The sequence below is a fragment of the Streptomyces sp. AM 4-1-1 genome (assembly GCF_029167625.1).
Lineage (GTDB): Bacteria > Actinomycetota > Actinomycetes > Streptomycetales > Streptomycetaceae > Streptomyces.
Genome location: NZ_CP119146.1, coordinates 1 through 57,671, shown reverse-complemented (window position 1 = coordinate 57,671; position 57,671 = coordinate 1). Strand labels below are relative to the sequence as shown.

Sequence of the window (57,671 nt, the reverse complement as noted above, 5' to 3'; positions counted from 1 at the left end):
ACGTGGAGCGAAGTGGTCCATACCCTGTTCGAGCAATCTGTACAGATTGAAGCTGGTCTCGCGGAGCACGTCTGGCGCATCGGTGCTGGGGAAGTAATGCCAGATCCTGTTGACCGACAGCTTGCTGCGGTCCGAGTTCAGGTGAAATTTGTCGATGGCGGTGAACACGGCGCCGATTCGTGAGGTCTGGCGGACCGTATCGTGCAGTATCTCTGGGTACTCGTCCTCCAGGCGGCTGCCAACCCAGGTCGTGGGTATCCGAAGGAAAACCCATCCGACCTCTCCCTTAGGAAGCTGCGTGGCTGCCTTCTTGAGGACCTTGCGGACCGCGGTGTCCTTGAACTCCGCGTCATCGTCCTTGTTCTTTACTTCGACAGGGACGCGGGGCTGCTCGCCAAGGAATTCAAGCAGGATGTCAAAGTCTTGCCCTTTTATGCCTGATTCCTTGTTTCGTGTCACGGTGGCCGGCAGATGCATCAGGGCAGACAAGACGTCTCCCTCGTACAGTGCGGAGGGAATCTCGTTGGTGCGAGTGTGGTCGATGAAGTGTTGGAACCAAGAGAAGCTCTGGAACTCGTAAACCCGTCGGGCCAGCTCACGTCTGCGGTGAGCGGGGAGAATCCATCGGAAATCCTCCTGCCCGCGCTTGTCCGCCAATCCAAACCTCTTCGCCACCCATTCAGGGCCAAAGAAGGTCTCCAGTAGATCCTCGGCCAAGATGTCGGTAACGATGCCATCGTTTCCCTGCATAGCCGGGTCCGCCAGCATCATCTGCACGTGCTCGTGGACGGTCTGGTTGTAGACCGCCCATTGAGCATCGACACGCGTGTCGCCCGGGTGTAGCTGCACCCAACGGGTTGCGACGAAGTCGTTGAATGTCGGGATCAGCATCGCGCGGCGTCCCCGTACGCAAGAGTCGGCGCCTCCACCATGCCCCCAGTCCTCGGTCCAACATCAATGGCAGGAACGTAGTAGCCGTCCAACGTCCCTGGCAATCCGGCCACGTTCAGTGTCAGACGACACATGTCGCCCCCAGCGCCCCAGCGCTCTTCGAAATTCGTCCGCTCTGGCTGTCACACCGCGCGCCGTTCGCACACCTGTAGCAGGTGACAGCGGACCTCACAGCGGGAGTAGCACGTGATCCTCACCCACACCCTCACCCCGTACACGCCCCGGCAGCAGCAGAGCCTTCGCACGACCGGGACGGCCGTCTCCCCGGTCGCCCTGCGCCAGATGGCCACGGGCGAATCCGAAGAGACGGCCCGAGCCGAGCTCACGGACTTCGAGCACCTCATCTCGACACCCGCGCCCGAGCAGGTACGAGGAGAGGCACGGATTTTCCACGCGTTGATCGCCGCTTACGGCCGTCACCGCACCACCCTCACCGGCGGCCCGTTCGGCATCCGCAGCCTCACCCCCCGCCTCGACGAACTGGTGGTGCGGATTGCGTCCGCCCAGCTGGACCGGTGGATCGACGCCCTCGCCTACCGGGAGGGAGGAACAGGCGTCGCAGGCCTGCGCTGGGCCGGCCGCCGAGACGGGATCGTCCTGACACTGCCCGGGATGGTGATGGTCCTCGCCGACATCAACGAGACCGACTGGCGTGCCGCGCTCGGCCGCCGGTCCGCCGACCAGAGCAGCCTGATGCCGTATTGGATCCCCCAGCTCCTCCGTGAACCCGAGTACGCGGCCACCCAGAACGCCGAACTCGCGGGCATCGCCGATCACCTGTGCGCCACCCTGCGCCGGATCCGGCTCCTCGACGCCCTCACCCGAATCAGCGGTCACGTCCACCTGTTCACCACCCGCCACCACGGCAACCTCCACCTGTTCGAGGCATGCGAGGCCACCCCTACCGTCCTGCCGCTGTGGACCTCCCGGTCCGTCCCCCTGGCCCTGTGGCCCACCGGGCCGATTCCTGCCCCGGGCCCTGCGGACCCGCGCACAGCTGTCCTCGACCTCCTCACCGAGATCGAACCCGCCCGCGCGCACCCCGGCGCCGAGCACCCCGCCGCCCGCGCCCTCTGCCACATCGCCGGCCTCAACGCGGGCCCTGTCGTGGTCCAGGCCGCCGAGCACGTTCTCGACGTCGCCACCCGCGTCCTCGCCGACCCCGCCCACGCCGGCGTATACGCCAGCGGCGGCTGGGCGGGCAGCTGCCGCACGTACCCCGAAGGCACGGTCCACGGAAGCGACCCCTGCCTTCCGCCTGGCGCCGAGTTCGTCGCCGACCTCCCCGAGGAAGCCCTTCAGCGCCTCGGCCGGCACTTCTGCAGCCGCCCCTCGGACACCTCCCGATCCGACCTCATCAGCGCCGGCCAGGAAGAACTCATCCACCTGCTCGACTGGGCGCTTGCCGCCGCGACCCGCCCCGCCAATCCGGACTGGACACGCGACAGCGCCGACGGCACGCTTCAGCACACGCAGCCACTGCCCGACCGCGACGGAGTCCTGACTCTGACCGCGACCACTACCGGCGTCTACCGCGTCAGCCTGGACGCACTGGGGCTGAGCGACCTCGCCCACGAGGACGACACAGTGGAGTGGGAGCGCGAGGCCGCGCCCTCGCAGGCCGCCGCCGTCCTGCTGGCCGAACACGCCGCGATCGAAGCCGCGGTCTGCCTGCCCTTCCAGCGCGAACACCGCAAGCAGCGCCTCCTGCTGCCCGCCGCGGTGTCGGCCGAGCCGACCATCCGGTCCGTCATCGCCGGAGCCGACTACGTTCTGGGGTTCTTCACCCTCGCCAGCGTCCTCGGCCGCCTGCACGACCGCGTGGGCGCAGCCCAGGGAGCAGCTGACGGGCACTGGCGAGGAGATACCCGCTCCGACAGGCCCGACTGCCCGGCCACCCTCACTGCGCTCGTCAGCGACTGGTTCGCACTGCCCTCACCCCGCCACGATGAAGCCGCCAACACCACCTTGGTCGACAACCCCGTTTACCTCCGTCACCTCGCTGCCCACCGCGCCGCGCTCGACCCGTTCGTCACCCGCTACCTTGCTGCCGCCGACAGCCTCCCCGGCGAGCGCACCTTCGAAGAGCGTCACCTCGCCGGCTTCGCCGCCCTGTGCACCACCGACCTGTCCGCCCTAGCCGTTACCGAGATCAGGCCCGTCGGCGAACGGCTCCTCCGCCTGGTCAGGTCTCTCCCGCAGGACCCCACCCAGCTGACTGCCTGGTACGAACAGCACCTCGACCAAGCCTGAACCTCACCGACCCAGGGGAAAAGGAGAACCGCACGATGAGCGATCAAATGTCAGACTCGGCAACCTTTCTCGGACCTACCAGGACGGGGAAGCCTCCTCTGCCGGTCGACGCCGACGCCGGCCAGATCGCGACCGTGCTGAGGCGCGCCCTGCACACCGTCGAATGCCGTGAACTCGGCTCGGAGGCCGCCCAGCAGCAGTTCGGACCATTCGCGGACACCGCAGACAGCCGCGTCACTGTCCTCATCGACGAGGACGAGCTCCGAGTCCGCCATCCGGGCCACAGCGAGCTCCACCAGCTGGCGCGCGCGGTCCGGGAAAGAGGACCGGCTGTGAACGTCGTCCTGGTGCCGCCCAAGCCGATCATGGCGGTCATGGACGAGATGGCCCACGTTGTCAGACAGGTCGCCGAGTCGGCCTCCGGAGAGGCGCCGGCCGGGCGGCCCAGGCAGGGGCACGAGCTGGATCGGCTGCTACGAACGGTCCGGTGGTGTCCGAAGGGTGCTCGTGAGGCGACGGACGAGCGGTGACGGCTCGGACCCGCAAGTGGTGGCCGACGCGTTCGCAGAGGCGGACATGCGTACGCGCGCCGTGCAAGGAGCGGCGAGTTGCTACGGATTGGGGCAGACACGACCTGGGGGATACGCCGCTGGGGGAATCTCCTCGGGCCGCCGTTCGGAAACTGGATACGCTTTCGCAGCCGGCCTGTGCGCCGGCCTTCAACCGGGCATGGCCCGTGACGAACCAGGGGGACCAGATGACCACCGAGATTGCACGCACAGCAGGACCCGGACCCGTAGGCGTCCCCGGCAAGCCCGTCGTCTACTTCAGCGACGAAGCCTCCGCCGTGATGAGGCCTCTGCCCGGCCCAGCCCGGCGCCTGCAGTCGCCCTTGGAGACCCTGACTTGGCAGGAGCCTCCAGTTCTGGAAGGCGGGGACGACGAACCGCAGTAACCGAACTGGGTGGGACAAGGGCTGAGAACGAGCCGCGCCGGTCCGCATGTGTACTGGGCCGAGGCTGGCGGGACGTCAGTCGGACAGTGCGCCGGTGTGATGGTGGGCATCCCCTGGACCGTGGTGATCGAGGCGGTAGGGGTGAGGACCTTGAAGGCGTGCTTCCATCCCCGCTCCACGAGGCTGAGAAGTTCTCCCGTGGGCAGCTTCAGCGACAGGCGGTTGTGGGTGGTGTAGCCGAGCCGCCCGTAGAACGTCGTGAGGCTTCGGTCGTGGCGCAGCGTCAGGGCTGTGTATCCGGCGTTCCGGAACGTCTGCTCGGCGTGGTAAAGGAGTGGGCGGGCGATTCCCTGATTTCGGTAGGCGGGGACCACGGCGAGACCGTGGACGGTGGAGATGCGCTCGATGATCCTGCGCCGCATGATCTTGGGCGAGCGGTTCGGGTCGGACATCCACTTGGCGGGGCCGCACGTGATGGCTCCGACGGGAACGCCCTCGCTGTTCTCGGCGATCAGGAAGTGGTTCCTGCGGTGCGAGAGCGGGCCGTCGTCGCTGTCGGTGAGGGCGTGCCGCATGGGGTCCAGGGCACCGGGCAGGTCCTCGGTCCGCAACTGGAGGTTGACGAGCGCAATCAGCTCGACGAGGGTGTCGCCGTCTTCTTGAGTGGCGGTACGGATGTGGATGTCGGTGTCGGTGAGGGCCATGAGGGTGGGCATGGTCGAGTCCTTGGTGCTGGCAGCCGCGCTGGGCGTGGCACGGCTGGAGGGGATGGGGGCGGGCAGGAGGGGGGTCAGCCGAGGGGGGTGCTCCAGCCGAAGAAGAGCCAGCTCGGCTCCGGCCCGTCCGTTTCGAGCAGCAGCGCTCCGGCGCCGCCGGAACGGACGCACGGGGCGTCGTCCTCGATCAGGCGGTCGGCCAGCCAGTCGGCGTCGTCCTCGTCGAGGGGGCGCCGTACGGGATGGGCGACGGAAGGGAGGCGTTGAAGTAGCCCGCCATGACGGGGCCCAGTGCGGAGCGGTTGCGTACGACGGTGACGCGGTCAACCTTCGTCAGGTCCGCGCGCCGCGAGAACGGGTCGACCGGAAGTTTCCGGTCTTCGGCGGCATGGTTCGCGAAGGCGCTCTCGGCGCTGGGGCCGCTGGCGGTGAAGCGGAAGACCATGGGTTCCAGGTGCATGACGATCCTCGCAAGAGCGGGCGCCGTGTAACTGCTGGCGCACAGATGGGAATCCCGGCGTGATGCGGGCGAAGTGAGGGGGAGCCGGTATCCGGCAACATGGCTAAACTACATATTGAAACAAGAATAAGCAGCATGCTTGAGTGGGGTCCTCGTGTGTACGGCGCGGACCCGCCGCCTGCGCGGGTCACAATGGAGGCGGTCTCGACGGCGTCCGGTTACTGGGGGAGTGTCTTTGTCCATCGACCGTCTGCAGCCCATCAGCCCTGCAGCGCTGGCCACTCGGAACCCACACCCCGAGATCCCGGCCTCCCGCGCCGAGACCGCCGAGGGCCCGACCTTGTCCCTGATGGACGCGGAGACCTTCCGCAGCACGCTGCAACGCGCTGTCGCCCAAGGCGCTCCCGCGGCGGCGATCGCCGCCGAAGCCGTGCACCGCATCGCCCGGGGGCACCTCGACGTCGCCGCCCTGCGGACGGTGCTCCTCGATACGGCCGAAGCACAGATCTGGGCGCCCGTCCGGCAAGCCGCCATCCTCGCCGTCGCTGCCAGCCCGGCCATGGCGCCGAGCATCATCTCCATGCACGGCCAGATGCTGAGAACGCCCGCCGCGACCGTCCGGGAGGGGCAAGGGGATGACGGCCTGCCGTTCTTCGTGGCGCAGGCCACCTTCGCTCCCACCGGCCGCGACGTCACTGGCAGCGTTCAGCAGGCCCGCACCCGCAAGGCAGCCAGGCAACAGGCCATGGCCGCCCTCATCGCCGCACTCGCCGGCCTGCCTGACCCACTGGCCGATCGTGTGGTGCAGAACTGGAGCTGGGATACACCCGCCGTCCCGCTCCGGGCCGCCGCTCCGGCCGGGGACTCCAACGCCGTCTCGGTCCTGAACGAGTTTCACCAGGCGGGTCACATCACCCGGCCCGACTACCGGCCCCCGACCCCGTCTCCCTCCGGCTTCGCGGCCACGGTCACCGCCGTACACCGCGGCCAGCAGCTCATCGGCGAAGGCACCGGATCCAGCAAACGGCAGGCCCGTGCCGAAGCTGCCGACCGTCTCCTCAAAGCCCTGGAGAAGGCCCTCGGCGCCGACGAACCCCAGCCGCAGGCGGCACCCGAGCCGACGACCTCACCCCTGCCGCCCGCAGCACCCGCGCCGCCCGCCCTCAACCAGGAGCCACCGCCCGCCCTGACCGCGGGTCCAGCTGACCTGTTCGCCGCGCATCGCGCGATCGAGCAGGCCCTCGCGGACGGCGCCGCCCTGACCCTGCTGCCTTCCCGCCACCCCGCCCGGACCTCATGGATGCTGTTCCAGCCGGACGGCACACACCTGCCGCTGCTCGACAGCATGTCGGCGCCGCTCCAGCCGGTCACCCGCGACCTCGTCCTCGCCGGGACCGGCGGCATCATGCCCCGCCGCGCCACCGTGACCGGCGTCGCTGTCCCGGTCGGTCTCGCCCTGCCGGCCCTGCTCACCCCCCGGGATAGCGAACACGCCTCCGTCGCAGGCTGGCGCCCCTGCCTCCGACTGGCCGTGGCGTGCGTGGCGCAGCAACGCGTCTACCCCGCCCTGACCGCCGACGGCCAGGGCTGCTGGCGCATCGGGCCGATCACCGAACCGCTGCGCACCGCCGTCACCGCGGCCGCCGCCCTGATGGCCCCCGAAGGGCACTGCCTCCTCGCCGGCACCAACCCCATCCGCGTTCCGTCCCCCGAGCACGCGGCATGGCCCCTGCTCGACGCGGTCGCCGACACCCTCCTCCGCACCCCCGCCGCCGCCACGCTGCTGGGCTCCGGCCCGCACACCGGGCCAGCCGACCAGGACGCCAATCCGACGCCGGAACTGTGGAGGTGGGCGGACGCGATCGAGGACGGCGTCGACCCCCACCCCTCGCCGCGCCTGGTCCTGCGTATCAAGGATCCCGACGCAAACGGTCCGGCTCCAGCCGCTCTGGCCGTTCTCCACCTGGCCGCCGGTGGCCAGGACGAGACCGTCGTGGCGATCACCGTCTGGGACGGACAGCACACCCACGCCGACCTCACCCCCGCAGTACTGCCCGGCGTGCGGCGCACGCTACGCCGCGCCGCACGGCACTTCCCGCCCCTGGCCCAACTCGCCGCCCAGGAACGCCCCCACCGCCTCTCCCTAACCGCCGAGGACCTGGCCCATCTCCACGACCACGCCACCGCACCGCTCGGCGAGGCCGGCATCACCGTGCAGTGGCCCTCCACCCTCCTCGGGGCCCTCACCGCCACCGCCGTGCTCGGCACCCGCGGCCCCTACGACGGGGACGAGGGCACGACGGGCAGCGGCTACCTGGCCCTGAACCGGCTGGTGGACTGCCGCTGGCACATCAACCTCGACGGCGAACCGTTGACCGAACAGGAGATGACCGCGCTCGCCGACGCCGCCTGGCCGCTGATCCGGCTGCGCGGACGCTGGCTCCTCGTCGACGCAGTCACCGCCGGTCGAGCCCGAGCCCGCGACCTCGCGCCCCTGCCGTCCCTCGACGCGCTGACCGCCGCCCTGTCCGGCACGCTCACCCTCGACGGCGAAGCGCTCGAAGCCCGACCCGCCGGCGCGCTGGCCACCCTCATCGACGCGCTGCGCCAAGCACCCGACGATGCCCGGCCCACCCCGCCACCGATCGCTCTGAAAGCGACGCTGCGCCACTACCAGCAACGCGCCCTGGGCTGGCTGGCGAACATGGTCGACCTGGGCTTCGGCTGCTTGCTCGCCGACGACATGGGGCTCGGCAAGACCCTGACGACCATCGCCCTGCACCTGAGCCGCGCCGAGACCGCCGGTGCCACCGGCCCGACGCTGGTGGTCTGCCCGGCCTCCCTCATCACGAACTGGGAACGCGAGATCGCCCGCTTCGCGCCCTCCACCACGGTTGTGCGCTACCACGGCGCCGGTCGGACCCTCAACCGGGACGCCCTCGAACCCAACACGGTCGTCATCACCACCTACGGCACCGCGCGCCGCGACACCGCCGCCCTCGCCACCGCCGAGTGGGGCCTGGTCGTCGCGGATGAGGCCCAGCACATCAAGAACCCCACCTCCGCCACGGCCAAAGCGCTGCGCGCCCTGCCGGCCCGCAGCCGGATCGCGGTCACCGGCACCCCGGTGGAGAACAACATCACCGAGCTGTGGGCCATCCTCGACTGGACCAACCCCTCCCTCTTCGGCACCCGCAAGGCCTTCCGCATCCGCTACGGCGCCGTCGAGAAGGACTCCACCGCACCCGCCGCAGCCCAACTCGCCCGACTCATCAGCCCGTTCATGCTGCGAAGGCGCAAGTCAGATCCCGGCATCGCGCCCGAACTGCCGGGCAAAGTCCACCACCACCGCATCGTCGCCCTCACCGACGAGCAGACCGGCATGTACGAGGCGACTGTCCGCGACACCATGGACGAGATCGCCACGAGCACCGGGATCCAGCGCCGCGGACTGGTCCTCAAACTGCTCCAGGCGTTGCGCCAGATCTGCAACACCCCGAGCCTCTACCTCAAGGAGCCGCTGGAGGACATCGACCCGGGGGACCTCGCCCGCCGCTCGGGCAAGCTGGCAGCCCTGGACGACCTCATGCCCACCCTGGCCGAGCGCGGCGAAGCGTCACTCATCTTCACGGGTTACGTGCAGATGGGCCGCATCCTTGAGCAGCACCTCCGTGCCCGCGGCCACTCCGTACGTTTCCTTCACGGCGGGACACCCCAGGCCCGCCGCCAAGACCTCGTCGACGCCTTCCAGAACGACCCCGACCCCGCCCCGGTGTTCATCCTGTCGGTCAAGGCAGCCGGCACCGGACTCACCCTCACCCGGGCAGAGCACGTCGTTCACTACGACCGGCCCTGGAATCCCGCCGTCGAGGACCAGGCGACCGACCGCGCCCACCGCATCGGCCAGCACCGCACCGTGCAGGTCCACCACCTGATCACCGAAGGCACCGTGGAAGACCACATCAACGAACTCCTCGCTCGCAAACGGGCCCTGACCGAGGCGGTCCTCACCTCCGGCGAGAGCGCCCTCGCCGATCTCGACGACACCGAACTCAACGCGCTCGTCGCTCTGGGGTCCCGATGACCGGCTCCGGCAACATCCGCAACATGGCCCCCCTCGTCGCCGCCTGGAAGCAGGCCTTCCACCTGGCGACCAACGGATCCGTCTCCTACGGCAAGGGCCTCAACCTCCACCGCAACGGCGCCATCGCCCAGATCCATGCGCAACCCGGCCGCCTGGCCGCTGCCGTCACCGCAAAGAAGGCCACCCACCAAGCCGCTCTGCTGCTGCCCGAACTGACTGAAACGCAGTGGGACACCCTCGCCGGCCGTCTCGCCGGCAACACCCAAGCCGTCGCCGACCTTCTCGCCAACCGGGTTCCCGCCGCCATCGCCGACCCGGGCCACGCCCGTGGCATCGCCATCGTGCCCGGGGCCGAAGAGATCGCCTTCTCCTGCTCCTGCCCCACCGGCCGCACCGGCCGCGTGTGTGACCACAGCGCCGCCCTCGGCCACGCCGTCGCCGAACGGCTCGCCGTCACGGCCTCAGTCCTGCTCGGCGCCCGCGGCATGTCCGCCCGCGCCCTCGCCGGCCTCGTACGCGACCTCGTGGCTGACACCGACCCCGGCACCCTGCCCGCGGACGCGGACGGAACTGTCCGCGCCGACCAGCTCTACTCCCTGGCGGCTCACCGGGCCCCGCACCCCACGCCCGACCTCAACCTCGACCCCGTAGCCCCGGTCACCACCACCCTCGACGACCCGCCCGTTCCCGGCCCCCGCGCGCAGGACCTGGCCTGGATGACCCAGGACGCGGCCGGCCGCGCCCGCGCCCTCCTGTCCGCGGCCCCAGGCCAACCCCACGACGACCTTGCCGACACCGTACGGATCATTGCCACCCCCCACGGTGTCGACCGGCTCCCGGCCGCCGCCGCCACCACCGGTCTCACCGAAGCCGCGCTGCGCGCCATGATGATCGGCTACCGCCACGGCGGCCCGGCCGGCGCCCATGCCGCGCTCGCCGCGGCCACGGTCCCGCCGAGCACGCTGGAACAGGCCGCAGAGGCCCTCCGCACCTCCCGCACCGTCAACCTCGGCGTCATCGACATCACGGACGGATCGCTCACCGACTCGACCGCCGGCGTCCAGATCCGGCCCGGCCTCGACGGTCGGTGGCACCCCTTCACGCTCTGGCGAGCCGACGAGTGGCGCCCCGCCCCCGGAGCCTGCGACGATCCCGCCGAAGCCTTCCGTGCCGCGCGACGCGCCCGCGCCGCCCGACCACTCAGGCGATAGCCCGACCCCCCAGCCGACCAGGTCACCGACTCCGAAAGGTCCACCGCATGCTCTTGGACTCGCAGACCGGTGTAGGCGTCTACCAGTTCATCGTCGACCGGCTCGAGGACCGGCGCCGAGAGGAGTACCCCGACGGCCGCGAGGCGTACGAGGACAACTGGACCGCCGCCCACGATCTGGAGAAGGCCTATGCCGAGGCCGTACATGCCGGCGACTCCGGCACAGCCGCGCGTCGCTCATATGTTTCCCATCCGCTGCGAGAAGAAGGAGTCAACCACAGCAGCCGACCGCGTCCCAGGGCCGCTCCGGACCTTGCCGACCTGCACCCGATGACGGTGGATGTCCTGCGGGAGCTGCCAGCCGACTACCCGGTGCGGGTGCTGGACCGCAACCTGCACCAGCCGCGGGCCCGAGTGCCTGCCGATGGATTGGGAGCGACCGGCCGTCGGCGAGGCGAGACCAGACGGAGACCCCTCGCCGACGGCGGCGGCTCACTGCGAGGTGTCGCTCTGCGACAGCCGCCGGGTCTGCTCCAGCAGCAGTTCCACCTGCTGCACCAGTTCCCGCGGCACAGTGGGAAAAAGGTACGGGTTCAGACCCTGGTCCCGCATGGCGTCGACGACCCGCTCCTTGTCCCTCAAGTTCCGGTGCGCCTCCATCGCCCTTTGCGTCTCGGCCCTCAGTTCGGTGAGCGGCTCGCCCAGGTCGACCGGCAGTACCCGGTGGCCCTGCTGGGTGGCCAGGGCGCTGGCGTCGGTCACGGCCACCGTCTTGTCCATGCCTCCGCGTACCAGCCCGAGCGTCACTGCTGAGGGCTGCGTGACGGCGGACGGGCCGCTCTTCACGACGCCCGGGGCGGGCCGGGAGTGGCCCTCGGTGAGCATACGCACGGCTTCTTCGCGGCCGGCCTGGTCGAGCTTCGCGGGCAGCTGCCCCGCTTCGGCCGCGGCCTTCACGCGTTGCAGGGCCTTCTGGTAGCCGCAGCTGGTAGTGCGGTTCAGCGCGCGGGCGATCCGCTCCTGATTGGTGGTGTTGTGGGACGGGGCCATCGCTTCTCCTTCGTCGCGTCCTGGCGTTGCGGTTCGTCCCACCACGAGCTTGGCCAGGGTGCGCGGGTTCGGAAAAAGGGGCACCGGTCGTCGCGCGCACCCGCGCGGCAGCACGGTTCACCGATATCCCGGGGGTGGGCCCGGGCCGGCGCGCACAAGCGAGGTGCGCTGCGCCGAGCATAGCGGCCGGTACCGACAACGCCCCTGGCCAGTTCCCAACTCCGTTTCACAAAACAGCGATTTCCCACCTTCTTTGGCACCCGTCCGGGCTTGGCTGTCACGGGCCAGCTCACCTGTCTCAGCGCAGGAGGAACGGGCCTTATCGAAGATGAGCGGATACCGGTTCGCATCACCGAGGGGAACCGCCCCTGGCCGGCAGCACACCGAAGGTCGGGCTTGGAGCCGGACCGTTCCGCGCCTTGCACAGGATCCCGAGCTCGATTTGTTGCGTATTTAATTTCCGATGTGTATTGTAGTTCTTGTGAGGCAGGGGCCGGCAGAACCGGCCGATAAGCCACCCGACCAGCAGCCGTCGCCCGCGGCCTCGTCGAGGAAGTCGACCCGGGTCACCGGCTGCATCTGCCTGTAAGCCCCGAGCCACAACAGGACAGCCCCTCCCCAAAGGCAGTCCGCGCCCATCCACACCGCTCCGACGATCCTGAGAGCTCGCGTTGTTCTATTTGATGACATGCCCCTGTTGTGGCCGTCCGACCATTTTTCACGAGCTGGAACGCCACACCGCTCCGAGCATCCTGATCGACCCCGAGACGGGTTTGCCGCCCGGTGTATCTCCGGACGGCCACCGTGCGCCCCCTTCACCAGCGGCCGCAGCCAGAGCCCGCAAGCAGCCCCTGTGTCAGTTGTGCCTCGATGACGTACAGGCCGGCGGCGAGGTGACCTTCGCCGTACGACTCAAGGGCGAGCAGACCGCGATGGCTCTCGCGCACGAGATGCCCCTCCTCGACGACGAGGGCCGGGTGATGGCCGTCCGCTGTCCGTCCGCCGGGTGCGGAGCGGTTGTCGACCTGACCAACGGCCAGCTGGAGGGCCACTCCGTGCGCGGCCAGAAGTGCCGGATGTCGGGCGTGCGGGTGGTGGTCGCTGAGGAGTGAAGCGGGAGCTGAGCAGCCTCACGTGGCTGATCTTCAAACCCTCTCGGGCCATACCCGAGCCCCATCAGCCGCCCCCGCTCGCCGGGGCGCGTAAGCAAGAGGACCGCGTCTTGAACACCAGACTCAGCCCCTCCGAACAGGCCGAGGTGGAAGAACTTCTCGAACGTTGGAACGAGGCCGTCGAAGGCGACAGTAACGACGCTGAGCACGAAATCGGCGTCGACATGTCGGAGCTCCTGTGGAGGCTGCACGGTGGTCTGTCCGTGCGTGAACTCTGATGGCCATCTACCGCCCCGGCGAGGTCAACTGCGGCCACTGCAACGAACCAACCGGGATCCCGGCTGACGACTGGGCCGGAGAAACCCGCACCGAGGGCGGCGAATATGTCGCCTCCGTCGGCCCGTGTGTGCGCTGTGCGGTTCACACCTACGGCACCCTGACCCGCTGTCCCGACTGCGCGGAGAACGACAACGGGGCGTAAGGCACCGGGGCGGATGAGGAGTTGATCTCAGCATGAGTACCCCCGTCCCTGGAACCGGGGCAAAGAAGCGTCCCGCGAGGCGTCGCAAGGTCAAGAACGCTCGGACCGGTTCCGTGGGGAGCAAGATCCTGCCGGGCCGGTACAGCGACGAAGGTGAAAAAGGGCCGTGGTTCCGCCGTCTGGTTCGCCGCGCTGAGACGCGCGACTGGCAGCGTGAGACATCGCGGCTCTGACGGTCATCGTCGACCAGGTCTTCGGCCGTCGCGCCGGAGAGCCGCCCACACGCCTCCCGCCGCCGAACTCGCTCCACTCCTCGACCTAATGCGGGAGCACGGACTCCGCGGCGAGTATGAGCGTGGCCCTACCGAGGTCCTCACGCTGGGGCAGGTCTACCGCACCCGGGAAGCCGTGCTGGGACTCTGCGAGGAGGTCGCCACGCGGTTGGAGGAGGACGCCCCGAACGCGGTGTTCGAGCTGTGGCAGGACCCTCACTGGAGCGCCGACGGGCACTACCACGCGTACGTGCCGAAGTTCGGCCATTTCGAGGCTGGCTGCGATGCCGAGGGGGTCCCGCATGTCAGCGTGCATGACCTCATCCAGAGGCTGAGCAACAGCCCGGAAGCGCCGCTCGGCGACTGGATGGCGGGCGAGGGAGCCGGCCTTCTCGGCGTCGCGGTGCTCGCCGTGGTGGGCGAGTACCGAGCGCAGTCGTCCGGCTCCTGAGCCGGGACCTCCCCCCTGTAACCCCCGTCGAGGCCGGATGCCGGTGATGCATGCGGAGGCGAAGCGCCACCGCTCAGCGATCGCCCGAGAAATCGACGACGCACTCATCGGCCTGAGCCTCCTCGGCCCCCCACCTCTCGATTCACTGGAGTACTGATCATGGCGGACATCCGCATGCGCTTCCTCGGGCATCCCTGGGAGGAACCGGACGGCGATCCTTCTCAGCTGGTCGCTCGCGATCTGGATTTCACGCCCGACGTCGCGGCCAAGGTTTTGCCGGAGGGCCGCCCTCACGATTCTTGCGGGGAAGCGGATTGCCCTGTGTGTCCGCCCGATTTCATGACGGAGTACGTTGCTCGGCTGCGATCCGTGATCGCCGAGCACGGATTCGCCGTCCAGGCCGTTATGGCGGATGAGAGTTCTGCTGCCTATTGCTACACCGTCGGTCTGCACGAGTCTCTGGGGCGTGAGTTCGTCATGGCCGGGCCGGACGTCAGGGCGATGCAGGGCGTGCTCCATAGCGTCGTCGAGCGGTTCGCCGGATCGTCTGGTCCGGTTGCCGGTGAGGTGCTGGACGGGCTGCTCGCGAACGGATTCCAGCTGCTCATGCGCCCCGTGGAGTCCTTGGAGCCGTTCGCGATGCTGCGGGCGGTGTACGGCAGGGAGATCGCCGTGCCGTACTGGCAGGCCGTGTGGCCCGATCGTGACGGCATCTTTCCGACCGACGCCTCTTGCTCGCTTTCCCCTCGAACCCAGCCACTTCTTTAGCCCTACCTACTTTCGACTTTACGCATTCTAGGAGGTATTTCTATGCGTCAGCCTGAACCATTGAGTGCCATTGCGGAGCTGCGGCTCTTCCTGGATTTCGCCGTTCCTCTGTGCGGCGCTGACATCGCGTACAAGCTCCGGCAATGGGGCCACTCTCGCGAGGAGGCCGAAAACTGGCTGCGTGGTGAGGCCGAGCGCGCTGGCGGCAGCCTGGGCGAGAACGGTGATGTGTTGCAGTTCAGCGATGGTCGGCCTCGGTCGGGGCGCGCACAGGACCGTGTGGTCCGGACGGCGAGTGAGCTTGCGCGCGGTGTGGCGGCGGCGGCGCTGCTTGCCCAGTTGGAGGGGAAGCGCGGGGTCGAGGCGTTCGGTGGCTTCTACGGTGTCCCCGCTGCGGTCGCCACGGCGCGCGTCCAGGGCGGGGAGGACGGTGCAGTCGGTGACGCCGCTCGCGGCGCCTGTCCTGTGCGGAAGCCGGCCGCGTGAACGCCTTGTGGCAGTCTTCGCACCGTGCTCGTCCTCGCTTCCTTGTCCTGGCGGCCGGGAAGTCGGGTCTGCGGGAATCCGTGCAGGCGCTCTCGGGTCACACGTTAGGCTCGCCGTGGCCCGTGCCGGAATGGAGTGTGCGGGACAGGCCCCGGTCCCCGTGACGGGACGCAGTACGGCCGGGGCCGTCACTCCCCGGGCGCAGGTCGTGCGGTCGTCGGCGGCCTAGTCCAGGCGGGAGAAGTCGAGGTCCACCAGGAGCTCCTTCAGGTCGACCTTCTCGTCGTGGCAGAAGCCCGGAGCTCGTCCCACATCTCGTAAAGGCCCTCCAGAGCGCCGCTGAGCAGGGACAGTTGCCCGCGGTCCTCGTCGAACTCCTCGTCGTGGAGGTAGACCATCTCAGCCTTCTGCAGCTCGCGTACGACGCTGAGCAGCGTCGTACGGTCCGCCGAGAAGCGCCTCAGCACCAGTTCGAAGTCCGTGCTCTCCTCGTGCACCACGAGAGCGAGGACCTGTCGGGCCATCCTTGTGAGGCCGCCGACCCGCCGCGCGAAGCGGTTGACCAGTTCGAGGGTCTCCTGTTCGTCCTCCGGATCCTGGTTGGCATCCTCCCAGGCGAAGAAGCGGCGCATGGTGGCGGCGGGCCGGACCCGGGAGCCGTTGACGGTGTCGCGGAACTCGGCCTCGATGGCCTCGACCGTGTACTGGTACGTGGCCTCGTGCTTCTGTTTGACTGCCCGTAGGTATTCGACGGTGTAGTCGTGCCGGGTGATGCTGCTGTCGATCAGGTCGTGGTGCACCCCGCACAGCAGCATCAGGTTGCCGAAGTCTCGCAGCTGTTCGACGTCCTGGCTGTCCCATTCCTCGTGCCGGGCGCTGCCGGGCTCGGCACCGATGATGTGGGCGATCTTGCCGACCCAGGCGCCCTCCTCCGTGACCAGCCGCGTTGAGCAGTGCGGGTCGCCCCAGGCGCACTCGTTGCCGGAGAACGCCCACAGCCGGCGCGCGACGCCGGACATCGGCTCCTTGCGGTTCTTCTCGGAACCCTTCGTCCGCTTGGCCACAACCCGCCCCTTCCTGCGCCCTGCCGACAGCGCGCAGCGTAGTCCAGCTCGGTTAGGTGCGACGGGCGTGCTGCGTGTCCGGCTGCTACCAGCGCAAGGTCGGCCAGGGGCGGGCGGTGAGTTCGGCCTGCTCTGCGACGGCGACGAGGCGGTCGGCGGTCTCTTGGCCGACCGCCTCGGCGAGGCGGTCGAGGTTCGAGACGATCAAGAGCCAGGAACGGCGCGGCAGCAGGCTCAGGCGGGCGACGGCATCCGCGAGCGCTCCCGCCTCCAGGGCCATCATGGCCTGAACATCGGCCGAATCCGGCTTCAGCGGAACCTTCGCCTCGCGCACCAGGTCGACGGAGAGGGTCAGGTCGTCGATGACCGTGACAGCGGTGGTGTTCTCGATCATGCCGGGCTCGTAGCTGCGCCCGAGCTCGTGGGCCTGGTGGACGGTGATGTTCTCCTCGCGATAGCCGGCGGCAAGGAGACGGCGCAGCCCGGCGTAGGCGGCGTAGGACTTTCTCCGAACTAAGAGGCCATGTAAGACGAGTTGCGCCCAAAGCCGTGGCCAACTTCTAGACTCCGATGCACGGTTCGGACCGGTACGAGGGAGGCTGAGATGGTTCGCGTATCGAAGCAGGAGCGACTCGGAGACGGTGGCCAGGGCACGGTCTGGCGAGCGACGAGGCTTGACACCAACGAGAGCGTCGCTCTGAAGTACCCGCTGGACACTTTGAACATGTCCGAAGGTTCAGCAGACCGGAAGCGCTTCGTTCGAGAAGTCCGCTATCAGTCAGAATTGCGCCATGCAGGCATCATGCCCATCGTGGGCATGAACATGAAAGCGAACAAGCCCTTCTTCTTCATGCCGCTTGCTAAACACTCTCTTGAGGACTTGCTAAAATTGGGGCCGCTTACCGAGAAGGAAACCTTCATGGTAATGACGGAAATCCTTACGGCACTTGAATATTCGCACGAGCAGGGCGTTCTGCATCGCGATCTGAAACCAGCGAATCTACTTTATCTACAAGACCGCTGGGTAATCTCTGACTTCGGCCTATGTAGACAGATGAACTCTAACAGCAGCACAATCACACAGGTGAATACCGCCGTCGGTTCTTTCGCATACATGGCGCCAGAGCAGTACGACAACGCCCATGAGGCAAAAGCCCCGGCAGACATCTATTCCATCGGACAGATCATCTACCACTGCCTGGTAGGCGACGTTCCGTTCCCGCGCGCCAGAATCGCGAAGTTGGACGTGAAATATCGCCACTTTATTATCCGCTGCGTAGCCGAGGAGCCAGAGGATCGCTTCCAGTCCGTGTCGGAGGTCAGAAGGGAAATGGAATTGCTCATCGCTCCAGCTGAAGAGTTGGCAACGCCGACAATTCGGGCGAACGAGCTGAGGTCCAAAGCCCTTGAAGGTCAAGAAGTAGCCGTACCTCTACTCCTCCGCCTGATTGTTGACTCATCCGAGGATGAGGTGTTCTACAAGGAGTTCGTCCCATCGCTACCCATTGAAATTTTGGAAAGGATGTACGCGAAGGACCCCGTAACATTCGAAAAAATGATCCGCATCTTCGATGAGTATTCCGAAGGAGGGCACCCCTTCAACTACACCGACGACATCGCAGACTTCTTCGATAAGGTAATTCAGGTGGCAGAGTATAGCGGCGGGCTACGTCGCCTGAGCCTAAAAAGAGTCATGACGGTGGGAGTGTCTCACAACCGCTTCCACGTCGGTGTGGTGTTCGCCACGATGGTGAAGCGCTGCGAAAATAACCCTGCCGATATGAGGTACATCGCATCCCTTCTGTCGGACGACCCTCGTGCGGCGAAATTCATGGGAAGTTATCTCAGGCAGCACTCCCTCCCCCAGGAAATTATGCGCGATATCTAACCTGGCATCCTGCTGTAGCCTAGGTTCCCTGACTCTCACTGACGCCTGCAACAGTTTGCTCGAGCGATGGTATGCCGAGGAATACAGGAGATTTCTTTCGGTCATTCCTTGCAACGAGTTGCGCGATTTTCTCCTCGGTCGCAGCACGGCTGACGGATAGCTGCTCTACGTCGGCGAGCCACCCTTCTCTTTCGGCTTCGGCGATCCGATCGGTGAGGTTGTCGCGAATTTCGGACAAGCGGGGGAGTTCACTGAAGTCAACAATGAGGACGGGGCACCTGACGCAAGCGTGCTCATGGATGCAGTCGGTCCCATAAGCTCGCCCACAGTCGCCGAGGGCGAGCTTGCGGCGTGCGAAGTGACCGAGGAACTCCTGCCACTCCTCTGGAGTCACAGCGCGATACTCTTCAACCGGACGCAGAGCCCTTCGGCGAGCGATGAACGCACGATGCGCTTCGATCGCCTGAGCCGGATAGATCGCGTTATACCCCATGGTCGTGTTGATGTTTTCGTGACCTGCAATTACCTGTGCGATGTGCGGCGGCAACCCGTTTAGAATTGCGTCCGTGATAAAGATTCGACGGAAATCGTGCGGTTGGAAATTCAACGATCCACCAGAGGCGTCGGTAAAGCCTGCGGCCGCTAGGGCTTCGTTCAAAGATTTCCGAACTGTATTCACCGAAACCGGACGATACTCTTCGCTAACCTTCCACTGGTAAAGGAGAGGGAGGGGATCGTTCCAGACATGCTCTTGATGGTCATAGCCCGAAACCATGGGGACAGTCCCATCTTTCTGGCGGACACGCGTGATCACGGCACTGAGTACATCGGCAAGCTCCGGGGAGATGAGCAGGAGTCGTTCCTGGTCGACCTTCGACGGGGCGATCTGCAATAGGGGAATAATCTCGCCGGTTGTGGGGAGTTTGTAGCTGATGATGCTGTGATGACCAAGCTCTAGCAATTCCTCAATGCGTATGCCTGTGTGTCGCAGAATCTCGATCGTTGCCCAAGCCCAGAAGGTCCGCTTTTCCTCCATGCGTAGGTCGCGGCGTCGTCCCTGAACGTCGTAGGCCGTGGTTGCCTGGCCGTCAGTTCGAGAGGTGCTCCTCGCGGCAGTGAACGCCTCTCCAAGGACCGTGAAGGTGGAGCCCAGAGGCGCCAGGGCCAAGGCGGCGAGCCGCTCGCTTGCCTCCTTGAGGCGACGATCAGCGACGCGTACGAGTGCCGGCAGGTAGGGCAGCCGCTCGCGAGTGCGCTGATCCATCCGCGCTTTGACTTGCTTTTCAAGTTTCTTGACGGAACAGTCAGCTTCGGAAACTGGAGATGGAACGGCCCACGGCCCCCATCGCTCGGGCTCCTCCAGAGCCCAATGCCCAATATCCAGATAGAAAGCTCGGACAGCCATCATCACAGATGGCGCTGAAGCACGTGGCTCAGTCACATCCTCGATCGTCCCATCCGGGCGCCGCTTCCGAACAGTCTTTACCGCGAGGCGAGCCTTCCAGGCGGCTGCTGTATCGGAGGAAAGGCGGAGCGATTCAATTCCGGGGTGATGATGTTCGAGGTCAGCCCAGAACAGTTGGCCAAGATTAGTTGACAAACCCTTAAGCGTGTTGTAGTCGACACTCGGTTGCCGTTCGGTGAGATAGCCGACTAGGAGGTCACGGACCGGTTTGTGTTGAATGTGGTACCGGTCCACAAGGTCGGCTGGGGTAACCTGACCTGCACGATTCTCGATCAGGCGAAGGGTGACTGGAGCGTCAGACGAAAAGTGTCCGAGATTGCGAAGCCAGGAGTAGGCAAGGCGCAGTGGGCCGGTTTGATGCCGAGGTACTTCCCGAAGTCTCGCAAGGAAATCTCCGACGACAATGTCTTCGATCTTCCCTCCGCGCAAGACCAGGATCGTGGCTAGAGCTAGTGTCCTGAGTCGTTAATTCGTGTGCAGTATGCGGCGAGTGTGTCGAGGATGTCGTCGGCGGTCTTCGTCCAGACGAACGGCTTGGGGTTCTTGTTCCACTCGTTGATCCAGCGGCGGATGTCGCGTTCGAGTTCGATGACGCTGCGGTGGGCCGAGCGGCGGAGTTTGCGGGAGGTCAGCTCGGCGAACCAGCGCTCGACGAGGTTGAGCCAGGACGCCGAGGTGGGGGTGAAGTGCAGGTGGAAGCGGGGATGCCGCAGCAGCCACTTCTTGACCGGTTCGGTCTTGTGGGTGGCGTAGTTGTCCAGGACCAGGTGAAGTTCGAGGTCCTTGGGGACGGCGGCGTCGATGACCTTCAGGAAGCGGAGGAACTCCTGGTGGCGGTGGCGGCGGTAGTGCTGGGCGATGACTGATCCGGAGGCGATGTCGAGGGCGGCGAACAGGCTGGTCGTGCCGTGCCGGACGTAGTCGTGGGTCATCTTCGCCGGCGTGGCCGGGGCCATCGGCAGCACTGGTTGGGTTCGGTCCAGGGCCTGGATCTGCGACTTCTCGTCCACCGCCAGGACCAGCGCGTTCTCCGGCGGCGACAGGTAAATGCCCACCACGTCACGGACCTTGGTCACGAACTGCGGACCGGTCGACAGCTTCCACGTCTCCACGATGTGGGGCTTGAGGCCGAAGGCCCGCCAGATCCGCGAGACGGCCGACTGCGACATGCCCTGCGCCTGGGCCATCGAACGTGTCGACCAGTGCGAATCGCCTGTTGGTGGGCTCTGGCCGAGCGTCCTGGCGACCATGGCTTCGACCTGCTCGTCCGTGATCTTCCGCGGTGCACCCGAACGCGGCCGGTCCACCAGGCCCTCCAGCCGGTCCGCGACGAACCGGGACCGCCACTTACGCACCGTCTCCCGCGAGACACCCAGGTCGTCCGCGACCTGGGCGTTCGACCGGTCCTCCGCGCACGCCAGCACGATCCTCGACCGCAGAACCAGTGCCTGCGACGCAGTCTGCTTGCGCAACCAGCCCCGCAGGACCCTGCGTTCGTGATCGGACAGCTCCAGCGACAACGGCTTCGGACCAGGCATTGCCCTACCCTATAACCGCAAGCAGACTACCGACTCAGGACACTAGCAGCCCGTCCGATGCCCTGCGTCCGGACTGGGAGGTGACGGCTTCGAGCCGGCCGAACCCTTCTGCATCCCGCGCGGCCGCGATGGCTGGCCTCAAGTACTTCGATGGGCAGCGGGCCAGCCAAGCCGCGTCGGGACGAATAGCATCCGCACAGATCAGCGTCGATCACTGGGCATGCGGTGAAGCTAGCAGAACCCCAACTGACCTGCGAAAACAGAGGAGTTAGTTCGGTCAACACGCCTGCCCGACCAGTGCGGACCCAGGAGGAGCAGGCGGGCAGTGTCGCCGGCCAGGATGGTGGAGCACCACTGGGCGATGGCGGGGTGATCGGTCTCGGCATCGCTGAAGAGCGGGGGTACGACGGGCATCGGCCCAGCGTATGCGGCCGTGTAGCTGGCGGTCGTGCTGGGTCTGATGCCGGGCGCTGTTGGCTATCCGGGGCTCAGGCCGGGGCTGTTCTGGTGGGGGTGAACTTCGGGCGTTATCGCCCGCCTCCGTGTCATGGCCGGGATGATGTGACACGTGCAGGCCCGCGGCGGCCGCAGGATGGGGGCAGGGTGAGCAGGTGGGGGAAGCAGCAGGACCGGTTGGTGGTGCGGGCCGTCGACGTGCTGTCGGGTGTGCTGAGCGGAGCGGTTCCGGAACCGGCCCGCCGTGTCGTCGCCTCCCGGGCGTTGCTGGCCGTCGAGGAGTGCCTTTTCCCGATGCACGAGGAGCTGGTGCTGGCGGAGAACGCGGACGCGGCGGCTCAGAAGGCTACCGATGAACAGTGGGCGGACGACGCCGCGGTGCGCCGGTGGGTGACCGAGACGCTGGCCGAGCACGCCTCGTCCTACAACGAGCTTCACGAGCTATGGGAGGACGATCCGGAGTACGTCGAGCCCTGTGGGGAGCACCCGGTGTGGGCTCTGCTGGAGCTGTCCCCCTTCGTACGGCGTCTGCGGCTGTTGCAGGAGGCGGCCGCGAAGACCTCGGTCGGCCTGGGCGGCGACGTCGGTGTCGGCGCGCATCAGATCGGGCACTGGGCGGCTGGCCGTTCCCGGCCCGGGGATCGTGAGCGGGAGGCGCTGGCGGGGGCGCTGGGTGTCCATCCGGCGTGGCTGCACGCTTCGCGCGACGAGCAGCCCGATGTGCAGCTGTACCGGTTCGCGTCCTGCCCGTGCGAGAAGCCGACCGGCATGGCGCGCCTCGGTCTGGGCCGGGAGGAGCCGGGATGGTACGACAGCCCCGCCGAGCAGGATGCCGCCGTGCACTGGTGCGGCTGTGGGCAGGCCTGGGTGAAGGACGCGGTCGGGTGGCTGCTGCCGCTGCCTCCAGGGGAGGAGCCGACACCGTCCGACGAGGGCTTGGTCGACCTCGGCCATTCCGTCGGTCGCGGACCGTCGGTGTCGCTCGACGAGCCGTGGCCGCGTGCACTGTGGCAGCCCCCGGCCGGCAGGAAGGGCCGCGCCCGTACCGCCCACCGGGTCCCCGAACTGCTCACCCGGGAGCCGCAGGCCCTGCCCGAACGGCCGGATGTCCCGCGCGTGGTCGTGCCGGAGCCGGTGTGGGGTGCCGGTCCGGCGGAGCGCCTTGCCGCGAACGTGACGTGGTGCCGCATGTGCCGGGTCTTGGCCGGCGCGCCCACGGGGGTGGCCGGCGGCCCGTGGGTTCTGCTGCACCGCAGCGAGCCGGGGCGCGGACTGAGCACCTGGACCTACCCCACCGAGAAGGACGCCCTGCACCACGGCGCCCATCTGGCCATGACGTACCTGCAGCTGGACGACGGTCCCCTCGACCGCTTGGCGCTGGACCTGTTCACCGGTCAGGCGCACGCCCAGGTCATCGCACGCTTCCTCGAACTGCACCCGCAGACAACCCAGTTCGAGGTCGCCGAACTCGTCCCCATCCGCGCCGACGAGTTCTAAGCGCTGACGGAGCCCCTTGGCCGCGCCGGGGTGGGCGATCAGGCGTCAGCCGACGTCAGCCAGGCGATCCACGCGCCGTCCTGTGCCCGGCCCAGGTGAAGGTCCGGCGTGTGTTCGGCCACTCGGGCGCAAATCCGGCCGTAGGCGCCGTGGCGAGCAGGGCACAGCCGGGCCAGTTCCTCGGGAGCGAGCGCCGAAAGGTCGTCGGGAAGGCCCTGGCCGGCCGCGGTCGCGCGCACCTGCGCGCCTCGGTGCCGCTCGACGGCGTCCCGGCGCTCGGCGAGCAGGCGGAACCAGCGCAGATCGCTGTCTTCCTGGTCGCCCGCGGGGGTGTAGACGCACTGGCGCGCACCGTGCTCGTCGAGCTCGTCGACAACCGTCATGCCGATCGCCTCCAGCATGCGGCACGAGGCGCGGTTGGCCTTCTGGGTGACCGCGACCAGCGGACCACCGCCGGGGACGGCATCCGTCCACCAGGTGACGGCCGCGGCGACGGCCTCCCGGCCCATGCCTTCGCCCCAGGCGACGGGGAGCAGTTGGTACGAGATTTCGGCGCGGCCCTCGCACCTGTGGTCGGCGCCGATGGTCACCAGGCCGACCTGGCGCTGGTCGGCGACGCGGACGACGGTGAAGGCGCCGGCCGTCGTCGGGTAGGCGGCCTGCCGGGCGACGACGCGATCCTGCGTGACCGGACCGCCGAGGTGGGCGCGGACCCGGTCGTCGGTCAGCAACTCGTCCAGCAGAGGACCGTCTTCCCGGGTGACCGGGCGGAGAAGGAGACGGTCGGTGCGCAGTTCGGCGGGCCAGACACGGCTCAGGGCGGTACTGACGGATTCCATGGGTGCCACGTTGGCAGCGTACGGCGCCGCCCGGGGCTGGCTTCGTTCAGAGACTGCACCGGCGGGTGGCCGGGCTTGCGGCCGCCGGCTCGCCGGGCCTGGCGGGTGCCGGGCGGCCGCAGGAATCGCACAGCCGGTCGCACTTTCGGTTCAGGTTCGATCGCTGGCGGGGTGGTGTCAGTGGCGGCTGCCAGGCTGACCGGGACAGACAAGGCCGTTCGAAGCAGCAGAAGAGGGCACACCGTGGACCCGTTCAGGGGCTGGAAGAAGTACCCGCGCGTCATGGAGGGCGCTCTCGCGTGCGCCGGCTACGCGGATGCCGAGTTCGCGGTGCGCCGGGCGGAGGCGCGGGGCGCGACGGAGGCCCGGTGGACATGGATCGGCGGCGTTGCGGAGCTGACCGGCGAGGAGTGGCCCAACGGGCTGGAGCTGGTGTGGGACTCGTCGACGGGCTGGGCGTACCGGGAGCGGGGCGGCGACAAGCTCGACGCGCTGCCGGTGCCGGTGCTGGCGGCGCCGGACGCGGTCATCGGACTGCTGCCGGCCCTCATGGACGGGCGCCGCGACCAGCTCCCGGCATCCGAGGACCGGTGGGAGCACGCCGCGCTCCTCACGCAGTGGGTGGAGTCGGCCGCGGTCCTCGGAGACGACAGGTACGACGCGGCCTACCAGCGGGCCGAGGAGGAAGCCGCGGCGTTCGACCGGTGGCAGGCCGAACTGGACGGTGACGCCGTGCCCACTGCGGCGCCGTCTCCCGCGGAGGCAGAGGGAACCGCCGGGGCCGCCCCCCGTGAAGACGGTGACGCGGGCGCTCCGGACGCTGCGGAACAGGCCCGGCGCGCGCACGTGGACGTCATCCTGCGGTGGGCCCTCCAGGCACGCGATGACCGCGGTCACGCCCCGGACCCAGAGGTGTTCGGGGCGTTGTGCGATTTCTTCACCCGCGCCGTCGTCTTTCCCGGGTCGATGGAGCTCCACGACGGGGACCGCCACACCAGCGACCCGTCGCGTGCCTTGGCCCACCTGCTCGTCCAGCACCTGGAGCACTTCGACATGGAGCTGGAGGACCTGCCGGAGCTGCCGGTGCCCGACACGTCGGGTGACGCGACGGCCGAGTGTGTCGCCGCGGCACTGCGCTCCAGCCGATGGTTCAGTGACGCGGCCGCCGGAACCGACCAGGCCGGCCGCCTGGTGATGTTCGAGACCGTCCTCGGCGCCCGGGGCATTCTCCACCTGGCCGACCAGGCCGACCAGGCCGACCGCGACGACGGCTCTCAGGCGTAGGGACTGAAGGGACTCGGCGATGCAACCGCAGCAGACGGACATCCAGGCCACGGCCTCTGTGCCCGTGCCCTCACGGGAACGCACCGAAGGTGGTTTCGGCCCCGAGCAGGCCGCCCGCTACCTGGGCCTGCACCGTCGCGAGTTCGCCTACCTCATCGAAGCCGGGCTCCTCGCTCCCGTCGGGCGCAGCTCCACCGGGACGCTGCGCTTCGCCGCCTCGGCGCTCGACGCCGTCGCCGCCGAACCGCTGGACTGGGCGGCAGCGCGTAGTGCCGAGGCTCGTTGCCCTTCGCCCTGGCGGGAGCTCGCCGGGTCCGCCTCCGAGCGAGCCCGCCTGGTCGACGGCGTCACGGCCGCCTTGCGTGCCGCAGGAGTGGACGCCTGGGCGCGGTACACCTCGGCGACGGACCGGTGGACGCTCGACTGGGCGCCGTCGCGCGGCGGCGGGCCGGGCCGTGAGGAGGTCGTTGAGCTGCTGCCGCTGCGGCTCGTTCGGGCTGTCGATGCTCAGCGGCTGGTGCTGCTCGGCCCGGTGGGCCAGACCATGCACTGGGCCCACGACATGCTCCAGCCGGGCGTCGCCTGCGTCCTCGACGTCGAGACCACCGGCCTGGGGCCTGCGGATCGCGTGATCGAGGTGGCCGCCGTCGACGCGCACGACGGCTCCGTCCTCATCGACACCCTCGTCCACCCCGGCCCGGACATCACCATTCCGCCCGGGGCCACCCGAGTGCACGGCATCACCGACAGCATGGTGGCCGGCGCCCGGCCGTGGAGCGCCGTCCTCCCCGAGCTCCTGGCCACGGTCGACCGACGGGTCGTCCTTGCCTACAACAGCGACTTCGACAGGCGGATGTCCGTCGGCCACGCCCGCGCGCTCGGCGTCGATCCCAGCTGGCTGCACTCGGTGCAGGCGTGGCAGTGCCTGATGAAGCGCCGATCGATGTGGCTGGGCACCAGCACGCGCCTCCGGCTCGGCGGCCGGCACCGCGCCCTCGGTGACGCGGTCGCGGCCCGCGACCTTCTACTGTCCCTGCGGGAGCGGCCGTCGCACACCCTGCCCGCGCCGCAGCCCGACCGGGAACCGCCTGAGTGAGCCCTTGGTGCACCACGATGTCCACAAGGACGGCATTCGAGAGGGGCCCATGAACCCGCGTCCGTCAGGCACCCACCTGCTGTACGGGTACGACTTCGAGACTCGCACCGCCACGTGCCGAGCCTGCTCCGTTTCCGAGCTGGATCTCCTGCCGGAGGAAGCCGGCCTCTGGCACGCGGGCCACCAGAAGTCCTGCAAGGGCGCCCCGGGACAAGGACCCGAGGCCGTCGTCCTCTCCTTCCGGACGAAGCCTCAGACGATCCGCTGATCCCCACCGCGAACCGCCGAGTTCGCTTCCCGAGCACTCATCCGCCGAGCACCGCACAGGAGTTGCCGATGTCAGACACCACCGCGCAGTCCCGTCCTCGCAGCACCGCCTTCACCCTGCTCAGAATGACCGCTCAGGGAGAAGCCGCTTATCACAGCGCGGGCGGCGAAGGGGCGCCGCCGGCCGACATGGAAATGTACGGCGCTCTGACGGGCGCACTGGAGACCTGGCGGGACGCCGGCAGGCTGCGCCCACAAGCCCTGGTCCTGATCGAGTGGCTGGCCACCGAGCACGCCGGGTACCGAACCCAGCTCCTCGGCGGGGACCAGGACCGGTTCGACTCCTGGCTTCGCGCATTCGGCGACGAAGTCAGCCTGACCCAGCGCCATCCGCACCCCGCCGGCCCCACCTGCGTGGAGCTTCTCACCGTCGTCGCCTCCGCGCCGCCCGGTGAGCGGCCCGAGGAGCGTGCGGCACGGCTCGCCGTCCCCTTCCTCGCCTACCTCCGGCCCGGCTCCGAACTCGAAGACGCCCGCGAGATCGCACTGAGCTTCGCCCTGTGGGCCGGACAGGACCTGGCCGCACTGATGCAGTACGACACCCAGCGAATCGTCGGCTACACGCAGGCGCGCACCACCTGACTGGAACGCGGACCACCAAGACCTCCCTCCCGCCGCGCGGTTGCGAAATCCGGCCGCGGGAGGCCGGTGCGCCAGTGGATACTGCTGAAGTGGTGAACGACTTGAAGAGCGCCCTGGCCGAGCTGGAGGCCCATCGGCCCGGCTCTCTGCTCGGGCTGCGCGAGACCCAATGGCTCGACGCGAAGAAGGCTCCGTACCGGGTGGCGGACGATCCGAAGGCGGTCGAGGAGCTGACCAAGGACGTCGCCGCTTTCGCCAACGGGGGCGGCGGGGTCATCGTCGTCGGCATCGCCACCCGACTTGAGCACGACGAAGAGGTCCTGGACCATGTCGTCGGCGTCGACCCGGCTGCTGTGAACGCGGACCAGATCCGCAAGCTGATCCGCCAGAGGGTCTCCCCGGCTCCCCGCGGCGTACGCATTGGATGGTCGGGGGCGGAGGGCGACGAGCGGGTGCTGTTCATCGAGATCCCCGCGCAGACCGACCATGCGCTCTTTGCCGTGCCGGCCGCGGTGGGCAAACCCGGGGCTCCGCGTCCGGACACGGTCGCGGTGCCGATGCGGGACGGGGACAGCACGTACTGGCTGCCCCGGGCCGAGATCGTGCAGCTGCTCTCCGCCGGTGTCCGGGCCTCCGGCGTGCCCACTGCCCAGGCTCTCGCCGACCTCGTCCGGCAAGCCGTGTCCGAAGCGGGGCCTGACAGCGGGCCGCGCGTCGGCCAAGGCCTGCCGGACCGTGAGCGGGAGATGAGGGCGGCCTACGAGGAGCTCGCCGGCGCGGGTCTGGGGAAGCCCGGCGGGGAGGCCTGGGCGCAGGGCGCGGCCGCGCTGCAGGATGTCCGGCACGAGGTCGACGGCGAGCCGGGCTGGGTGCTGTGCCTGGTCCCCGATCTTCCTGCGGTCGTCGTCGCCGAGCCGGTCTGGCAGGCGATTGTCGAAGCCGGTCGGCGGGCGCCGGGCGGTCAGGATCCGCTCGCGGCCGTCGGATTCCCCCGCCCGCCCGCGGGCACGGCTGCCCCATGGGTGATCCCGGCCGACGCCCGGCGCGTGGACCTCGACGGCGGCTTGTGGGGTCCGGGGCACGTGACGTGCTCGGGACGTGGCGTGTGGCGGTGGCAGCCGGAACCCCGCTTCAGCCTGAACCAGGGCCGCTCGGCGGAGATCGGGACCGGCGGCCAGACACCGGCGCTGCGCCTGCGGGCCCTGGTGAACCTGCCCTGGGCCGAGGCGAGCACACTGGAGATCAACAAGTCCCGGCGCACGCAGCTCGAGCAGCAGCTGCCGCACAGTGCGGTGGCCGGCGCGGTGACGATCCTGTCCCGCCGCCGGGGCGCAGAGCTGCCCGCCGCCCGGTGGGAGCGGGGGCCTTTCGGCAACTCGGGCCGCTCCGCCGGCTACACGTGCACGATTGCCGGGCCCGACGGCACCCCGGCTGTGACGGCCTCCGTCATGCTCGCCCTGCCCACCACGATGGAGTCCACCGTGGTCGCCTGCGCGGACGTCCTGATCGAGAACCCGGAGGCGTGGGCACTAGCCCTCCGACCCGGCTGTGACACGCAGCTGGGCCTCGACGAGGTCCAGGCCGTGCTGCTCGCCGCGTGGGAGACAGCCGCCGAGCTGCTGCCCGACGTCGTCGGCGGCCCGGCCAGCCTGAAGTGGGCCGCACCGCCCACCACTGAGCTGCGGATCACGAGCGAACAGCCCGCCGAGAACGGCGTCCTGCCGGTCCTGGACACCCTCGTCGACCTGGGGCCCCTCGGGCCGAACGACAACGGCCCCAGGCCGAAGCTGGCCGTCACCATCACCGCGGCGCCGGCCATGGACCGGGCCGAGCGGCAGCACCTGCTCCGGGAGGCCCTGGTGCACATGGCCCACGCGTTCGGGTACGTCGACGCCGAGGCCGACGTGCTGTAGGGATCTCGTCGGGGCGGGCCGTCAAGCAGTGGCTTCCCAGTCCGGCGCGTCATCGTCGGGGCGCACGAGCCGATCATGCTCGGACCGCGCGGCCTCCAGCAGGCGACGCCAGGACGTGACCAGCGGACGCCGCCGCAGGAGGGCCCGCCGATCACGCTCGGTCATGCCACCCCAGATTCCATGCTCGATCCGGTGGTCGAGGGCGTAGGCAAGGCACTCGGTGCGCACCGGGCAGCCGGTACAGAGGGCCTTGGCCCGGTTCTGGGCCGCGCCCTCGACGAACAGCTCGTCCGGGTCCGCGGTCCGGCAGACCGCTCTCTCGCCCCACGTCTCCGTCGCATCCCCGCCCACCCCGTCGCCGTCCTCTCCCAGGTCCTGCCCGCGCCCTCCCCTGGGCGGACACAGTCCGGAAACGGTACGGCACGCCCATGGAGCATAGGAGATCGCCGACTCACGGCAATCCGTTCGGGTGACGGGGACTTGACGGCGGTCCTGCTGGTACTTGGTGTCTCCGCAATTGGCCGAGCAGCTGGTGTTGGTGGAGGCCCGCCCGATCCCGGACCTCCTCACGCCTTCGGATCGGCATCCAGCGCGGCGATCTCGGGAGGCTGCGCGACGCCGGTGTCGCCGAAGACGGCATGTCGCACGGCATCCCAGTCATCGCGGCGCCACCAGTCGAACAGGCGGGCGCTGCCGATCACCGGCACGGTCAGCGCGTCGGCGAACGCGCGGTCGGTGTAGACCTCGGTGTCCCGCTGCGCAGGGTGGAGCTTGATCTGGTAGTTGACCACCAGGACGCCACCGTCAACAGGCTCGGTCCCGGTCAGACCGGGCCAGGTGTTCAGGTGCTTGAGGAGTTTGTCGGGCAGGCTCTGCGGTGGCCGGTTGTTCGCCGACTTCACCTCGACCAGGACTCGGCGGCTGCCGAACTCGGCCAGCAGGTCTGCCGACTTGGTGCCGTACACGTCGTCGAGGCGGGTTACTGCGGCGCCGGCCGCCACGAGGACGTCGTGTACCGCATCCTCCAGCGGGCGACCGGTGCCGAACAGCAGGCCGTCGCGCAGGGGATCGGCCACGGCCCGCAGCGCGGTGAGTTGCTGCTGCAGCTCGGTCTGCCGCCGCTCGTGGGCGCGCTGCTCCTCGGCGATCGTCTCGACCAGCCGGGCTTCGGCGTCGGTGGCGAGCGCCGGGTCGCGCACCAGGGTCGAGCGGGCGCGGGTCAGCGCGCCGGGCACGTACGCGGGCAGCGCGTGATGGACCAGCCACTCCACCAGCAGCTGCTGGTCGGTGCCGTGGGGAACTACGAACCACCGGGCACTGCCGCCCGTCGGCATCCACACCCCCGCCACCGGGTGGCCGAGGCCGTCGACCAGGATCGGGCGCAGTTCCCCCTCCCCCGGCGGCGGCCACATCCTGGCAGATCCGGGGTGCGAGGGCCTGTCCTTGAGGTAGGTCAGGCGGAACCAGGTGTCCGGGGGACGGTTGAGCAGCCGGGTGCCGAGTTCGTGTTCGGCGTGGTCCAGGCCGTCAGCGAGTTCGGGGTTCACGTTGGTGGGGAGCGGGTTGGCGGAGATCGAGCCGTAGTAGTGGGGCAGGTGGATGCCGGGGGCGACGTGTCCGGAGAAGACGTTGTGCCTGCGTTCGCCCGCGCCGGTGCAGGCGACGACGAGGGCGGTCTCCCCACGCTTCCGGGCTCCCGCGGCGTAGCGCTTGTAGGGCTCAAGGCCGGTGGCGGGTCCGAGGACGGGGGACAGGACGGCCGCGCAGTCGCCCGTCTCCTGATCCTTCCACCGCGGCTCCACCCCAAGCGCCGCCCAGTCCACCACGTTCGGCCGCACCGCCGGGGCGGGCCCGGGGCCCGCCCCGGCGGACGTGCCGATCACGTCGGGGGCCGGGGGCGCCGGCGCTTCGCCGGCGATGTGCAGGGGGATCGGGACGGCGCTCGGGCCGGACGGGCTCATGGTGGACACGGTAGCCGCCGCCAGGGCGTGGGCCCGCGTCAATTGCCCCTGAGACGCGACCTGCCCGGCCTACCCACCGACGCGATGCTGATGGGCACGCTCGGCCCGCCCATGGTCTGGCCGTCGCTGCCCACGGAGGGCTTGGCGTACCGCGTCCTTGGCCAGCTGGCTGCCCGGTAGCATCAGGGGGAAACGCACCTCACCGTGACGTGCCGTGCCCGGACCCACCTCCGGGCCGTGGCGAATCCAGCTGCCGCTGGAGGGTGATGCAGTGGTGATGCTTGGCGCTTCCAATCATCGTGTGACCGCCCCTGTACGCGCTCTGGCTCCTGTCGTGGTGGGGCGGCACGGACCGAGAGCGCGCAGGAGCTGTCGTGTCACCGAAGCACAGTACGCATCCCACCAACCGCCGGCAGATCGCCAAGGCCCTCGATGCGCAGACGCAGATGGGCTACCAGCGCGCGTTGCAGCGCGTCGTCGACGCCGCTGAGAAGGGGCTGCTGCCCGAGGTTCTGGACGAGGCCGGCCGCGCCGAGGCCGTGCGCCTCCTCGCCGAGCAGGGCGCACTCGAGCCGGATCCGGGCCCGTTCCTCGCGAAGGACTACCTGAAGGCCCTCGTCGAGGAGTTCCGCCGTCTGGGCTGGGGCGGGGGCGATGAGAGCGACGTGGAGTGCTTCGGCCTGACCGCGTACGCCGGGCCCGTGCGCCAGGCCCGGCAGTTCCTGGGCTCCCGGACCCGGGTACTGGCCCTGTGGTACGGGCCCGGCGCCCAGTTCCCCGAGCCGGTACAGGTCTGCGTCGAGGTCACCGACGTCCACCCGCACAGCACCGGCCCGGCGGACGTGCCCTGGCTGAGAGTGTGGGACGGCCACTCGCACTTCGGGATGGCCCTGTCCGACCTCGCGCTCATCCGCCGCGCCGAACCCGGTGAGGAACTCACCCAGGTCTGGCCAACCCACGACGACGCCGATACCGGCCACCAGGAAGCCGCCGCCGTGCCGGACGTGCCCGCGGGTACGTCCGGCACGGCGGACGGGGCGCTCCCAACGGCCGAGGAGCTATCCCTGCTGACCGACCGGTTCCTGCACCTGGCCGGGCACCGGCTCGGCGAGGGCTGGAAGAGCGTGGACGAGAAGGCCTACGCGGCCCACCAGCGCCTGGAGAAGGCCCTGGAAGCCGAGTACACCGGCTTCGCGGCCACGTCCGTCAAGGTCTGGATCAACCTGTTCGACACCACCCACCGCTGCCCCAGCGGCACGGGCCACCCCCTCCCCCCGTACGCGCTCACCGGCAAGCCCTACGAGGCGAAGTTCGACGTCCACGCCCACGACCCTGATTGCGGCTGCGGCCAGGAGTACGGCTTCGGCGAGTTCTCCGACCGCGTCTGCCAACTCCTGATCGTCCTGTGCCTGTACGGCGGACTGATCGAAGCCCACCCCATGGTCGAGACCGCCGGCACGCCCGAGGGCAGCCGGGCTGCGCTGCGGGACATCACCTGGGAGGTCGACGGACCCGACGGCTACGGCTTCCGGGAGGTCCAGCGCCGGGTGATCCGCGATGTCACCGACGCCGACTCGCCCTTGAACATCGACACCAACCCGGCCTATATCCCGCCGTACATGGCCGCGGACGGCTGGTACCTGCCCGAAGGCGGTACCTCGATGATGTTCCACGGCCGCCGGCACGGCCACGAGGGCAACAACGAGCGGGAGGAGCGGGAAGCCGATAGCCCGGCGTGACCTCGGTGTGCTGGCGCACGCCGACCTGGAGCGGCTGGGGATGGCGCTCGCAGCGGTGACCGAGGCCACACTGAGCCTGATGTGCTCGGGCGGGGGGCGGGAAGTTGTGTGGCGGCAGCCCTTTCGGGGAGGGGCGCTGACATGGGCCTTGACGGTTCGTCGTGTTGCTCAGCCGGTGGCCGAGCAGCCAGGCATCGCCGGCAGCAACGCCTCGCCCGTCAGAGCGCTGATCCGTCGCCGGATCGCTGCGAACATCTCCGCCCGCTCTTCCTTGACCGGGTAGTCGAAGCGGTCGTAGCGCAGCTGGAGGGCGGCGGAGCCGTCCGGGGACTTCAGGAGGACCAGGCCCAGGCTCTCACCAGGGATCAGGTCGCGGTGCCCGCGCAGTTCCAGCGGCAGACCGTGCTCCGGGTCGGTGAGGGCCTGGACCAGCTCGGCGCGGCGCAGACCGGTGTCGGAGGCGTGGTCCAGTTCCAGGATCCACCACTCCCCCAGCCGGGACTCGTGGCCGGTGACCACGTGGGGGACGGCGACGGTGTGGAGGAGGCCGAGGCGGCGCAGCAAGCCGCTGGGGAGCCAGGCCGCCTCGCGCCAGGTGGACTCATAGGTCAGGGGCTGGCGCCCGTCCTCCCAGCGCCGCTCGTCGGCGGTCCAGGTGTCGCCGGCACGCCAGCTGGCCTCGCCTCCGATGTCGTGGGTTCGCTCGGCCAGGGTGGTCTCGGCCTTCTGGAACGCGCGTCGGGACACTCCGGTGAGCCGGATGCTGGTCGGCTGTCCGAGGCGGCGGAGCTCGATGCCGCGGTCGGTGCGTGCGGTGATCCGGACCCCGTTGAGACCGTGGATCTCATCTTGGCCGGTGCCCGCCTGCGCGCGGCCGGGCAGCAGGGCGGCCAGCAGGCCGTCGACGCTCGCCGTGCTCTCCAGGTCGAGCCGGATTCCCTCCGCGGTGGGCTGTACGTACCGGATCCCGAAGGGGAACTCGAAGAAGTCCCGCTGGTAGCTGAGGATCCGGTAGAACGCCTCGGACTCGAGCAGGAGTTGCGCCTGGTGGGTGGGGGCCGGGATGAGAGGTGCGTGGCGGGGAAGGCCGGCGACGACGTCGCACGCGAGCTGGCGGGGAGCACCGGTGTAGAGGGCGTAGGTCCGGGCGCGGCTGCTGATCCGGGTGTCCGGCATGGGGTACCTTTCGCTCCGCTCCGTCGGCCCGCGGAGCATGAGGAACAGGCACTGGTGTGCGGTGGTGCGGTCGGTGGGATCCTCTGATCGAAGCCGAGCTTCTTCGCCTCCGCCTTGAACCAGCGGGCCGAGGTTCGCGTGAGGAGCAGCAGACCGATGCCGCAGGGCGCCACTGTATCCCTCGGGTTCGGCTCGCAGGGGCGACACGCCGCCACGCAGTTCGGGCGCGGGCTACAGGGGAGCGCGACCGGCTGGCTGGAGATGGTTTTCCGCGGCTAGTTGACTGCGGGCCGTGGCCTCTTGCCGCAGCGCCGTCCTCAGGTGCCACAACGAGATCGCCGGCAGGAGGCTGCCGAGCCGCGCCACTGCCCGCAGTGCTTCCGCCGCCTGGACCAGGGGTTCGGCAGCCGCCCGTGACCGCTCGTTCCTTCGGTCGTCGCGCAGACGGTCCACGATCTCGTCCAGCAGATGCGCCAGCTCACCCGCTCCTGGGTCCTCCGGCACATCAGCCCCCCACCACTGGAGGGCAGCCTCCAAGGCCGTGAGGGCGTTGGTGCGGTCGAGCGGTGGCCTGGTCTCTGCGTCCCCGTGCGTCACGCTCCCATCGTTCACCGCCGGACTTCTTCTCGGGGCGGAAACGGAGAATCGGCTGGTCTCGGATCAGGTCGAGGCCCCGTCCCTTTCACGCGCTGCAGTCGGTACGGGCATGCCGCGGCGCCGGGCCTCGCGGATGAGCACGTCGAGCTGAGCACCGGCCGCTTGGTAGGCGTCGGCGGCACGGGCAAGGCGTTGCTCGGCGGCGGCCAGGTCTGCGGCGAGTTCTTCCTCGGTTCGTGGCCGCTGCCGAGAATCCGCCTGTGCTGACAACGCCTTCTCGTCGAGCAGGGGCTGTTCGCCCTCTCGCGCGGTGCGGCGGACGAACACGCCCCTGCCCTTGACCGCGTAGACCAGGCCCTCGCGTTTGAGCACGCGCACCGCGTTCTGTGCGGTCGAGTTGGCGATGCCGAAGCGGTCTTGGAGTTCTCGTGCGGAGGGAAGCCGGCCGCTCGGGAGGTTCCCGGACCGTATCTCCTGCCTGAGCAGGTCGGCCGTCCGCACGTATGGGGGCCTGGGGTCGTGCTCGGCGGTGACCGCGGCGTCGGGGAAACGGGAAGGCGCCGTCCCGGCCGCCAGCGGAAGGCCGGGGTGCGTGCCGCTGACGTAGCTGCCCCGGCCGAGCACGGAGTAGACCAGTCCCTCCCGCTTCAGCACTCTCAACGCGTTCTGCACGGTTGAGCTGGATACCCCGAAGCCTTCTTGGAGTAGACGTGCCGATGGCAGTTGACTCCCGGCTGGGTACTCCCCGCTGTAGACCTTGGCGCGCAACACCTCGGCCGCCTGAAGGTAGGGCGGCCTTGGGTCGTCTTCCAGCGGCAGAGTCATGGTCATACCGTATGCAGCGCCGCTCCCGGCCGTGAGCTCGCGCACGGCCGGGGCGGGAGACGCCTGTCCGGGTTCCACTGCGAGGATCGTTAGACGGTGCGCATCACGGCGACGACCTTGCCCAGGATGACCGCGTCATCGGCCGCAAGCGGCTGGAACCTGGGGTTGTGTGCGACGAGCCAGGCGTGGCCGGCCGCGTCGCGCTGGAACCTCTTCACGGTCGCCTCGCCGTCGAGCATGGCGGCGACGATGTCGCCCGGCTCGGCGACTTGCTGACGCCGTACGGTGACCACGTCGCCGTCACAGATGGCTGCCTCGATCATGCTTTCCCCGGACACCTTCAGAGCGAAGAGCTCGCCGTCGCCGACCAGCTGGCGCGGCATGACGTAGGTGTCCTCGACCATCTCCTCGGCAAGCATCGGTGGACCGGCCGCGATCCGCCCGACCAGAGGGACCTCCGCCGCTGCGGACTCGCCCTCCGGCCGCTCGTGCGCCCTCTTCGATGCCTTGAGGGGGAGGCAGTAGGCACGAGGACGGTGCGGGTCTCGACGCAGTTCTCCCTTGCGTTCCAAGGCAAGGAGCTGGTGCGCGACGCTGGAGGTGCTCTTCAGGCCGACGGCCAGACCGATCTCACGCATCGAGGGCGGGTATCCGCGGTCAGCGACAGAACGGGCAATGCAGTCGACGATGGTCCGCTGCCTGTCGGTGAGCCCATCGGGGCCCCGGCGGATGCCTGGAGGCCGGCCAGGTCGAGCGTCGGTGATGGTCATGTGCCCCCTTTACGATCTTGCGTCTCTGGACAGTAGCCCCACCCGCCGACAAACGGAACATCGTTTCGACACACGCGAGCGATCCCGTGAACGAGGATGTGAGGCTCGGGGCTGAGGCACGGCCCGGCCGGGCTCTCACCGGTTGACTTCGACGCCATCGCTGGTCGCAGCGTCCTGGAGGCGAGGTGCATGGTCGCAAGGTGGGCGCGCTTCGCGTCGCGGCCTGCCCCCTCAAGGGGTCAGCGTCGGAAGACTGCTGCCTTGGGCCCAGGTTTGATCACGAACGCGTTCAGCGGGCGCGACCGCGTGGGCTGCACGACCTCCAGCCAGCCGTCGGCGCGGGTGACGCAATACGGGATGCTCTGGTAGTTCTGCCACTTCCAATTGATCCACCAGCGGGGCTCACTGCGGTGTCCCACGAAGCGCCGCGATGTGGGCAGCCGCTGACCGGCCAGCTCGACGTCGTCGAACTCGACCGCGAGTTCTTTCATGAGGGCCAGACCCGCCAGGGCCGCGCGGCGCAGCGGGCTGTCGTCGTTCCACCGGCGGAAGGCCCAGCGCATGTCCGGGGTCGCCAGCAGACTGGTGTCGTCCGGGGCGTCGGGGAGCGTGATGCGGGAGATGGTGATGGCCTCCTGCTGCTGCCACCCGATCAGTTCTGCCCGGACCGGGCGGGGGATGTGCCGGTCGAGGCCTTCGAAGGCGTCGATCATGTCGTGGCGCTCGGCCCGGCCGGCTTCAGGGTCTTCGGCGATCGCGTGGAGCACGCCGAGCGCTTCGGCGAGTGTGTCGCCGCGTTGCCACAGCGGGAGCATGAAAGTGCCTTCGGCCTCCAGCTGCTTGCGTGCCGCGTCCTCGAACTGGAACTGCAGCCCGCGCGATGACCCGGCGAGCGCGCGGTGCAGCGGCGCGTAGGGGTTACCGCCGGAGAAGATGGCCTGGACGACGGCCTGCTTCATCCGTTCGTCGCGCTCGAACCGGACAGCGACGTCGACGTCGTGGGGCTCGGTGGCGCCGCGTGCGAAGCTGCCGAACAGCCACACCTGCCGGACCAGCTGGAGGGGCCATTCCTGGGGGCCGTCGAGCCGGTGGAGCATCGCTTCGACCAGTTCGACAGCTCGTGTGCGCTTCATGTGGCTTCCTCGATTCCGCTGGCCATCAGGGTAGTGGCCGAACCATGACGTGGAGCCCGCCGATGGTCATCCCAGGGAGGGGGAGTCGTCATGACGAGGCGCGGGGTCGAGAGCCCGTGATGTCGTTGCGGGACAGGTGCCGGCGGACCGGCGGAGTGCGCCCCCGGACGCAGCGCACGGGGGGACGCGGCGTCCAGGGGGACTGCTGCTCAACGTACCGCGCCAACCGGCGCCTTATCGCACATATCGGAGAATCGGATCGCGGGTCGGACCAGGGCGGCCCCGGTCTGGGCGCAGAGCAGCGGGACGCTGGGAAGACGGGGATGCCGGATCAGCTTGCCGCCGCCGGGTGCAGCGGGTGCGGCTCCTGGCCGAGTCCGTCGCTCAGCGGAACGTGTTCGGCCCACAGAATCCGCAGGCGCTTAGGTGGATGGGTGCGCACGCTTCGGGCCGTCACCCAGATCCGTTGCAGAAGGGCGCGGTCCCGCTCTCGCTCGAGGTCCTCGCGCCACATGTCGGCCACCGCGGTCCGGCCGCAGGTACGGACGGCCGCGAAGTCGCAGGCGAGTTCGCCCCACCAGAAGAACAGGGCGTTCAACATCCAGGCGGCCGCTGCGGTCAGGACGAAGACGGGCAACGACAGGAAGCCGGCGGCCAGGGCGACCGTCGCCACGAAGGTGGACTCGGCGGCGATGCGCTTGCCGGTGTCGCGGCGCTGGAGATGGGCGAGCTCGTGCTCCAGGACTGCGGGAAGGTGGGCGGTGTGACGAGGGTGGAGCCACCGCATGCCGAGCCAGACGTGTCCCCGGCGGCCATGGCCGGTGGAGCGGGCATCGGCCCAACTACCGGTCTCGTCGGAGGTGGCCAGGGTGACCTTCTCCAGCCCGCGCTCGGCGGCGGTGCGGCGTACGTGCTCGGTGGTCTGCCGCATCCTGGCCGCGAAGTGGCGGTAGAGGTCACTGTCGGACGGGCGAGGCCTACGGCCTGCGTGGGGCTGCCAGGTCAGCGCCTGTGCCGACGGCCCCATGGCGATCGCCGACTTCTGACGGGCGCGACCCTGCGCCGCCCACAGTCCGCCTGCCGCCGCCGCGACGCCGACGGCGATCCCCGCCGCCGGCCCGCGCAACTGCGTCATGACGGCCTCGCTGATGATCGCGGTTGCCACCACGGCCTGCCCAGCGTGGCGTTGCAGCATGTCCCCCAGTGTCATGGTGATCACCGTAGTCGGCGAACGTGGCCGTCCTGGCAGGGCTCGGTTCCGCTCCCCTTCACCGCGGCAGCGCACCTCTGCGTCTCATGGCGAACCGCGGCGACCGGTCTGCCGGTCGGCTACGGCGTCATTCGGGCAAGTCCTCGAACAAACTGCACCGTCTCGGGCTTCAGGCCCTCGGCCTCCGCTTCACGGGAGATTTGCCGGGCAGCCGTCACCGCCGCTTGCCGGGACAGGAGACGAGTGTTGAAGGGGCTGTAGGCCGACAGGAGGGCGGTGCCAAAGTCGTGTGCTGCGCGGGACAGCTGGGAGTGGTTGTCCGGCAGGGTGGCGGCGAAGTCGAGATCACGGGCCTTGTCGGCGATCGTCCTCTGCTCCGCGCGGACGGACTGTGCCGCCTGCCAGGCGAAGTAGGCCACGGCGATGGCAGCCGGCATTACCCCGGCTGCGCCCTCCGCCGTGGTCAGTTCGCCAATGCCCATGTCGAGCCACCACAGAAGGAACGGTGTCAGGGCGAGAGCGAGCGCCGGCCAGGCAAGCGCCGACCACCACACCGCGACGGTCAGCCGACGGCGCACGCCACCCGCCGTCAGGGGCAGTGCAGGGGCTTCTTCGTCCGTCATGAGGATCATCATGCCCTCTGGGTCCGACACGGCCGGCTTCAGGTGCTGACGGCTTCGTCTGATCCGATGCCGGAGGTGAGGAGAGTGAAGACCCGATCGTCGCTCCGGACCTCCTCCAGGATCGGCGCCCAGAGGCTCCTGCTCCCGTCGCCGAGGTGGCTCGTGAGGGTGTAGAGCTCGACGAGGTAGCCAGGCATGGCGCGGCCCCAGCACTGGTCGTTTTCGTTCCACTCCGTGAGGACTTGTTCCAGCTCTGGCAGGGACAGGAAGCCGGCGCAGGGGAGGACGGCCTTCTCCGCGACTTCTTGCCCGCGGTCGAAGGTGCCCACGTCCTTGAGGAGCGCCGGGAGAAACGGTGTGAAGTACGGATCAGGGCGCTGCTCGATGATGTCGGCGCGGGGGATGTACCAGAGGTTGGAGAACGCTGTGGTGAGGGCGGGCAGCGTCTTGCGGAGTTCGGGGTGGGCGACCAGGGCTTTGGCCTCGGCGGTGGTGATGTCTTTGTACGGCGCCCGGGTGCCGATCGTCTCGATCTTGGTGTTCAGGAGGTTGCGCACGGGGGTGCCCAGGGAGGCCCAGAAGGCCGGGAGGTCGCCGAGCCGGCCGAGTGCCTGGAGCTGGACGGAGGGTTCGGCCGTCTCCAGGCGGGTCATCTGCTTGGCGACGGCCTTCTTGACGAGGTCGGCGTCACGTGCGGCGAAGCTGCGCAGACACTTGGCCATCCGGTCGGCGAACTTCTCCGGTTTGATCTTGATCGCGGGGTCTTCGATCGCCAGGACAGCGAATTTGGCGGCGGCCTCGACAACCTTGGACCTGGCGCTGGGACGGACACGGTCGAAGAAGGTGTGGGTGAGGTACTCGGTGTCGTAGACGAAGCCGGGGTCCACGACGTGCTTGAGGAAGCTGTCGACGATCTTGCGGCCCTGGCTCGGAGGATGGATGAGCACGGCGTCCAGCGCGGCCGCGAGGTGGGCGCGGGCATACTCCATCGTCGGCTCGTAGAGCTCGCCGAGGGGACGGATGGACGGGTGCGCGCACAGGTGGCGGTCGTCGCGGATCCGCTCCAGCTGCTTGCGCTGGGTGAAGTCGATCAGTTCGAGCTTCTCCGCCGTGTCGAGCAGGGTCTTCTCCAGGCCGAGCATGATCGGGATCGCTTCGGACTCCGCACTGCCCTGCGCTCGCTCCACGTCGGCGACCAGGTCCTTCGCGTGGCTCTCGCCCTCTTCGTGGAGGATCTGGGCCTTGGCGATGAGGTCGGCGCAGACAGCTGTCCACGTCAGGACGATCGCGCCGCGGGCCGAGCCGGAGGCGTAGCAGCGGTACGCCTCGCCGACGAGGGGACGCAGGTCCGGATTGAACACGCGGTTCACGCGCTCTTCAAGGTCGATCATGTTGCCCCTCCCGGCGCGCCCGTCCCACTTGCCCCCGGAATGATCCCATCTTCCGCTCCGGGTCCCGGACCGGCCTCTCCATTTGCTATGTGCTGGTACTGGCACATAGCTACAGTGTGGGTATGGCAAAGCAGACGAACATCCGCCTGGACGACGCCGTCAAAGCCGCCGCCGAGGACCGGGCCAAGCGGCGGGGCCTGAGCCTGCAGGGGTACGTGGCTGATCTGATCGAGGCCGACGTGAACCAGACCCGCGCGGCCTTCATGGCTGGCGCCTCGTCATTCCTGGCCGCGTACACGGACGTGTTCGACGCGGAAGTCGGCGAGGACCGGTACCCCGGCCTCCCTGACACCACGGCGGAGACGGCATCGAGGGACGCCGCGTGAACCTTCGCGTCGACATCGCGTGGATCCTGGCGGTGGCGCAGCAGATTCCGGGAGATCCCCAGGTCGTCGACTACGGCGTCCCGGTCGCGGCGGAAGCACGCCACCGGGCGGAGATCCTTGACCGTGAGGTCTACCCCGAGCCCCATCACAAGGCCGCGGCGCTCCTGTGCGAGCTGGCGAGAAACCCGAGCCTGGAGAAGCGGAACCTGCTGTTCGCGGCCACGGTGACCGCGGCCTACCTGTCGGCGTGCGGGATGCCGGTGAGCCCTGGCCTGGACACCGTCCTCCCACTGGCCCGCGCCGCCCGGGACGGTCTCCCGGTGCGGGAGGTCGCCGCTCAGATCAAGACCTGGACGAGCTGACCCTCTCGTCGGGCCGCGGGATCTCCCCTGACGCACAGGCCGTCGCGGCTACGCTGGCCGACGGCCGCGAGGCACCGGGTGCCGTGGCTTCCCCGGTGTCGACATCGGTCCGGTCCGGTGGTGGGGTCAGGTGCTCTACCAGGGCGAGCAGCGTCAGCAGGCAGATGGCTCCGATGAGGATGGCGGTCCAGCCGAGGGCCGATGGCGTATTGCGGGTGCCGATCGCGGTAGGCGTGAGCACCACCATCGCGGCGACCACGCCGCACGGAAGGACCCATTGCCGTCTCATGACCGGGTACCCGGGACCGAGAGGTCGGCCTGGTGCCCATCGCACGCGCGGTTGATCTGTCTCCGCGAAGACGACGCAGTTCTCATCGCAGATGAATGTATACCGGTTCGTCTCACCCGAAGATGGACCGCGCAGGCCAGAGCTTGCTCCACGGGGCTCGCTGCGAGTCAGCCGCTTACGAGCTGTCCAGCCCAGCCTCACCGGCACTGGTCATTGCCCCGTACCTCGGCAGCTCCGCGTGTGCGGCAACCGGGGGCCGGTGCCGCCGGGCAGGTCCCGCACAGGGCGCGAGCGGTCCGTCCGCGCCACCGTCTCTACATCGCGCTGTGCGCGTGCGGTGCGCTGTGCCTGCGTCCCCGCACCTCCGCCTGCCCACCCCCGTCCCCGGCGCGTCAGAGCAGAGAGGGGCGCGCGGCGCCAGCAGGTGTGCGCCCTGCCCGAGGCCCGGCCGGGCCCGTACCGTCGCAAGGCCGGGCGAAACCCCCGGGACGGCGGTCAGTGAGGACGGTGGCGTGGTGGAGCGCAGGACGGTACTGAGCGCCGGGCTCTACGCGGCGGCGCTGTGGACGGTTGGCACGACCCAGGCGCTGGCCGGCGGACGCGGCCAGCGCCTGGCGGAGACGGATCTACCAGTCGCACACAGGTTGTTCGCCGCCGGCAGGTATGACCGGCTGCACCAGACGCTTCCCGGCCTGATGGCCCGCGCGAGCGAGAGCGAGCGAACAGGCCCGGCCGGCGCCAGCCGGGCAGCGGGGGTATGGGTACTCGTCTCTCAGCTAGCGGTCAAGGAAGGCGAGGTAGATACGGCGGCCGCCTTCGCAGCCCGGGCCGGGACGGCGGCCCGCCGCTCGGGCCGCCCGCTACTCCTCGCGGCTGCCGCGCGCGCGGCAGCGACGCCGCTGCGCCGTACGGGCCGCGCGGACAGGGCCCTACAGATGCTCCAGGAAGCACACGATGAGCTGGACGCCGACCCCCGGCCATCCGAGGGCGTTCTGGACGCGGTCGGCATGGTGGCCCTGACCGCCGCGTACACCGCCGCCCAGGCCCGCATACCCTCCGCCGCCGAGCAGTTCGCGTCCCTGGCCGAACAGACCGCGGCCCGCCTCCTCAACGACCGCAGGAGGGCACCGGCAGGCGGGGACCTGTCGCTGGCGCAGTGCACGCTGTACCGGGTCGGGATCCACCAGAAGCTCGGCGACATCGACCGCGCCCTGGCGTACGCCGCGAACCTCGAGCCGGCCGTGCTGCCTACGCCTGAGCGCCGAGCCCGCGCGGCGACCGACACCGCCCGCGCCCTGCTGGCCGCCAACGACGTGCCGACCGCGTTCGTCCAACTACAACTCGTAGAGCGGGCCGCACCGCTGGAAGCCCGCCGCCCTTCGGTGCGCGCACTGACGGCCGAAGTCGCCGCGCGCCGGCCGGACCTACCGGGCCTCACCGACTTCGCCCGTCGCACCGCCCTCCGCCTCGCCCTCTGACCGCCCCGCCGGCCGGACCCCCACTGCGCTCTCCTCGTACAGCTTGATCAGGGTCGAGCAGACCGTGCAGTCTGTTGCCAGGAAATCCTCCAGCTCCGAATGGACGCGGCAGTTGCCAGCTGCGTCGACCGGCCAACCGTGACGGTGCTCCAGCCAGTCGTTGTAATAGATGCCAGTCAGCCCGAGGAACTCGTACTGCTCAGTCGGCTGCGTTTCCCACTGCCTGCGCAGCCTGTCCATGAATTCCTGACGGCTCACTGTGCTGTTGTCCTGGGACACAAATTCTCCTCAAACTTGATTGCGGACACCACGTCCGCATGGAGCCGGGTCCGACTTCTGTAGACCCGGCTCGGGTGGTGACTCAGCGTGGGTGTGCTCGATGGCGTCAGCCCAGGTAGTAGGTGTGTGTCGGGCGAAAGGTCGGGTAGAGCAACTCGAAGCCGCCCGGACCTCGGGGGTCGTCGAAGGCGAGCAGCGCCGGATCGTCCAAGGTGCAGCAGCCACACTTCGGATCCATCCACGTGAGGGTGACGTGGGGGAACTCGGCCGACATCTCCCGGATGGCTTCCTCCCACGCTGTCTTATCCTCGTCTCGCCAGTCGTGCTGGGCCCCGTCCATATAGATCCGGTCCAGGCGCTCGGCCCATTCGTCGAATGTCATTCCTGCGGCCTCTCGGTCCTTGTGGTGCTCTGAGTAGCCCGATCCGGCCCCAGCTAGAAGGGGTGCGGGGGCCGTTGTCAGGCCCGATGGGCCAGACCTTTGCCTTGCTTGTGTGGGCGGTGGTTGGTGGTGCTCCTGACGGGATTCGAACCCGTGCCAAGTAGGTGAGTTTGGACAACGCGCTTCCCTGCCGGGGGTTGAGGTTCCCCACCCCTGGAGCTTTTGGCTGACCAGGGCCCGGTCCCGGTGCATCCGCAACCTCTCACCATGACGCCGTTCCGTTTTACGGCCGCTCTGTCCATTCCTGAGCTACAGGAGCGTGTCCAGCCAGTCGGCCCGGCCCCGGGCCGCGGTGGAGGGAGTTGGCTGAGGCGGGCCCGTGGTGGGCGGGGGCGGCCCTCCGGGAGTGGAAGGGGCACCCTGCCCGTGCTCGGGTTTCAGGTGGCTTGTAGCCGTTCGGCTTCTCGGTCAGTTCCGCCTTCTTGAGCTGGAACGCCGTGATCAAACCCACCGGACCCGCTGACTTCAGGCGGTCATGTGCAACCGCTCGTCCCAGCAGCATGAGCCCACCCACCCTGCACCGTGCCGGCGCGCGGTGGACAGCAGAACCTCGTGCTGACACATCTTGCAAGTCTCCAGGTCAACGTCGATGCCGTGCTCATCGAGCACTGCGGCGATCTGCGCGTCGGTGGGGTACGTGTCGAACGACTCGTCTGTCAGCACCTCATCGCCGTTGCAGCGCAACAGGTCGAACGACCGGCTGGTGATGCCGTTCCAGACCGACTCGACGACGCGGAACCGCTCCCCAGCGACCGCGAACTCGTCATGGTCGATCTCGCGGACGACGACGGTGCCAGGCCTTGAAGAATTTCCCATGGTCGTCAGCCCCTACGCGGAAGGAAATCGTGGGCTTCGATGGCGGCTTTGGCCCCGAGGTAGTCCTGGAAGGTGCGGTGGACGAAGTCGATGGTGTCCGCCGTGGGCTGGCGCAGGAGCCCGCTGCGGCCGACCAGGTGTGTTAGAACCTGGTCGCGGGTGCCCTGTTCGGCCACGGCCTGCATGGCTGGCAGCGCGTCGCCGATCAGGGCCAGCGCAGTGGCTCGTTCCATCTCGGTCTGGCGGTTGCGGATGAGCCAGTAAGCCAGACGGTGCAGCAGCTGGACGCCCTGGGTGTTCTGTGAGTTGGATGCCTTCCTGGCCACTGATGTCAGTGCCTGAGGTCACAAGTGCCTGAGCAGCAGCAGACAGCCCTGCCTCCTACACCTCCATGGGTTTATGAGACACTTTACCGTGGCAGCATCCCGGTGAAGAAAGCAAATCAAGGGAAACATCAAGGGTGGGCTGGACAGCTGCTTCAGACTGCGAAGCCATGCACACACCAGCACCTGGAAAAATGTCCTTGAGATCATGGTGCCAAGCCTGCCTGGTCCCGGTCCTTGAACTGTGCTGGCCATGGGGTATGCCACCTCAGAACGAAGACTCCTATGGCCACTGCAGACACGTGGGCCGCACTGACAGTTCGGTGAAGGGCGACGAGGCCAGCCAGCCTCAAAGGATAGTAGATGGAAATGGGCAGACTCTGATGACGTGTATCCTTGTAGGCCGTCTGAAGCTGCTTCTGAGCCAGTCTCATGCAAGGCACAATAATGCACTTGAGGAACTTCTGCTGATGCTGTCTGACCAGGACGAGTGTCTTCCCTCTGTCAAGGTCATCATCATTCCAGCCCTCAGCTAAAAAATTTTCCAAGGGTTAAAAAACCGCAGGCAGGAAATCGTGGGCTTGGGGAAGTTGGCGACAGGTTCACCAGCGTCCATGGTGGCAGGTCTACATGGTTTTTTTCCTGCCAGTCCAAGCTAGTTCCTCCTTCAGAACATTATTTGCCAATGGGACAGCTAACAGGCGCTAAAGCAGTGTTGTAAGTCCCGTGCCACTGCTAGTCCCCAAAGAAGACCTCAAAGAAAGAAGGTCAAACCAGGCACCCAACGCCTCACGACGACGGACTGGCTGCTGGCCTCGCTGTCCTTGCTTTTTCGCCAGTTCCTCCAAAGGCTCCAAAAGTTGTGTCCCTGGCCCAAGGTCGCTGCGTCCAGGGGCCACTTCGCCTGTTCCTGGGCTGACTGGGATCCAGCCCCACGACCTGCTGCTGAACAAGGCCTGTCTTATACTTAACAAAGGAACCTTACCCTAAACTGTTGTTGTGCAGCTTCAGCTGCAAGTGGCTCCAACCAGCTGCGGATAGTTCCAGTTTGCCTGCGGCAGGAATGGGGAGAAGGGGCAACATGTGGCACAGCAGAGGCTCCAGCATCTGTAACCTAAACGCCCTGGCTGAGGCCACCAGCGAGCCTTTGGAAGGCAACGTCTGACTGATCAGTGCTCCATTGACCCGTTGTCCGCGTCCGGCCTTGGTCCTCAGCTGCAACTGACCCATCTGCAAACCATGATCAACTCTGAGGGCATGCAGCTTCATCATGAGTTCATTCAACGTATCCTCAACCACTGGACCCCAGGTCCCACTTCTCCAACCCTCAGGAAGACCCACCACTGTCATCTTTGCTCACCTTGAACCCCATCGAACACCGAACCCTAGAAATAACTCTGAAGCCACCAAGTCAAGAGTCCTGGGAAGAAGCCTTGCAACACTTCCATCCAGCCCACCTGATGGCTCCTGCTCCTGCTGCTCTGCAGTCGCCGTGACCTTCTGCACCCTTGTAGGAGCAGTGCTCTGCAAGCCGGTCTGCACTGAGGGAGCCACCCACGCTTTCGTTCCTGCTCTTGGGTGCCCTGGCTTTTGCAGGCAGCGGAACCCTCTCCCTGGCACCTGCTGACCTTTCTCCCTGCAGCATCCAGGAAGACGGATGCTGTGGTGCACCTCGGCACATTGCACATGCATTGTGCCAGGCATGACGATGGACCTGGACGCTAGGGACGGGAAGGTCTTAGCCAGTTTCCTTGGGTCTACACCAAGCAGGAAGCCAGTCTTGAGATTGAAGGAAGTCAGTTCACCCCCCAAGACAATCCCTGAACTTAAAGAGAAGGGTCTGATCCCAGCCTTCATCATGGGCAGTGTCACGTTGCCAAAGCACATCCAGCGGGTCCAACTGGGCCAGCTGCAAAATGTAGTGGCTGTCCCCAGTGCCTGCCTGGCTAATCTGTCCTGTGTCCCCCACACATGGTCATCAGCTGCCATGCAACCCACCCCAGGCCACCAGCCCTGCCCAAGATAGGGACGGACCCTGTCACCGTCCAATCATAAAACGAAGGGAGTCTGTGGGGGGCCACGGACGGCTGGGGACCCTTCAGGTATCCCATTGATGTGGAGGAGAGGAACGCTGGGGGAGCGACGTCCCTGTGTATGACCTCAAGGACCCCATGCTCAGTGGGAAGCATCAGCTGACGGGCAGGTCAAAGGAAAGGTACATAGCCGCGAAGGAAGCTGTAGGCCAGTTCATCAATTGTCAGCTCCAGAATGAGGCCCAGGTTGCGACTAAAGAAAGTGAGATCGTTGGCGATCCTGAAACCATTGTAGTGAGGAAAACAGAATGATGCCCGTCTTTGTCTCTGCCACGGGAACCTTGGTCCTGCTTTAGGGCTGCGATGGTCTGGCTCCAAGGTCCCGGGAGGCTGGCGCAGGGAGCTACAGCTACACGTGGCACCAGCTACGGCCGGTTCCCAGGGATGGACCCATGGATGCTGAAAGGTGCTGGACGATCCTAATGAAGACTACGCTGATCCAGGGGCGTCTGACGACCCGTCCTGGGTCCTGGCGTCTACCCGCAGGCTTCAGCTCTTTAGAGGTCCTTCCGCCACTGACCCCGCCTGACAACGTTGAATAGCCATGCTCAGGCGCCACGGCCTCCTGTGGCCTTGGCCCAGGTCTTGAGGACGATCCCAGCACTGATCATATTACAGCACCAGTCAAGAAGTGGCTGCAATTGTCTTGCAGGAGAATCCCAGCACGCCCCATGGTTATCGTCTAACAGTCAGTCATGGGACCAGTCACCTTCCAGGAACCGATTGAGAATCCCCCCAAAGAGCCGCGAAAAACCGGCTACCTATAACAGTTGTCCACTTTATCATCTCAAGTTGTCAGTCGTAACTGAGAGGACCTACTCAGCCGCGCTACCCGAATCGAGTCCCACGTCACAAGCGACCAAGGCGACGGTGCGCCCCATGGTCGAGGCCTGGAAGATCCACAGCTGTACCCGCCCTGTCCTCGAGGACGAACCCAACCACGATCGACACCAGCGTGCGCAGGACCACCATTGGGACGGAAGCCACAGAAAACCACCGCACGGTAACTACGCCCAAAGAACCCATGCAAGTCTTCAAGTCAACGAGGACAACGATCCGCTACCACCGGGAGAGCTACTGGTGGTTCAACAAACATAAGAGCAAGTCACCGTCAAACCCTAACGTTGAATGCCTGAGCACGCACCTAAGGGGTCGGGATTTCATCCGCGGCTACGCCGACCAAGCTCCACGGGACACCTTGGGAAGCTTGATCAACCTGCCCGGCATCCCCAAGGGGAGCTAGACCGGCTCACGAAAACGACCGGAGATTGATCCAGTATCTACGATAAGATCAGCGCTACTCAGCTGACTGAGGCAACCGTGAAGATCCCACCCCAGGACCTGGGAACTGGCTTTGCTGAGTGTCATTTGGGTGGCCGGCTCTTGTCAAGCAGGGCTCCAGAAGGTTATCCATCTTGACAGCCCTGTCCCTGCATTCCCAAACTGGATGGCACTGATGCGATCAAGCAGGATCCTCTTTGGCATGGCCTCTATCATGCCATATGTGTAGTGGAACTCCCAGTCATCTTGGACATGGCACCAAGAAAGGCCAGGCCAGGACACCCCCCCAACCTTGAACTGCCCTCACGCCCAAATCACTGCCAATGTGTTCATCACCAAAAGCTAACCCATGCTCTACACCTTGAGACCTCAAAGTGGTCTCCACCAAGGCCGCGGTCTCAGCCCAGGTGTAGACGCTGCCCAGGCCCTTGCGGGTTCTCCTAGCCTCCATTGGCCAGACGTTCATGGTGCCTTGCAGGGCAGGCACTCAGTTCATGGGCCAACCTGCTTATTCTTTGTTTGTATCCTGTCCTGGGTCCTTAAAAAGGACCTTGGGTGACTAAAAAGCTCGCGGCCTGGCGGCGGAAAAACATACGGGTGTCAGCAGGTCATCAGGTGTACCGCTTGGTCTGCGTCAACGTCCAGCTTGTGCACAGCCCGACCGGACGATCTCGTCGTCCGCGAACTGGAGCCAAACATGCCTGGGCGGGTCACTGACGATCTGGATGGTGTTTGTCACCTTAGACGTCCGCTTCCCTGCTCTTATCCTGGAACGCTGCCGGTCAGCTCCAGACCCCAGACGCTGAACTGTCTGGGCATCACCGTGCCCGGAAGCTCGAGCGTGTGGGCGGCCCGCCAGTTGCCGTGCTGTCACCTCGTCTCCTTGAGCCCACTGAGTTCGTCCACGACCGTGATGGGGGAAAGCAGCCGGACGCTGGTGGCCGGAAGGAAGCCTGAGGATGCAGCGAGGTCTGATGCCCTCGAGCTTTTCACGGTTGTGGCAGTAGCAGCTGGAGTCGGTCGGCCACGAAGACCTCTTGGCCGAACCAGTGGCGCAACCAGTCGTCCAAGGCTCTGTACGGCGGCGCTGAGATCGGCGACGCGCTCAGCGAGCTCGAGGTTCACTAGGCCGTTCACGAGGGCGCTCTTGGTCGCTCCCAGCCGAGGTGCCATAGCTGGCTGAGGAGCACCTCGTACCGCCGGGTCAGGATCCGACGTCTGATGTCCCCGTCGCTTATCTAGTGCCGCAGGGTGCCCGAGGAGTCCGTAGCCCACTCTGGGTACTGCGAGACGCCGGTGGTAGGTACTGGTGCTGTGCGCACTGCGGAGGTTGTCAGCTACGAGGTGAGCGCTGCTGATCGCGTCACGGATGTTCTGGGAGTGAGCGCTGGGCCTCAAGGATAATGAGCATGCTCACGATCCTGCTCAGCAATGGCCGGTTGGGGTTCACCTGGTCTCCCAAGGCCAATGGCTGATGATCAGGGTTCCTGTCGCTCTGTCTGAGGCCCGAAGGATCGTCCTATCACTAGGAGGTGGTCTTCTACCGATTCTTGGCCGACCGCCAGCTCCGGGAGTTACGTCCCGAAGTCGACCACTCCACCCTGAAGCAGGGAGTCGACCATGGCACAGAACCGTGCCCGCCGTATCACCGACCGGACGAGGGCCGCCAAGCCTCTGCAGCCTCGAAGTGGAGTGTCGTGCACGGTCTGCTCGAGATGGGGCCCAGGTCCACGACAAGGCCACGAAGGCGGGTTCCAGGAACGCTCAGGACTACCCAGGAGGCCGAGGCCGCCTACCACTACGCGCGGGGGGGGGGGGGGGGGGGGGGCATCATTGCCGGTCACGAGGAACAAACTGTGGAGGTACTGCTTCGTGCCGGCCAGGCGCCCTGGGCGCGCCTGATCTACTGCCGTTCTGCACCAGCTTGTCGGTGCCCGCAGCCACACTGGGCGGATGGTAATGCCGGACCGGCGAGGAGTGATCGCCGGTCCGACCCACACGGATGTTCTCAGGTGCTATTACCTATGGTGTGTGAGGGTGCTGCCTGCACCAGGGCGGCATGCGCCAGGGTCCAGGAGGACTTGTATTCGGCTTGGCCTTCACAGGTTGGCACGCCTCGCGACGCAGCTTCGCCCGCTACTCGTACCCCACCACCCTCGCCGCCCTCGATCGACGGCGGACCAGGACGACGCGGCGAGACAGTGATACACCCCACTACCGAGAGTTCCTACGACCCTCACGGCCAGGTCTACGCTGGCCTCCCTCTGGACCGCGCACCGTACGAAGCGCTCGTCACCGCCGTCCTCGCGTGGAGGTACTCGAACACTCCCCATGCGACTACAGCGAACGAGATCGTGCTCCAACTGACCGGCCACGACAGCGGCTCTCACCGGCCGGACGTCCGACGCCACGCCGCCGCCCTGCCCAAGAGCGACGGCCACGGCAGCCCTCACCGAAGTCGTCCTCCGCGAAGCCGACCGCCGCCTCTCCACCCTGATCGGAACAAACGGCCCGCAGTGCCCAGAACCGCGCCCGCCTTAAAGGGGCTCCTCTACGCGCTGCTGACCGCCTCTTCTAGCCCTGTCCCGGCCGCCACATGACCCGACGGCCCGATGGGTCTGGCACCCCTTGAGAACGTTGCGTCCACGCCCTGGAGACTCAAAGCAGCTACGCCCTGCGTCTTCTTCCACGTAGGGGCGACTGAGGGTCTAGTCCAACGCACGCAGCAAGGCGTGGGCGAGGAAGATTGCCGGCAGAACGAACTCCGGACGGTAGGCGTCAAGGCGAAGCCTGGTCTGCTCCAGGTGGCGGTTGAGGCGTCTGGTGGCACCAGGCCCGCGGCGTTCCGCATGCCCACGAGCACCAGGTAGTGCTTGAACTGCCGCAGAGTGAGATCCGCCCCAATCGTCCGCGTCGCCCAGGGGGCACTGCCGGATGGTAACGTGGTGTCCAGCCTTCGGCGGGTAAGGCCTGGCCGCCGCCCTCTGTCGGGGCCGGGGGAGCTCGGTCGTGGTGTCGTTCCGGAGGTAGGTCACCTGAGGGAAGGAACGCCGGGTCCAGGCGTTGCCGTGCTTCTTCATCATGGTCTCGAGCACATTGCCTGCCAGGGCTAGAAGACCCTCATCGAAGCTTCCGGCCCAGCAAGGTGCGGGTGGCAGTGCTCCAGATGCCGACTAGTGCCGGTCAGCTCTCAGGATGGGTGACGCTCTGGAGGCTGGCGTGGACGTCAACGAGAACGTCGTCGCGAGCGTTCGCCCAGGAGGGCATAACGCTCTTGGCCTCCTTGAGGGGGAACAGGGCTCTGACGATCTCGGCCTGGGGTGCCCAAGGGAGGGATGAGTCAATCGTCCTGACCTATCTCCATACTGTTCTACAGGTCTCCAGCTTCCAGGGCTTTGAGACTGGCAGGCAGGAAAAGGGCTGGCATGTCGCTGCGGAGTTGGTCCAGCAGCGTGCGGTGAAGGGACACGCCGTGCAAGATGTCATTGATGGCGCTGGGCTTGTTGTAGATGTTCCTCAGACTGCTCTGCAGTGCCAGCAATGGCTTCATTGATCTTTTGTGTAGCGGCGCTGGGTGGTCGGTGCAGCCTGAATGGCCGTTTTGGACGGTCCCATGATATTTTTGATGATCTGGCGGGTGGAGTCTATCTCTTTGATGTGGCATTGGGTTATATCTAACATCTCGTCCTGCCAGGCTGAGATCTGCCTGACTGACTCCATGAAGCTGGACAGGTCGTAGCTGGTGCCACGGCCCTGGTGAGGCTCTGCCTCGTGGCCTACTTCTTCACTGCCTTCATCTTTGTCTGGGGCGTCCTTGCCATTCATGCCTCTTTGATCTTGAATCTGCCATGGGTGAGTACTCAGATTTGCCATGTAGCCGTGCTCAGTGCTAGGAGCCTTATGTGGTTATAACTCATGCCTGCTTTGTGGTGGGATATCCACATTGGTGAAGGACCGCGAATGCACGGAGCCTGTCCCTGGCCACGACGGGGAAGCCAGCAGAGGCTGCCCAAGGTCCCAGGGGCGAGAAGGCAAGACCAGGGCGATGCCGCTTCTCTTTGACCTTCTGCACTGCAATGGAGGGCATTTTTCCTCTGGGGTTCCATGGCGCTGCCAACTGGGGCAAAGCTCGGCGTTGCTGGTGGACACCTCAGCCCCACAAGTCGGCGATCCCCTGTGCCTGTACTGCCATCCCTTGAGGAGATCCACGCCTGACGTGTGGTATTGCCTTGCATAGCATTTGGTGTTTTGATTTTTGCCATGCTCTGCTGAAGGGGGCAAAACTCTGGCCTCCAGCGAAGGGCTGAAGGTTTTGCTTGATCATGCTTTGGGAGGCCACCACAAATGGCGAACATGCCCCTGATGTTGCCTTTGTTTGCTTCGCCTTTGGATACGCCTGACTTTGGCTGACCACATGTTTGTGGGTCTTATCTGGATCACCTTGCTCAGCCCTGCCGTTCGTTCCCACGTGCTCACCTGCTGAGGTGGACCTGTGTGGGACTGATAACTGGAGGTCATCCAGTTTTGTGAGTTATGGCAAGGCAATGGAGGTGAGCAAGGGGAAAATCATTAACTCCGATCTCATTGTCGGAGCTGGCACTCAGCAGCTCCCTGCTGCCCTACGACCTCAAAAAAGACAGCATGCTGAGGTTCTAGTGGGCGGGGACGGCCTCATCGAAATGCTCCAGACCGTCATGCAGCCGGCAGGGGCACGCCCTCCTCAGCATGCCCGCTTGAGTGAACGCGGATCGGGTGTCGGAGTGCTCCGGCATGATGATTCAGACAGAGCGGTCGAAGATGGCGAGGCGCGTGCTCATGAGATTGAAACTGGCCCGTGAATGGGTCGTTGGCGAGCCCATCGGGGAGCGAGGCGGCTTCGGCGCCGTCTACGCAGCGCAGGATGTCAACGGCTTGCCCGCCGCAGTGAAGATGGTCCCGAAGCGGCCTGGCGCAGAACGGGAAATGCTGTTCACCGAACTCGATGGCGTACGCAACATCGTGCCGATCCTTGACAACGGTGAGCACGAAGACCACTGGGTACTCGTCATGCCCCGGGCGGAGAAGTCCCTGCGGGCACACCTGCAGCAGCACGGGCCTCTCGCCCTGGCCGAGGCCGTGCGCGTGCTTACGGACATCGCCGAGACCCTGACCGACCTTGACGGCCAGGTCGTCCACCGCGACCTCAAGCCTGAGAACGTCCTGCTTCTCAACGGCCGCTGGTGCCTGGCCGACTTCGGCATCGCCCGCTACGCCGAAGCGACCACTGCCCAGCAGACCTATAAGTTCGCCGGCACCCTTGCCTACATGGCCCCGGAGCGCTGGAAGAACCTACGGGCCACGAGCGCCAGCGACATCTACGCCTTGGGCGTCCTCGCCTACGAGCTCCTGGAGGGCATCACGCCCTTCACCGGGCCGTACGAGCACGACTACCAGGACCAGCACCTCCACGGCACTCCACCGCCGCTCACCACCGCACCCGCCCTGCTGGCTGCGCTGATCACCGAATGCCTTTTCCGCGCTCCCCAGGGCCGCCCCGCGGCTGGCAACGTACTAGAGCGACTGAGCCGCATCCCCACTGCATCTCTGGCAGGCGGGCTGGCCGCACTGGCAGAGGCGAACCGGGCCGAAGCCGCACGCCGCTCCGAAGCCGACCGCCAGGCGTCAGCAGAAGCCACCGAAGCCGAGCGGCGCCGGGACCTCCTGGACGCCGCCCGCACATCACTCAGCCTAATCTCCGACCAGCTCCTGACAATGATCACGAACATCGTCTCCACGGCCGAGGTGCGCAGGGCCCCGGCAGGCTGGACGCTCCGCGTGGCCGAAGCCGATCTGACCTTCAGCAGCGCCCAGGAGACCAACCCCAGTGCCTGGCACGGTAAATCGATGGCGCCGTTCGACGTGATCGCCCACGCGACCATCAGACTCACGATCCCGCAAAACCGGCTGGGCTATGGGGGGCGGAGCCACTCCCTCTGGTACGCGGACGCCCAGGCGGCCGAGCGTTACCAGTGGTTCGAGACGGCCTTCATGCACATGCCGCTGCGCAACGTGACGTCGAAGATCGACCCGTTCTCCCTCAATCCCAACCATGAGGCTCGCGCGGCGGTCGGCCCGAGCATGGCCATGCACCAGGTGGCCTGGCCCTTCACGCCCCTCTCGGTCGGGGATCTGGACGAGTTCATCGACCGGTGGACCAGTTGGCTCGCCAAGGCGGCCAGCGGGGAGCTGGGACACCCCCGCCGTATGCCTGAGCGGGAGCCGCAAGGGTCGTGGAGGAAGTGACGAGCTGAGTACCCAGGAGCCCGCCCCACTCGCTGAGGGCGGGCTCCTGAGGTTCTCGTGGCTAGGCAGCCCAGTCGAGTCCGAGGTCGGCCAGCGCGGCGAGCTTGTCGGCGGTCAGCTTGGCCCGGCGGCTCTTGCTGTTGCTGAGGAACACTCCGAGCTTGACCTCCGACCCATCCGGCAACGTCTCTACGTGGGCCCTGGGGACCTTCACAGAGCCTTCCCGGGCCTTGTACTGCTCCAGGGCCGCTACGCCCTTCTCGAAGGCGCTCATGGCCGCCTTGGGGGCCTTAGTGGGCTTCGTCTGCTCCGGGGGCAGCGGCACGATGCCGACCGCTTCCAGGAGGTCGCGCTGCCCGTCTATCAGTCCCTCCCAGACCGTGTGCTGACGCTGCTTCGCCAGCCACTTGCCCACGTCCATGCCGTGGACGGTGAAGCCGGGCAAGACCTCGGAGCGGTCGTCCTCGTCCGTCAGCAGCTCCCGCAGCGCGGCGTAGTGCCGCTGCCACTCCGGCGGCCACGCGGGATTCCAGTGCGTGTCCACGGCCTCCAGCGCGGTCTTCCACTCAGGGTGGCCCTCCAGCGCACCGGGGCGCCGCAGATTGCTCAGCCACTGCCCTACCGGCCTGTCCAGAGCAGCGGCGGACCTCGGAGCGCAGAGGGTCCAATGGTCCGCGTAGTACGCCTTGGCGGCCTCAAGGTTCTCCTGGAACCGCTCATCGGCCGGGTTCCAGACCATGCCCAGCTTCTCCAGCCGCTGCGCGCGCCTGCCGGTCATCTGCCCCGCCCCGTAGGCCCTTCGCTGTTCTGCGACAAAGGTCCCCAGGGGAAACGCGCCCTCTTTGTACCCATAGGGAACTCGGGCGTGAAGCTCACGCTCCGTGAACGTCTTGAGCGCCGACCAGCCGCGCGCCCAGTCCTGGCGCTCGGTGTCGATGACGTTGAAGGAAATCCAGTCCGCGACCATCACCGGGTCACGCGGAGCCGCAAAACGCAGCAAGAGACGGGATTCGTCCTCACCTTCCTCGGGCGGCGAACCGATGTACTCGGACGGCTGCACGACGTCCTTCTGAGGCTCCTGCGGAATCGCAAGCAATTCGATTGCCTCTTCGTCGTGAGCGCGCAGACCCTCCAATACCTTCACCAAAGGCCGATACGATCCGGAGGTGAACATGTCTTCCGGCTCCTCTCCGGGCTGGAGGAATACCGGCACGATCAAAGAGGCGACTTTCCCTTGTCCGGGCTTTTGACGCAGCGCCCGGCCGATCGCCTGGACGATGTCGTGCGGAGCGCCCTTGGGGTCCAGGAAGGCCACCGAGTCCACAGCCCGGATGTCGACGCCCTCACCCAGCACCCGGCAGTTGCACAGGACAGCCCGCAGCGCCGTGGACCCGAACTCGCCCAGAACCCCCCGCCGACGCTCGGGGACGTGCTCACCGCACAGCCAGTCCGCCCAGATGCGCGCCGGGTACTTCTCGGGCCGGTCAGCGTGCAGCCGCTTGGCGACACGCTCCAGGCCCTCCGCGAACGCCTGCGCCTCTATCGTCCGATGGTGGAAGGTGATGCACGTCTGGAGGTGGTGCTCCGCCATCGTGTGCAGCAACGCCGCCTGCAGCGCCCCCAGGCGCTCACCGCGCACCCTCTCGCTGTGCCGCTCCTCGCTCATCAGCCGCTCCGGGGTGACGACCGGGTCCTGGAGCTCCAGGACGATGATCTGGTACCGCGCAAGCAGCTTCCGCGACACGGCCGATGCCAGCGAGAGCTTGTAGAGGACCGGCCCGAAGACCTTCTCGTCGTCCATGGAGGCCGCCATCTCGCGCGGCAGCGGGTCACGCACCCCCTCCGCGACCTCACGGTTCGGCCGCTCCTCCCAGATCCGCGGCGTGGCCGTCAGATACAGCCGCCGGTAGGAGGGGATGACGTCCTGGTCGTGGACGTCGGCCCAGGCCTTGCCCATCGAGCCACTTGTCCTGTGGGCCTCATCGACCACCGTCAGGTCCATCGGGGCCAGCTGCTGCCCGTAGGCACCCTCGAACGCCTTCGCCAGGACACCCAGGGACGCGTAGGTGGCGTAGACGGTCACAGGCCCCGTGCTGTGCCACAGCGCCAGCTGCACGGGGTTCGTGGTGGAGCGCACCTTGAGGTTCCACAGCTCCGGGTCATCGGTGAGGCTGCACACCGCAACCGCCGGCCCCGTGTGCCCAGCCTCATGCCATTCACGGACCGTCTGAGTCAGAAGGTCCAGCGTCGGCACCAGGACCAGAATGCGCCCCTTGGGCACAATCCGCTTTGCCGACACCGCGGCAATGGTGGTCTTTCCCGTCCCGCACGCGGCATGCACCTGTCCGCGCAGGCCATTGACAGGAATGCCATCCAGTGGAACATCGAGACCGCGCACAATGTTCGCAACAGCCTCGATCTGGTGAGGAAACAGTTTCCTAGCCATTCCCGTGGTCTCCTTTTCGCGGAATGCCGCGCGCAATAAGAATGGAAGGTCCCGGGCGCAATGGTTGGTCCGGGGTTGTGGTGTGTAGACCCAAACACTACACAGGCGTGGTCCGTGATGCATCACCCGCACGCCAACTTTCACCCCCAGGGTGATACATGACCGAATCTCGACCCGATGCGGCCGGTTGTCCTGTATGCTGATGGGGCATTGATGAGCGTCACCGGGCGGGTCTGAGAGTGAGGGAGGGGTCAGGGTGGAGCGCAGCGAAACCCGTCACTGCAGCAAGGCCGGCACCCGTACAACCCGACGGCCCGTCACATCCGTTGCAGGGGTGGTGGCCAGGAACCCCAAGCCCTACACAGGCCCGAGCGTGATGCACCTCCCCTTGCTGCCAGCCCAGGCGACCGCGCTTGCGCGGATGCCCGCAATGAGCGCTTGCGCGAATTGCATTCCCTCCCGGAATTCCGTTCACGGAATTCCATTCCCGCGTTTACGCGGGAATATGAATTGCGCTTGCGCAATTCATTCACTATGACCCGGCTTGCCGGGTCATATCCCGCTCCGCGGG

49 protein-coding genes (1 of these 49 running past the window's edge) are annotated in these 57,671 nt (G+C 67.4%); 22 read left to right on the top strand and 27 right to left on the bottom strand.

The features are described 5' to 3' along the window. Window positions 1-891, bottom strand: partial view of a hypothetical protein gene (locus tag PZB75_RS30855; protein ID WP_275538985.1) — the 5' portion only. Its footprint begins 12 nt before the window's first position; 891 of the gene's 903 nt are visible here — the first part of the coding sequence; the start codon lies at window positions 889-891; its stop codon lies beyond the left edge, outside the window. A gap of 246 nt (window positions 892-1,137) precedes the next feature. On the opposite strand from PZB75_RS30855, the gene PZB75_RS30850 reads away from it, so the two are divergent. Together PZB75_RS30850 and PZB75_RS30845 are read left to right on the top strand one after the other, a co-directional pair. After that, window positions 1,138-3,204 carry a hypothetical protein gene (locus PZB75_RS30850; protein WP_275538984.1) on the top strand — a complete coding sequence of 689 codons (2,067 nt, stop codon included), beginning with the start codon at window positions 1,138-1,140 and terminating at the stop codon, window positions 3,202-3,204. Between the two features lie 47 nt (window positions 3,205-3,251). Continuing rightward, window positions 3,252-3,734 carry a hypothetical protein gene (locus tag PZB75_RS30845; protein ID WP_275538983.1) on the top strand — a complete coding sequence of 161 codons (483 nt, stop codon included), beginning with the start codon at window positions 3,252-3,254 and terminating at the stop codon, window positions 3,732-3,734. Between the two features lie 292 nt (window positions 3,735-4,026). On the opposite strand, the gene PZB75_RS30840 is transcribed toward PZB75_RS30845, so the two are convergent. Beyond that, window positions 4,027-4,875, bottom strand: coding sequence for a GNAT family N-acetyltransferase (locus tag PZB75_RS30840; RefSeq protein WP_275538982.1), 849 nt, complete (start codon window positions 4,873-4,875; stop codon window positions 4,027-4,029). A gap of 187 nt (window positions 4,876-5,062) precedes the next feature. Beyond that, on the bottom strand, window positions 5,063-5,335 hold the full coding sequence (locus tag PZB75_RS30835) for a hypothetical protein (RefSeq protein ID WP_275538981.1): 273 nt from the start codon (window positions 5,333-5,335) through the stop codon (window positions 5,063-5,065). A gap of 235 nt (window positions 5,336-5,570) precedes the next feature. On the opposite strand from PZB75_RS30835, the gene PZB75_RS30830 reads away from it, so the two are divergent. After that, window positions 5,571-9,419 (top strand): SNF2-related protein, encoded by a 3,849-nt coding sequence (locus tag PZB75_RS30830; RefSeq protein WP_275538980.1) that lies wholly within the window; start codon window positions 5,571-5,573, stop codon window positions 9,417-9,419. Further along, complete coding sequence (locus PZB75_RS30825; RefSeq protein ID WP_275538979.1) at window positions 9,416-10,630, top strand: hypothetical protein; 1,215 nt, start codon at window positions 9,416-9,418, stop codon at window positions 10,628-10,630. The genes PZB75_RS30830 and PZB75_RS30825 overlap by 4 nt, the downstream gene beginning before the upstream one ends. 491 nt (window positions 10,631-11,121) lie before the next feature. Here PZB75_RS30825 and PZB75_RS30820 read toward each other — a convergent pair whose 3' ends face one another. Together PZB75_RS30820 and PZB75_RS30815 are read right to left on the bottom strand one after the other, a co-directional pair. Further along, entirely contained in the window at window positions 11,122-11,679 is a 558-nt protein-coding gene (locus tag PZB75_RS30820; protein ID WP_275538978.1) for a hypothetical protein, read from the bottom strand. Window positions 11,680-12,494: 815 nt separating this feature from the next. Then, window positions 12,495-12,626 (bottom strand): hypothetical protein, encoded by a 132-nt coding sequence (locus PZB75_RS30815; protein WP_275538977.1) that lies wholly within the window; start codon window positions 12,624-12,626, stop codon window positions 12,495-12,497. On the opposite strand from PZB75_RS30815, the gene PZB75_RS30810 reads away from it, so the two are divergent. From PZB75_RS30810 to PZB75_RS30790, 5 genes are all read left to right on the top strand, one after another. Continuing rightward, window positions 12,612-12,791, top strand: coding sequence for a hypothetical protein (locus tag PZB75_RS30810; protein WP_275538976.1), 180 nt, complete (start codon window positions 12,612-12,614; stop codon window positions 12,789-12,791). The two genes, PZB75_RS30815 and PZB75_RS30810, sit on opposite strands and share 15 nt — an antisense overlap. A 110-nt stretch (window positions 12,792-12,901) precedes the next feature. Further along, window positions 12,902-13,069 carry a hypothetical protein gene (locus PZB75_RS30805; protein WP_275538975.1) on the top strand — a complete coding sequence of 56 codons (168 nt, stop codon included), beginning with the start codon at window positions 12,902-12,904 and terminating at the stop codon, window positions 13,067-13,069. Window positions 13,070-13,593: 524 nt separating this feature from the next. Next, a complete protein-coding gene (locus PZB75_RS30800) occupies window positions 13,594-13,995 on the top strand; it encodes a hypothetical protein (protein WP_275538974.1) in 402 nt (133 codons plus the stop codon). 159 nt (window positions 13,996-14,154) lie between these two features. Further along, window positions 14,155-14,763, top strand: coding sequence for a DUF4262 domain-containing protein (locus tag PZB75_RS30795; protein ID WP_275538973.1), 609 nt, complete (start codon window positions 14,155-14,157; stop codon window positions 14,761-14,763). Window positions 14,764-14,805: 42 nt separating this feature from the next. Beyond that, the gene (locus PZB75_RS30790; RefSeq protein WP_275538972.1) at window positions 14,806-15,249 is read left to right on the top strand and encodes a hypothetical protein; all 444 of its coding nucleotides are present in this window, start codon (window positions 14,806-14,808) and stop codon (window positions 15,247-15,249) included. A 266-nt stretch (window positions 15,250-15,515) separates the two neighbouring features. On the opposite strand, the gene PZB75_RS30785 is transcribed toward PZB75_RS30790, so the two are convergent. Continuing rightward, window positions 15,516-16,313 carry a hypothetical protein gene (locus PZB75_RS30785; RefSeq protein ID WP_275538971.1) on the bottom strand — a complete coding sequence of 266 codons (798 nt, stop codon included), beginning with the start codon at window positions 16,311-16,313 and terminating at the stop codon, window positions 15,516-15,518. Between the two features lie 85 nt (window positions 16,314-16,398). Beyond that, window positions 16,399-16,707, bottom strand: coding sequence for a hypothetical protein (locus PZB75_RS30780; RefSeq protein ID WP_275538970.1), 309 nt, complete (start codon window positions 16,705-16,707; stop codon window positions 16,399-16,401). Between the two features lie 210 nt (window positions 16,708-16,917). Between PZB75_RS30780 and PZB75_RS30775 the strand changes: the two genes are divergently transcribed. Then, a complete protein-coding gene (locus PZB75_RS30775) occupies window positions 16,918-18,201 on the top strand; it encodes a serine/threonine-protein kinase (RefSeq protein WP_275538969.1) in 1,284 nt (427 codons plus the stop codon). A gap of 19 nt (window positions 18,202-18,220) precedes the next feature. Here PZB75_RS30775 and PZB75_RS30770 read toward each other — a convergent pair whose 3' ends face one another. Both PZB75_RS30770 and PZB75_RS30765 read right to left on the bottom strand, forming a co-directional pair. Continuing rightward, the gene (locus tag PZB75_RS30770; RefSeq protein WP_275538968.1) at window positions 18,221-20,095 is read right to left on the bottom strand and encodes a site-specific integrase; all 1,875 of its coding nucleotides are present in this window, start codon (window positions 20,093-20,095) and stop codon (window positions 18,221-18,223) included. A gap of 20 nt (window positions 20,096-20,115) precedes the next feature. Beyond that, window positions 20,116-21,204: an IS630 family transposase gene (locus tag PZB75_RS30765; protein ID WP_275538967.1), complete on the bottom strand. Its 1,089-nt coding sequence runs from the start codon at window positions 21,202-21,204 to the stop codon at window positions 20,116-20,118. Between the two features lie 603 nt (window positions 21,205-21,807). Between PZB75_RS30765 and PZB75_RS30760 the strand changes: the two genes are divergently transcribed. Further along, window positions 21,808-23,157, top strand: a complete 1,350-nt coding sequence (locus PZB75_RS30760; RefSeq protein ID WP_275538966.1) for an XRE family transcriptional regulator — start codon at window positions 21,808-21,810, stop codon at window positions 23,155-23,157. A 38-nt stretch (window positions 23,158-23,195) separates the two neighbouring features. Here PZB75_RS30760 and PZB75_RS30755 read toward each other — a convergent pair whose 3' ends face one another. Further along, window positions 23,196-23,996: a GNAT family N-acetyltransferase gene (locus PZB75_RS30755; RefSeq protein ID WP_275539192.1), complete on the bottom strand. Its 801-nt coding sequence runs from the start codon at window positions 23,994-23,996 to the stop codon at window positions 23,196-23,198. A gap of 243 nt (window positions 23,997-24,239) precedes the next feature. On the opposite strand from PZB75_RS30755, the gene PZB75_RS30750 reads away from it, so the two are divergent. The 5 genes from PZB75_RS30750 to PZB75_RS30730 all read left to right on the top strand — a co-directional run bounded on the left by PZB75_RS30750 (window position 24,240) and on the right by PZB75_RS30730 (window position 29,198). Beyond that, the gene (locus PZB75_RS30750; protein WP_275538965.1) at window positions 24,240-25,280 is read left to right on the top strand and encodes a hypothetical protein; all 1,041 of its coding nucleotides are present in this window, start codon (window positions 24,240-24,242) and stop codon (window positions 25,278-25,280) included. A gap of 19 nt (window positions 25,281-25,299) precedes the next feature. Beyond that, window positions 25,300-26,376, top strand: a complete 1,077-nt coding sequence (locus tag PZB75_RS30745) for a 3'-5' exonuclease (protein ID WP_275538964.1) — start codon at window positions 25,300-25,302, stop codon at window positions 26,374-26,376. 49 nt (window positions 26,377-26,425) lie between these two features. Next, complete coding sequence (locus PZB75_RS30740; protein ID WP_275538963.1) at window positions 26,426-26,644, top strand: hypothetical protein; 219 nt, start codon at window positions 26,426-26,428, stop codon at window positions 26,642-26,644. Between the two features lie 68 nt (window positions 26,645-26,712). Next, the gene (locus PZB75_RS30735) at window positions 26,713-27,285 is read left to right on the top strand and encodes a hypothetical protein (protein WP_275538962.1); all 573 of its coding nucleotides are present in this window, start codon (window positions 26,713-26,715) and stop codon (window positions 27,283-27,285) included. Window positions 27,286-27,374: 89 nt separating this feature from the next. Further along, complete coding sequence (locus PZB75_RS30730) at window positions 27,375-29,198, top strand: RNA-binding domain-containing protein (RefSeq protein WP_275538961.1); 1,824 nt, start codon at window positions 27,375-27,377, stop codon at window positions 29,196-29,198. A 21-nt stretch (window positions 29,199-29,219) separates the two neighbouring features. On the opposite strand, the gene PZB75_RS30725 is transcribed toward PZB75_RS30730, so the two are convergent. Next, window positions 29,220-29,549, bottom strand: a complete 330-nt coding sequence (locus PZB75_RS30725) for a WhiB family transcriptional regulator (protein WP_275538960.1) — start codon at window positions 29,547-29,549, stop codon at window positions 29,220-29,222. A gap of 215 nt (window positions 29,550-29,764) precedes the next feature. Then, entirely contained in the window at window positions 29,765-31,159 is a 1,395-nt protein-coding gene (locus tag PZB75_RS30720; RefSeq protein WP_275538959.1) for a hypothetical protein, read from the bottom strand. 374 nt (window positions 31,160-31,533) lie between these two features. On the opposite strand from PZB75_RS30720, the gene PZB75_RS30715 reads away from it, so the two are divergent. Next, on the top strand, window positions 31,534-32,898 hold the full coding sequence (locus PZB75_RS30715; RefSeq protein WP_275538958.1) for a hypothetical protein: 1,365 nt from the start codon (window positions 31,534-31,536) through the stop codon (window positions 32,896-32,898). A 168-nt stretch (window positions 32,899-33,066) separates the two neighbouring features. Here the strand turns inward: PZB75_RS30715 and PZB75_RS30710 are convergent, their stop codons facing one another. From PZB75_RS30710 to PZB75_RS30675, 8 genes are all read right to left on the bottom strand, one after another. After that, complete coding sequence (locus PZB75_RS30710) at window positions 33,067-34,074, bottom strand: hypothetical protein (RefSeq protein WP_275538957.1); 1,008 nt, start codon at window positions 34,072-34,074, stop codon at window positions 33,067-33,069. Window positions 34,075-34,305: 231 nt separating this feature from the next. Next, entirely contained in the window at window positions 34,306-34,686 is a 381-nt protein-coding gene (locus tag PZB75_RS30705; RefSeq protein ID WP_275538956.1) for a hypothetical protein, read from the bottom strand. Between the two features lie 48 nt (window positions 34,687-34,734). Then, entirely contained in the window at window positions 34,735-35,496 is a 762-nt protein-coding gene (locus PZB75_RS30700) for a GntR family transcriptional regulator (RefSeq protein WP_275538955.1), read from the bottom strand. Window positions 35,497-35,585: 89 nt separating this feature from the next. Then, window positions 35,586-36,266, bottom strand: coding sequence for a transcriptional repressor LexA (gene lexA, locus PZB75_RS30695; RefSeq protein ID WP_275538954.1), 681 nt, complete (start codon window positions 36,264-36,266; stop codon window positions 35,586-35,588). A 239-nt stretch (window positions 36,267-36,505) separates the two neighbouring features. Beyond that, on the bottom strand, window positions 36,506-37,399 hold the full coding sequence (locus tag PZB75_RS30690) for a nucleotidyltransferase domain-containing protein (RefSeq protein ID WP_275538953.1): 894 nt from the start codon (window positions 37,397-37,399) through the stop codon (window positions 36,506-36,508). Between the two features lie 331 nt (window positions 37,400-37,730). Beyond that, the gene (locus PZB75_RS30685) at window positions 37,731-38,609 is read right to left on the bottom strand and encodes a M48 family metalloprotease (protein ID WP_275538952.1); all 879 of its coding nucleotides are present in this window, start codon (window positions 38,607-38,609) and stop codon (window positions 37,731-37,733) included. Window positions 38,610-38,728: 119 nt separating this feature from the next. Continuing rightward, window positions 38,729-39,244: a hypothetical protein gene (locus tag PZB75_RS30680; RefSeq protein WP_275538951.1), complete on the bottom strand. Its 516-nt coding sequence runs from the start codon at window positions 39,242-39,244 to the stop codon at window positions 38,729-38,731. Between the two features lie 26 nt (window positions 39,245-39,270). Continuing rightward, a complete protein-coding gene (locus tag PZB75_RS30675; protein WP_275538950.1) occupies window positions 39,271-40,623 on the bottom strand; it encodes a hypothetical protein in 1,353 nt (450 codons plus the stop codon). A 122-nt stretch (window positions 40,624-40,745) separates the two neighbouring features. On the opposite strand from PZB75_RS30675, the gene PZB75_RS30670 reads away from it, so the two are divergent. The 3 genes from PZB75_RS30670 to PZB75_RS30660 all read left to right on the top strand — a co-directional run bounded on the left by PZB75_RS30670 (window position 40,746) and on the right by PZB75_RS30660 (window position 43,138). Further along, window positions 40,746-41,009: a hypothetical protein gene (locus tag PZB75_RS30670; protein ID WP_275538949.1), complete on the top strand. Its 264-nt coding sequence runs from the start codon at window positions 40,746-40,748 to the stop codon at window positions 41,007-41,009. After that, window positions 41,006-41,371: a hypothetical protein gene (locus PZB75_RS30665; protein WP_275538948.1), complete on the top strand. Its 366-nt coding sequence runs from the start codon at window positions 41,006-41,008 to the stop codon at window positions 41,369-41,371. Before PZB75_RS30670 ends, PZB75_RS30665 begins: the two co-directional genes overlap by 4 nt. 801 nt (window positions 41,372-42,172) lie before the next feature. After that, on the top strand, window positions 42,173-43,138 hold the full coding sequence (locus PZB75_RS30660; RefSeq protein WP_275538947.1) for a transcriptional regulator: 966 nt from the start codon (window positions 42,173-42,175) through the stop codon (window positions 43,136-43,138). On the opposite strand, the gene PZB75_RS30655 is transcribed toward PZB75_RS30660, so the two are convergent. From PZB75_RS30655 to PZB75_RS30640, 4 genes are all read right to left on the bottom strand, one after another. Beyond that, window positions 43,085-43,417, bottom strand: a complete 333-nt coding sequence (locus PZB75_RS30655; protein ID WP_275538946.1) for a hypothetical protein — start codon at window positions 43,415-43,417, stop codon at window positions 43,085-43,087. The two genes, PZB75_RS30660 and PZB75_RS30655, sit on opposite strands and share 54 nt — an antisense overlap. 106 nt (window positions 43,418-43,523) lie before the next feature. Next, the gene (locus tag PZB75_RS30650) at window positions 43,524-43,799 is read right to left on the bottom strand and encodes a hypothetical protein (protein ID WP_275538945.1); all 276 of its coding nucleotides are present in this window, start codon (window positions 43,797-43,799) and stop codon (window positions 43,524-43,526) included. A 525-nt stretch (window positions 43,800-44,324) separates the two neighbouring features. Beyond that, complete coding sequence (locus tag PZB75_RS30645) at window positions 44,325-44,675, bottom strand: hypothetical protein (RefSeq protein WP_275538944.1); 351 nt, start codon at window positions 44,673-44,675, stop codon at window positions 44,325-44,327. Window positions 44,676-44,680: 5 nt separating this feature from the next. Beyond that, the gene (locus PZB75_RS30640; RefSeq protein ID WP_275538943.1) at window positions 44,681-45,001 is read right to left on the bottom strand and encodes a hypothetical protein; all 321 of its coding nucleotides are present in this window, start codon (window positions 44,999-45,001) and stop codon (window positions 44,681-44,683) included. Window positions 45,002-47,148: 2,147 nt separating this feature from the next. Between PZB75_RS30640 and PZB75_RS30635 the strand changes: the two genes are divergently transcribed. After that, window positions 47,149-47,343, top strand: a complete 195-nt coding sequence (locus PZB75_RS30635) for a hypothetical protein (protein WP_275538942.1) — start codon at window positions 47,149-47,151, stop codon at window positions 47,341-47,343. A 4,399-nt stretch (window positions 47,344-51,742) separates the two neighbouring features. Here the strand turns inward: PZB75_RS30635 and PZB75_RS30630 are convergent. Both PZB75_RS30630 and PZB75_RS30625 read right to left on the bottom strand, forming a co-directional pair. Further along, the gene (locus PZB75_RS30630) at window positions 51,743-51,922 is read right to left on the bottom strand and encodes a hypothetical protein (protein ID WP_275538941.1); all 180 of its coding nucleotides are present in this window, start codon (window positions 51,920-51,922) and stop codon (window positions 51,743-51,745) included. Continuing rightward, entirely contained in the window at window positions 51,919-52,197 is a 279-nt protein-coding gene (locus PZB75_RS30625; protein WP_275538940.1) for a hypothetical protein, read from the bottom strand. Before PZB75_RS30625 ends, PZB75_RS30630 begins: the two co-directional genes overlap by 4 nt. Before the next feature lie 990 nt (window positions 52,198-53,187). On the opposite strand from PZB75_RS30625, the gene PZB75_RS30620 reads away from it, so the two are divergent. Beyond that, a complete protein-coding gene (locus PZB75_RS30620) occupies window positions 53,188-54,654 on the top strand; it encodes a serine/threonine-protein kinase (RefSeq protein WP_275533184.1) in 1,467 nt (488 codons plus the stop codon). A gap of 61 nt (window positions 54,655-54,715) precedes the next feature. Here the strand turns inward: PZB75_RS30620 and PZB75_RS30615 are convergent, their stop codons facing one another. After that, the gene (locus PZB75_RS30615; protein WP_275533183.1) at window positions 54,716-57,100 is read right to left on the bottom strand and encodes a DEAD/DEAH box helicase; all 2,385 of its coding nucleotides are present in this window, start codon (window positions 57,098-57,100) and stop codon (window positions 54,716-54,718) included. Window positions 57,101-57,671: the final 571 nt, after the last annotated feature.

Bases quoted from the DNA above. Each gene is read 5' to 3' on its own strand.
- PZB75_RS30795 (WP_275538973.1), top strand. From the start codon at position 14,155: ATGGCGGACATCCGCATGCGCTTCCTCGGGCATCCCTGGGAGGAACCG.
- PZB75_RS30680 (WP_275538951.1), bottom strand. From the start codon at position 39,244: ATGATGATCCTCATGACGGACGAAGAAGCCCCTGCACTGCCCCTGACG.
- PZB75_RS30735 (WP_275538962.1), top strand. From the start codon at position 26,713: ATGTCAGACACCACCGCGCAGTCCCGTCCTCGCAGCACCGCCTTCACC.
- PZB75_RS30775 (WP_275538969.1), top strand. From the start codon at position 16,918: ATGGTTCGCGTATCGAAGCAGGAGCGACTCGGAGACGGTGGCCAGGGC.
- PZB75_RS30620 (WP_275533184.1), top strand. From the start codon at position 53,188: ATGAGATTGAAACTGGCCCGTGAATGGGTCGTTGGCGAGCCCATCGGG.
- PZB75_RS30825 (WP_275538979.1), top strand. From the start codon at position 9,416: ATGACCGGCTCCGGCAACATCCGCAACATGGCCCCCCTCGTCGCCGCC.
- PZB75_RS30755 (WP_275539192.1), bottom strand. From the start codon at position 23,996: ATGGAATCCGTCAGTACCGCCCTGAGCCGTGTCTGGCCCGCCGAACTG.
- PZB75_RS30675 (WP_275538950.1), bottom strand. From the start codon at position 40,623: ATGATCGACCTTGAAGAGCGCGTGAACCGCGTGTTCAATCCGGACCTG.
- lexA (WP_275538954.1), bottom strand. From the start codon at position 36,266: ATGACCATCACCGACGCTCGACCTGGCCGGCCTCCAGGCATCCGCCGG.
- PZB75_RS30690 (WP_275538953.1), bottom strand. From the start codon at position 37,399: ATGAAGCGCACACGAGCTGTCGAACTGGTCGAAGCGATGCTCCACCGG.
- PZB75_RS30720 (WP_275538959.1), bottom strand. From the start codon at position 31,159: ATGAGCCCGTCCGGCCCGAGCGCCGTCCCGATCCCCCTGCACATCGCC.
- PZB75_RS30835 (WP_275538981.1), bottom strand. From the start codon at position 5,335: ATGCACCTGGAACCCATGGTCTTCCGCTTCACCGCCAGCGGCCCCAGC.
- PZB75_RS30845 (WP_275538983.1), top strand. From the start codon at position 3,252: ATGTCAGACTCGGCAACCTTTCTCGGACCTACCAGGACGGGGAAGCCT.
- PZB75_RS30625 (WP_275538940.1), bottom strand. From the start codon at position 52,197: ATGAATGGCAAGGACGCCCCAGACAAAGATGAAGGCAGTGAAGAAGTA.
- PZB75_RS30745 (WP_275538964.1), top strand. From the start codon at position 25,300: ATGCAACCGCAGCAGACGGACATCCAGGCCACGGCCTCTGTGCCCGTG.
- PZB75_RS30650 (WP_275538945.1), bottom strand. From the start codon at position 43,799: ATGACATTCGACGAATGGGCCGAGCGCCTGGACCGGATCTATATGGAC.
- PZB75_RS30700 (WP_275538955.1), bottom strand. From the start codon at position 35,496: ATGACTCTGCCGCTGGAAGACGACCCAAGGCCGCCCTACCTTCAGGCG.
- PZB75_RS30820 (WP_275538978.1), bottom strand. From the start codon at position 11,679: ATGGCCCCGTCCCACAACACCACCAATCAGGAGCGGATCGCCCGCGCG.
- PZB75_RS30710 (WP_275538957.1), bottom strand. From the start codon at position 34,074: ATGCCGGACACCCGGATCAGCAGCCGCGCCCGGACCTACGCCCTCTAC.
- PZB75_RS30765 (WP_275538967.1), bottom strand. From the start codon at position 21,204: ATGCCTGGTCCGAAGCCGTTGTCGCTGGAGCTGTCCGATCACGAACGC.
- PZB75_RS30780 (WP_275538970.1), bottom strand. From the start codon at position 16,707: ATGATCGAGAACACCACCGCTGTCACGGTCATCGACGACCTGACCCTC.
- PZB75_RS30615 (WP_275533183.1), bottom strand. From the start codon at position 57,100: ATGGCTAGGAAACTGTTTCCTCACCAGATCGAGGCTGTTGCGAACATT.
- PZB75_RS30645 (WP_275538944.1), bottom strand. From the start codon at position 44,675: ATGGGAAATTCTTCAAGGCCTGGCACCGTCGTCGTCCGCGAGATCGAC.
- PZB75_RS30810 (WP_275538976.1), top strand. From the start codon at position 12,612: ATGGCTCTCGCGCACGAGATGCCCCTCCTCGACGACGAGGGCCGGGTG.
- PZB75_RS30740 (WP_275538963.1), top strand. From the start codon at position 26,426: ATGAACCCGCGTCCGTCAGGCACCCACCTGCTGTACGGGTACGACTTC.
- PZB75_RS30670 (WP_275538949.1), top strand. From the start codon at position 40,746: ATGGCAAAGCAGACGAACATCCGCCTGGACGACGCCGTCAAAGCCGCC.
- PZB75_RS30630 (WP_275538941.1), bottom strand. From the start codon at position 51,922: ATGAAGCCATTGCTGGCACTGCAGAGCAGTCTGAGGAACATCTACAAC.
- PZB75_RS30685 (WP_275538952.1), bottom strand. From the start codon at position 38,609: ATGACACTGGGGGACATGCTGCAACGCCACGCTGGGCAGGCCGTGGTG.
- PZB75_RS30800 (WP_275538974.1), top strand. From the start codon at position 13,594: ATGCGGGAGCACGGACTCCGCGGCGAGTATGAGCGTGGCCCTACCGAG.
- PZB75_RS30840 (WP_275538982.1), bottom strand. From the start codon at position 4,875: ATGCCCACCCTCATGGCCCTCACCGACACCGACATCCACATCCGTACC.
- PZB75_RS30790 (WP_275538972.1), top strand. From the start codon at position 14,806: ATGCGTCAGCCTGAACCATTGAGTGCCATTGCGGAGCTGCGGCTCTTC.